Annotated in this window: 55 protein-coding genes and 1 riboswitch (2 of these 56 only partly in view); of the genes, 26 read left to right on the forward strand and 29 right to left on the reverse strand. The window is 58.0% G+C overall.

Annotated features, from left to right (window positions below; genetic code table 11):
- The 5 genes from galK to modE form a co-directional block, all read right to left on the reverse strand.
- On the reverse strand, window positions 1-293 hold the 5' end (the start) of the coding sequence (gene galK, locus V1572_RS09320) for a galactokinase (RefSeq protein WP_063417487.1). Its footprint begins 856 nt before the window's first position; the window shows 293 of its 1,149 coding nt (coding positions 1-293); the start codon lies at window positions 291-293; its stop codon lies off the left edge, out of view.
- Between the two features lie 2 nt (window positions 294-295).
- Entirely contained in the window at window positions 296-1,342 is a 1,047-nt protein-coding gene (gene galT, locus V1572_RS09325) for a galactose-1-phosphate uridylyltransferase (protein WP_063621182.1), read from the reverse strand.
- Window positions 1,343-1,351: 9 nt separating this feature from the next.
- Entirely contained in the window at window positions 1,352-2,368 is a 1,017-nt protein-coding gene (gene galE / locus V1572_RS09330; RefSeq protein ID WP_395299887.1) for a UDP-glucose 4-epimerase GalE, read from the reverse strand.
- A gap of 201 nt (window positions 2,369-2,569) precedes the next feature.
- Complete coding sequence (gene modF, locus V1572_RS09335) at window positions 2,570-4,042, reverse strand: molybdate ABC transporter ATP-binding protein ModF (RefSeq protein ID WP_395299888.1); 1,473 nt, start codon at window positions 4,040-4,042, stop codon at window positions 2,570-2,572.
- A 67-nt stretch (window positions 4,043-4,109) separates the two neighbouring features.
- Complete coding sequence (gene modE, locus V1572_RS09340; RefSeq protein WP_223540161.1) at window positions 4,110-4,898, reverse strand: molybdenum-dependent transcriptional regulator; 789 nt, start codon at window positions 4,896-4,898, stop codon at window positions 4,110-4,112.
- Between the two features lie 127 nt (window positions 4,899-5,025).
- On the opposite strand from modE, the gene V1572_RS09345 reads away from it, so the two are divergent.
- The 4 genes from V1572_RS09345 (at window position 5,026) to modC (ending at window position 7,877) form a co-directional block, all read left to right on the forward strand.
- Window positions 5,026-5,175: an AcrZ family multidrug efflux pump-associated protein gene (locus tag V1572_RS09345; protein ID WP_008501118.1), complete on the forward strand. Its 150-nt coding sequence runs from the start codon at window positions 5,026-5,028 to the stop codon at window positions 5,173-5,175.
- Between the two features lie 178 nt (window positions 5,176-5,353).
- Complete coding sequence (gene modA / locus V1572_RS09350; protein ID WP_048026983.1) at window positions 5,354-6,127, forward strand: molybdate ABC transporter substrate-binding protein; 774 nt, start codon at window positions 5,354-5,356, stop codon at window positions 6,125-6,127.
- Entirely contained in the window at window positions 6,127-6,816 is a 690-nt protein-coding gene (gene modB, locus V1572_RS09355) for a molybdate ABC transporter permease subunit (RefSeq protein ID WP_045909470.1), read from the forward strand. The genes modA and modB overlap by 1 nt, the downstream gene beginning before the upstream one ends.
- Before the next feature lie 2 nt (window positions 6,817-6,818).
- Entirely contained in the window at window positions 6,819-7,877 is a 1,059-nt protein-coding gene (gene modC, locus V1572_RS09360; RefSeq protein ID WP_196364856.1) for a molybdenum ABC transporter ATP-binding protein ModC, read from the forward strand.
- On the opposite strand, the gene V1572_RS09365 is transcribed toward modC, so the two are convergent.
- Complete coding sequence (locus V1572_RS09365) at window positions 7,878-8,696, reverse strand: pyridoxal phosphatase (RefSeq protein ID WP_047073877.1); 819 nt, start codon at window positions 8,694-8,696, stop codon at window positions 7,878-7,880. It abuts the gene before it with no gap.
- A 140-nt stretch (window positions 8,697-8,836) separates the two neighbouring features.
- On the opposite strand from V1572_RS09365, the gene pgl reads away from it, so the two are divergent.
- Window positions 8,837-9,832 carry a 6-phosphogluconolactonase gene (gene pgl, locus V1572_RS09370; protein ID WP_045909472.1) on the forward strand — a complete coding sequence of 332 codons (996 nt, stop codon included), beginning with the start codon at window positions 8,837-8,839 and terminating at the stop codon, window positions 9,830-9,832.
- Window positions 9,833-9,955: 123 nt separating this feature from the next.
- Here pgl and V1572_RS09375 read toward each other — a convergent pair whose 3' ends face one another.
- A complete protein-coding gene (locus V1572_RS09375) occupies window positions 9,956-11,239 on the reverse strand; it encodes a putative acyl-CoA thioester hydrolase (RefSeq protein WP_196346004.1) in 1,284 nt (427 codons plus the stop codon).
- 224 nt (window positions 11,240-11,463) lie between these two features.
- On the opposite strand from V1572_RS09375, the gene hutI reads away from it, so the two are divergent.
- The 5 genes from hutI (at window position 11,464) to hutH (ending at window position 17,708) form a co-directional block, all read left to right on the forward strand.
- A complete protein-coding gene (gene hutI, locus V1572_RS09380; RefSeq protein WP_395299889.1) occupies window positions 11,464-12,687 on the forward strand; it encodes an imidazolonepropionase in 1,224 nt (407 codons plus the stop codon).
- Window positions 12,684-13,622: a formimidoylglutamase gene (gene hutG / locus V1572_RS09385; protein WP_048222112.1), complete on the forward strand. Its 939-nt coding sequence runs from the start codon at window positions 12,684-12,686 to the stop codon at window positions 13,620-13,622. Before hutI ends, hutG begins: the two co-directional genes overlap by 4 nt.
- A gap of 19 nt (window positions 13,623-13,641) precedes the next feature.
- Window positions 13,642-14,376 carry a histidine utilization repressor gene (locus V1572_RS09390; protein WP_395299890.1) on the forward strand — a complete coding sequence of 245 codons (735 nt, stop codon included), beginning with the start codon at window positions 13,642-13,644 and terminating at the stop codon, window positions 14,374-14,376.
- 126 nt (window positions 14,377-14,502) lie between these two features.
- Window positions 14,503-16,191, forward strand: coding sequence for a urocanate hydratase (hutU, locus tag V1572_RS09395; protein WP_395299891.1), 1,689 nt, complete (start codon window positions 14,503-14,505; stop codon window positions 16,189-16,191).
- Window positions 16,188-17,708 (forward strand): histidine ammonia-lyase, encoded by a 1,521-nt coding sequence (gene hutH, locus V1572_RS09400; protein WP_032656312.1) that lies wholly within the window; start codon window positions 16,188-16,190, stop codon window positions 17,706-17,708. The genes hutU and hutH overlap by 4 nt, the downstream gene beginning before the upstream one ends.
- Before the next feature lie 86 nt (window positions 17,709-17,794).
- Here hutH and V1572_RS09405 read toward each other — a convergent pair whose 3' ends face one another.
- Both V1572_RS09405 and bioA read right to left on the reverse strand, forming a co-directional pair.
- Window positions 17,795-18,271, reverse strand: a complete 477-nt coding sequence (locus V1572_RS09405; protein ID WP_008501131.1) for a kinase inhibitor — start codon at window positions 18,269-18,271, stop codon at window positions 17,795-17,797.
- A 48-nt stretch (window positions 18,272-18,319) separates the two neighbouring features.
- Window positions 18,320-19,621, reverse strand: a complete 1,302-nt coding sequence (gene bioA / locus V1572_RS09410; RefSeq protein WP_395299892.1) for an adenosylmethionine--8-amino-7-oxononanoate transaminase — start codon at window positions 19,619-19,621, stop codon at window positions 18,320-18,322.
- Between the two features lie 86 nt (window positions 19,622-19,707).
- Here bioA and bioB point away from each other — a divergent pair, with 86 nt between their 5' ends.
- Genes bioB through bioD form a run of 4 tightly spaced genes read left to right on the forward strand, consistent with a single transcriptional unit; the run spans window position 19,708 to window position 23,335 of the window.
- Window positions 19,708-20,748, forward strand: a complete 1,041-nt coding sequence (gene bioB / locus V1572_RS09415; RefSeq protein ID WP_008501133.1) for a biotin synthase BioB — start codon at window positions 19,708-19,710, stop codon at window positions 20,746-20,748.
- A complete protein-coding gene (gene bioF / locus V1572_RS09420) occupies window positions 20,745-21,902 on the forward strand; it encodes an 8-amino-7-oxononanoate synthase (protein ID WP_395299893.1) in 1,158 nt (385 codons plus the stop codon). Before bioB ends, bioF begins: the two co-directional genes overlap by 4 nt.
- The gene (gene bioC / locus V1572_RS09425) at window positions 21,886-22,641 is read left to right on the forward strand and encodes a malonyl-ACP O-methyltransferase BioC (RefSeq protein WP_252077400.1); all 756 of its coding nucleotides are present in this window, start codon (window positions 21,886-21,888) and stop codon (window positions 22,639-22,641) included. The genes bioF and bioC overlap by 17 nt, the downstream gene beginning before the upstream one ends.
- On the forward strand, window positions 22,634-23,335 hold the full coding sequence (gene bioD / locus V1572_RS09430; protein ID WP_074180315.1) for a dethiobiotin synthase: 702 nt from the start codon (window positions 22,634-22,636) through the stop codon (window positions 23,333-23,335). Before bioC ends, bioD begins: the two co-directional genes overlap by 8 nt.
- Here the strand turns inward: bioD and V1572_RS09435 are convergent.
- On the reverse strand, window positions 23,298-24,020 hold the full coding sequence (locus tag V1572_RS09435) for an ABC transporter ATP-binding protein (protein WP_252077399.1): 723 nt from the start codon (window positions 24,018-24,020) through the stop codon (window positions 23,298-23,300). The two genes, bioD and V1572_RS09435, sit on opposite strands and share 38 nt — an antisense overlap.
- Window positions 24,021-24,772: 752 nt before the next feature.
- Between V1572_RS09435 and uvrB the strand changes: the two genes are divergently transcribed.
- Complete coding sequence (gene uvrB / locus V1572_RS09440; protein ID WP_045909484.1) at window positions 24,773-26,788, forward strand: excinuclease ABC subunit UvrB; 2,016 nt, start codon at window positions 24,773-24,775, stop codon at window positions 26,786-26,788.
- Between the two features lie 72 nt (window positions 26,789-26,860).
- Here uvrB and yvcK read toward each other — a convergent pair whose 3' ends face one another.
- Window positions 26,861-27,769 carry a uridine diphosphate-N-acetylglucosamine-binding protein YvcK gene (yvcK, locus tag V1572_RS09445; protein WP_048026997.1) on the reverse strand — a complete coding sequence of 303 codons (909 nt, stop codon included), beginning with the start codon at window positions 27,767-27,769 and terminating at the stop codon, window positions 26,861-26,863.
- Between the two features lie 225 nt (window positions 27,770-27,994).
- A riboswitch (molybdenum cofactor riboswitch) is annotated at window positions 27,995-28,129 on the forward strand.
- On the opposite strand from yvcK, the gene moaA reads away from it, so the two are divergent.
- The 6 genes from moaA (at window position 28,117) to V1572_RS09475 (ending at window position 31,596) form a co-directional block, all read left to right on the forward strand.
- Window positions 28,117-29,106: a GTP 3',8-cyclase MoaA gene (gene moaA, locus V1572_RS09450; protein WP_053076358.1), complete on the forward strand. Its 990-nt coding sequence runs from the start codon at window positions 28,117-28,119 to the stop codon at window positions 29,104-29,106. Its footprint overlaps the riboswitch before it by 13 nt.
- 24 nt (window positions 29,107-29,130) lie before the next feature.
- A complete protein-coding gene (gene moaB / locus V1572_RS09455; RefSeq protein ID WP_045403780.1) occupies window positions 29,131-29,643 on the forward strand; it encodes a molybdenum cofactor biosynthesis protein B in 513 nt (170 codons plus the stop codon).
- Window positions 29,644-29,646: 3 nt separating this feature from the next.
- Window positions 29,647-30,132, forward strand: coding sequence for a cyclic pyranopterin monophosphate synthase MoaC (gene moaC, locus V1572_RS09460; RefSeq protein ID WP_023292962.1), 486 nt, complete (start codon window positions 29,647-29,649; stop codon window positions 30,130-30,132).
- Window positions 30,125-30,370 (forward strand): molybdopterin synthase sulfur carrier subunit, encoded by a 246-nt coding sequence (moaD, locus tag V1572_RS09465; RefSeq protein ID WP_008501143.1) that lies wholly within the window; start codon window positions 30,125-30,127, stop codon window positions 30,368-30,370. Before moaC ends, moaD begins: the two co-directional genes overlap by 8 nt.
- A gap of 1 nt (window position 30,371) precedes the next feature.
- Entirely contained in the window at window positions 30,372-30,824 is a 453-nt protein-coding gene (gene moaE, locus V1572_RS09470; RefSeq protein ID WP_039266008.1) for a molybdopterin synthase catalytic subunit MoaE, read from the forward strand.
- Window positions 30,825-30,888: 64 nt separating this feature from the next.
- Window positions 30,889-31,596, forward strand: coding sequence for a Bax inhibitor-1/YccA family protein (locus V1572_RS09475; RefSeq protein WP_069719576.1), 708 nt, complete (start codon window positions 30,889-30,891; stop codon window positions 31,594-31,596).
- Between the two features lie 89 nt (window positions 31,597-31,685).
- Here the strand turns inward: V1572_RS09475 and V1572_RS09480 are convergent, their stop codons facing one another.
- From V1572_RS09480 to V1572_RS09490, 3 genes are read right to left on the reverse strand one after another with little or no spacing between them, the layout of a single operon-like run.
- Window positions 31,686-32,648, reverse strand: coding sequence for a YbhN family protein (locus tag V1572_RS09480; RefSeq protein ID WP_223540167.1), 963 nt, complete (start codon window positions 32,646-32,648; stop codon window positions 31,686-31,688).
- Window positions 32,648-33,886: a cardiolipin synthase ClsB gene (gene clsB, locus V1572_RS09485; protein ID WP_045909491.1), complete on the reverse strand. Its 1,239-nt coding sequence runs from the start codon at window positions 33,884-33,886 to the stop codon at window positions 32,648-32,650. The genes V1572_RS09480 and clsB overlap by 1 nt, the downstream gene beginning before the upstream one ends.
- Window positions 33,883-34,644 carry an endonuclease/exonuclease/phosphatase family protein gene (locus tag V1572_RS09490; protein ID WP_048222143.1) on the reverse strand — a complete coding sequence of 254 codons (762 nt, stop codon included), beginning with the start codon at window positions 34,642-34,644 and terminating at the stop codon, window positions 33,883-33,885. The genes clsB and V1572_RS09490 overlap by 4 nt, the downstream gene beginning before the upstream one ends.
- 133 nt (window positions 34,645-34,777) lie before the next feature.
- Between V1572_RS09490 and V1572_RS09495 the strand changes: the two genes are divergently transcribed.
- Window positions 34,778-35,188, forward strand: a complete 411-nt coding sequence (locus V1572_RS09495; protein ID WP_023334980.1) for a YbhQ family protein — start codon at window positions 34,778-34,780, stop codon at window positions 35,186-35,188.
- Here the strand turns inward: V1572_RS09495 and V1572_RS09500 are convergent.
- The 5 genes from V1572_RS09500 to cecR are packed head-to-tail and all read right to left on the reverse strand — an operon-like array spanning window position 35,150 to window position 40,790.
- Window positions 35,150-36,256, reverse strand: coding sequence for an ABC transporter permease (locus tag V1572_RS09500; RefSeq protein WP_223540168.1), 1,107 nt, complete (start codon window positions 36,254-36,256; stop codon window positions 35,150-35,152). The two genes, V1572_RS09495 and V1572_RS09500, sit on opposite strands and share 39 nt — an antisense overlap.
- Window positions 36,257-36,265: 9 nt before the next feature.
- The gene (locus V1572_RS09505) at window positions 36,266-37,399 is read right to left on the reverse strand and encodes an ABC transporter permease (RefSeq protein WP_045909495.1); all 1,134 of its coding nucleotides are present in this window, start codon (window positions 37,397-37,399) and stop codon (window positions 36,266-36,268) included.
- A complete protein-coding gene (locus V1572_RS09510) occupies window positions 37,389-39,128 on the reverse strand; it encodes an ATP-binding cassette domain-containing protein (RefSeq protein WP_090392623.1) in 1,740 nt (579 codons plus the stop codon). The genes V1572_RS09505 and V1572_RS09510 overlap by 11 nt, the downstream gene beginning before the upstream one ends.
- Window positions 39,121-40,116: a secretion protein HlyD gene (gene hlyD / locus V1572_RS09515; protein ID WP_048027006.1), complete on the reverse strand. Its 996-nt coding sequence runs from the start codon at window positions 40,114-40,116 to the stop codon at window positions 39,121-39,123. Before hlyD ends, V1572_RS09510 begins: the two co-directional genes overlap by 8 nt.
- Complete coding sequence (gene cecR / locus V1572_RS09520) at window positions 40,113-40,790, reverse strand: transcriptional regulator CecR (protein WP_045909498.1); 678 nt, start codon at window positions 40,788-40,790, stop codon at window positions 40,113-40,115. Before cecR ends, hlyD begins: the two co-directional genes overlap by 4 nt.
- Before the next feature lie 205 nt (window positions 40,791-40,995).
- On the opposite strand from cecR, the gene rhlE reads away from it, so the two are divergent.
- Both rhlE and dinG read left to right on the forward strand, forming a co-directional pair.
- Window positions 40,996-42,375: an ATP-dependent RNA helicase RhlE gene (gene rhlE / locus V1572_RS09525; RefSeq protein WP_395299894.1), complete on the forward strand. Its 1,380-nt coding sequence runs from the start codon at window positions 40,996-40,998 to the stop codon at window positions 42,373-42,375.
- A 97-nt stretch (window positions 42,376-42,472) separates the two neighbouring features.
- A complete protein-coding gene (gene dinG, locus V1572_RS09530) occupies window positions 42,473-44,650 on the forward strand; it encodes an ATP-dependent DNA helicase DinG (protein ID WP_196346014.1) in 2,178 nt (725 codons plus the stop codon).
- Here the strand turns inward: dinG and V1572_RS09535 are convergent.
- The 5 genes from V1572_RS09535 to V1572_RS09555 form a co-directional block, all read right to left on the reverse strand.
- Window positions 44,637-45,140: a fimbrial protein gene (locus V1572_RS09535; RefSeq protein WP_395299985.1), complete on the reverse strand. Its 504-nt coding sequence runs from the start codon at window positions 45,138-45,140 to the stop codon at window positions 44,637-44,639. The two genes, dinG and V1572_RS09535, sit on opposite strands and share 14 nt — an antisense overlap.
- A gap of 5 nt (window positions 45,141-45,145) precedes the next feature.
- Entirely contained in the window at window positions 45,146-46,135 is a 990-nt protein-coding gene (locus V1572_RS09540; RefSeq protein ID WP_045909501.1) for a fimbrial protein, read from the reverse strand.
- A gap of 21 nt (window positions 46,136-46,156) precedes the next feature.
- Complete coding sequence (locus tag V1572_RS09545; protein ID WP_395299895.1) at window positions 46,157-48,700, reverse strand: fimbria/pilus outer membrane usher protein; 2,544 nt, start codon at window positions 48,698-48,700, stop codon at window positions 46,157-46,159.
- Window positions 48,701-48,730: 30 nt separating this feature from the next.
- On the reverse strand, window positions 48,731-49,405 hold the full coding sequence (locus V1572_RS09550; RefSeq protein ID WP_395299896.1) for a molecular chaperone: 675 nt from the start codon (window positions 49,403-49,405) through the stop codon (window positions 48,731-48,733).
- Window positions 49,406-49,473: 68 nt separating this feature from the next.
- Window positions 49,474-50,010, reverse strand: a complete 537-nt coding sequence (locus tag V1572_RS09555) for a fimbrial protein (protein WP_045909503.1) — start codon at window positions 50,008-50,010, stop codon at window positions 49,474-49,476.
- Between the two features lie 256 nt (window positions 50,011-50,266).
- On the opposite strand from V1572_RS09555, the gene ybiB reads away from it, so the two are divergent.
- Window positions 50,267-51,229 carry a DNA-binding protein YbiB gene (gene ybiB / locus V1572_RS09560; protein ID WP_111967034.1) on the forward strand — a complete coding sequence of 321 codons (963 nt, stop codon included), beginning with the start codon at window positions 50,267-50,269 and terminating at the stop codon, window positions 51,227-51,229.
- A gap of 117 nt (window positions 51,230-51,346) precedes the next feature.
- Here the strand turns inward: ybiB and ybiJ are convergent, their stop codons facing one another.
- The 3 genes from ybiJ to mcbA all read right to left on the reverse strand — a co-directional run bounded on the left by ybiJ (window position 51,347) and on the right by mcbA (window position 52,545).
- Complete coding sequence (ybiJ, locus tag V1572_RS09565; protein ID WP_023310874.1) at window positions 51,347-51,607, reverse strand: DUF1471 family protein YbiJ; 261 nt, start codon at window positions 51,605-51,607, stop codon at window positions 51,347-51,349.
- 285 nt (window positions 51,608-51,892) lie between these two features.
- Window positions 51,893-52,159, reverse strand: a complete 267-nt coding sequence (locus V1572_RS09570; RefSeq protein ID WP_048027017.1) for a DksA/TraR family C4-type zinc finger protein — start codon at window positions 52,157-52,159, stop codon at window positions 51,893-51,895.
- A 119-nt stretch (window positions 52,160-52,278) separates the two neighbouring features.
- A complete protein-coding gene (gene mcbA / locus V1572_RS09575) occupies window positions 52,279-52,545 on the reverse strand; it encodes a DUF1471 family periplasmic protein McbA (RefSeq protein ID WP_045909506.1) in 267 nt (88 codons plus the stop codon).
- Window positions 52,546-52,788: 243 nt separating this feature from the next.
- Here mcbA and rlmF point away from each other — a divergent pair, with 243 nt between their 5' ends.
- Window positions 52,789-53,700 carry a 23S rRNA (adenine(1618)-N(6))-methyltransferase RlmF gene (rlmF, locus tag V1572_RS09580; protein ID WP_045909507.1) on the forward strand — a complete coding sequence of 304 codons (912 nt, stop codon included), beginning with the start codon at window positions 52,789-52,791 and terminating at the stop codon, window positions 53,698-53,700.
- A gap of 48 nt (window positions 53,701-53,748) precedes the next feature.
- On the opposite strand, the gene ybiO is transcribed toward rlmF, so the two are convergent.
- A complete protein-coding gene (ybiO, locus tag V1572_RS09585) occupies window positions 53,749-55,962 on the reverse strand; it encodes a mechanosensitive channel protein (RefSeq protein WP_395299897.1) in 2,214 nt (737 codons plus the stop codon).
- Window positions 55,963-56,087: 125 nt separating this feature from the next.
- A protein-coding gene (glnQ, locus tag V1572_RS09590) for a glutamine ABC transporter ATP-binding protein GlnQ (RefSeq protein WP_023292945.1) crosses the window boundary here: on the reverse strand, window positions 56,088-56,396 show its 3' portion. The gene runs 414 nt beyond the window's last position; only the last 309 of its 723 coding nucleotides appear in the window; its start codon lies beyond the right edge, outside the window — the gene reads right to left on this strand; the stop codon is at window positions 56,088-56,090.

Raw genomic sequence — 56,396 nt, forward strand, 5'->3', positions numbered from 1 at the left:
CCGCGCACGTAGTTAGACCACTGCTGGCTGTCGTGCGTCACAATCGGGGCATCGAGGGAAAACGCGTCCGTCTCATTACCGTAATCCGCCGCAATCACGCGAACCTGGCGGTCGTCGCGCTTCGCGCAGCTGATGACCGTCTGGTAATCGATGGCGCACGGCAGCACAAAACCGTCGTTGTAGTCGGTGTGTTCACCGATCAGGTTAACGCGGCCAGGCGCCTGAATTACGTGGGTGGCAGGGTAGCCAAATTTCTCAGCAAACAGGGATTGTGTTTTATCTTTCAGACTCATTTTTAAACTCCTGATTCGCGATAGTGGACGTCGCTAACGGCACGCAGACGTTCTGCCGCCTGTTCCGCCGTCAGATCACGCTGGGTTTCCGCCAGCATTTCGTAGCCCACCATAAATTTACGTACCGTCGCAGAGCGCAGCAGCGGCGGATAGAAATGGGCATGCAGCTGCCAGTGCGGATTCTCGTCCCCGTTAAACGGTGCGCCGTGCCAGCCCATGGAGTACGGGAAGGAGCACTGGAACAGGTTGTCATAACGGCTGGTCAGTTTTTTCAGCGCCAGGGCAAGGTCGTCGCGCTGCGCGTCGCTGAGTTCGGTGATGCGCAGCACGTGTGCTTTCGGCAGCAGCAGCGTCTCAAACGGCCAGGCGGCCCAGTAAGGGACGACGGCCAGCCAGTGTTCGGTTTCCACCACGGTACGGCTGCCGTCTGCCTGCTCACGCTGCGCGTAATCCACCAGCATCGGCGAGCCGTTTTCCGCGTAATACGCTTTTTGCAGACGGTCTTCACGCTCGGCTTCGTTAGGCAGGAAGCTGTTCGCCCAGACCTGGCCATGCGGATGCGGGTTGGAGCAGCCCATTGCCGCACCTTTATTTTCAAACACCTGCACCCATGGGTAAGTTTGACCCAGCTCGGCAGTTTGCGCCTGCCAGGTGCTGACCACCTCTTTCAGTGCCTCAACGCTCAGCTCCGGCAGCGTTTTGCTGTGATCGGGAGAGAAGCAGATCACGCGGCTGGTACCGCGCGCGCTTTCACAGCGCATCAGCGGATCGTGGCTTTCCGGCGCGTCCGGCGTGTCGGTCATCAGGGCGGCAAAATCGTTGGTAAACACGAAGGTGCCTTTGTAGTCCGGGTTTTTATCCCCGGTCACGCGCGTATTGCCCGGACAGAGGAAGCAGTCCGGGTCGTGCTGCGGCAGGGTCTGTTTTGCAGGCGTCTCCTGCGCCCCCTGCCAGGGGCGCTTGGCGCGATGCGGAGAAACTAAAATCCATTGCCCGCTTAACGGGTTAAAGCGACGATGCGGATGATCGACGGGATTAAATTGCGTCATGACGGATCCTTAGTCCGGATAGCCTTGCGGGTGGCGTGACTGCCAGTGCCAGGTATCCTGTGCCATTTCATCAAGCGTGCGCGTAACACGCCAGTTAAGCTCTTTGTCGGCTTTGGTGGCGTCGGCCCAGTAAGCAGGCAGATCGCCCTCACGACGCGGTGCGAAGTGGTAGTTCACCGGCTTGCCGCAGGCTTTGCTGAAAGCATTGACCACGTCCAGCACGCTGCTGCCGACCCCGGCGCCGAGGTTGTAAATATGCACGCCAGGTTTATCCGCCAGCTGCTGCATGGCGGCAACGTGGCCGTCTGCCAGATCCATCACATGGATATAGTCGCGCACGCCAGTGCCATCTTCGGTGGGGTAATCATTGCCAAAAATCGCCAGCGAATCGCGACGACCGACGGCAACCTGCGCGATATACGGCATCAGGTTGTTCGGAATGCCCTGCGGATCTTCACCCATATCGCCTGACGGATGGGCACCGACTGGATTGAAGTAGCGCAGCAGCGCGATGCTCCACTCCGGCTGGGCTTTTTGCAGGTCGGTCAGGATCTGCTCCACCATCAGCTTGCTTTTGCCGTACGGGCTCTGCGGCGTCCCGGTCGGGAAGCTTTCAACGTAAGGAATTTTTGGCTGATCGCCGTAGACGGTGGCGGAAGAGCTAAAGATGAAGTTTTTGACGTTGGCCGCACGCATGGCGGAGATGAGACGCAGGGTACCGTTGACGTTGTTGTCGTAATACTCGAGCGGTTTTGCAACGGACTCCCCGACGGCTTTCAGACCCGCGAAGTGGATCACCGCTTCAATAGCGTGGTCGTGAAGGAGCTCGGTCATCAACGCTTCGTTGCGGATGTCGCCTTCCACGAAAGTCGGTTGTTTACCGCCAAGACGTTCAATCACAGGCAGCACGCTGCGCTTACTGTTGCACAGGTTGTCGAGAATGATGACGTCATGGCCGTTTTGCAGCAGCTGCACGCAGGTATGACTACCGATGTAACCGCTACCACCTGTTACCAGAACTCGCATATTTCGCTCCATTGGGCTTATTGTATGTAATAACCATAGCATAACAGAGACGCAAAAAGTGTGACATGGGATAAAATAGTGGAATCGTTTACACTGTTTTTAAAATCCGATTTTCAGCTGCCATGAGGCATTGTAGATCAACGGGATAGCAATGTATTAGTGCAGGTTATCTGAAAAACGGAGGGCGGTGCCCTCCGGGGGTCAATCGATTTTGCTTTGCAGATAACGATAGTGCTCGCCATCCGGAACAAACTCCAGGCGATGCGTGATGCAGGAGGGGGCATCTTCGGCATGATGTGAAACAAACAGCAGCTGCGTTTCACCTTCGCTAATCAGCACGTCCACAAAGCGGCGGATAAGCTGTCGGTTCAACGGGTCGAGTCCCTGCAGCGGTTCGTCGAGGATCAGCAGCGTAGGGTGTTTCACCAGCGCGCGAACGATCAGTGCCAGACGCTGTTGCCCCCACGACAGGCTATGAAACGGCGCGTCAGCGACCCGGTTGTCCATGCCCAGGATATCCAGCCACTGCTGGGCCAGCTTGTGCTGTTTGTCCGACACCGCCTGATAAATGCCGATCGAGTCAAAATACCCGGAGAGGATCACGTTGCGTACCGTGGTACTGACCCGATAATCCAGATGCAGGCTGCTGCTGACATAGCCGATATGTTTTTTAATATCCCAGATGGTTTCGCCGCTGCCGCGACGCCGACCGAACAGCGTCAGATCGTTGCTATAGCCCTGCGGGTGATCGCCGGTGATCAGGTTCAGCAGCGTGGATTTCCCCGCGCCGTTGGGGCCGACAATCTGCCAGTGCTCCCCCGGATTGACCGTCCAGCTGAGGCGGTTAAGGATCGGGCGATCGTCATAAGCAACCACCCCGTCACGCAGCACGATGCGCGGCTGGTGGGGGTCAAGCGCATGGCGGGCCGAAGGGGCGTCGGGTTCCGGAAGGGTAATACCGTCGAGCTGTTCGCTGTGGGCGAGCTGGGCAATCAGCGCCTGCTTAAGCAGCGCGGTTTTTTCGCCGGTCTCGGTCAGGTTACAGTCGGCCAGGACGCCCGCGTGCTGGATAAAGTCCGGAATTTCATCAAAACGGTTAAGCACCAGCACGAGGGTATATCCCTGCTGATTAAGCGACGCCAGCAGAGACGCCAGCTGCGCCCGGGACTGCACGTCAAGACCGTCAAACGGTTCGTCCAGAATAAGCAGTTCAGGTTGGCTCATCAGCGCCTGACAAAGCAGCGTTTTTCGCGTCTCGCCGGTCGAAAGGTATTTAAAGCGCCGGTCCAGCAGAGGGGAGATACCGAACTGTTCTGCCAGGTGCTCACAGCGGGCGGGGTCTTTCACCTCATCCTGTATAATTTCTGCGGTCGTACGGCCGGTATCGTCTTCACCAGGGCTGAGCAAATCGGTGTTGTTGCGCTGCCACTCGTCGCTGACCAGCTTTTGCAGTTGTTCAAACGACAGGCGCGTCAGGCGCGTAAAGTCGCTCTGGTATTCGCCCTTGAGGAGGTTGAGCTCTCCCGCCAGCCCACGGGCCAGCGCAGATTTACCGCTGCCGTTGGTGCCGACAAACGCCCAGCTTTCACCCGCGCGTAGTGTCAAATCAGCAATCCTCAGCGTTCGGGTATCGCTAAGACGAAACGTGCCTTGCGAAATATGCAATGATGACATGATTTATCCCTGTTTTTGCAGCAATAGATATCAGGGATACGCACTGTCGGTACGATTGTCAATGCGCTCAGCACAAAGTGGCGATAATCACCCGGTCCGCGTTGAAATACGCGGTGACGATAGCACCTTCTTCTAAGTCGTCCGACTCGCTGAGCGGTAGGGTCGCGCAAAGCGGCTGCCCATCTGCCAGGGTCATCAGCACTTCGCACTGCGCCTGGCCGCGTTCGATGTGGCTGATTGTGCCCTGCAGCTGGTTATCTGCTGCCTTTGCCGCATCGGGATCGCGCGTGATAGTGACCCACGGCGCCTTCAGCAACACCAGCACCTCTTTCCCTTCATCCAGTTCAAGACGTTCCGCGCTTTGCGCCGTTATGGCGGCCTTCAGACGGGTGGTGCCATCGGCAAGCAGGATCTCAATATGCTGCTGTATCTGCAGATTGTCGCGCGCCGTCACCGTACCAAACCACTGGTTGCGGGCGCTGGTTTGTAGCGAGAAACGGGAAATGGCGGCCAGCAGACTGTCCAGCGGAACGTGATCGTCATCGCTTAACACATCGAACGCCTTTTGCTGAATCTGGGCCAGCAGATCGTAAAGCTGAATAAGACGCTGGCCATAACGCGTCACGATTGCACCGCCGCCGCCTTTGCCGCCCGTGGCTCTGTCCACCAGCGGCTGTTCGCTCAGGGTGTTCATGTCGTTGATGGCGTCCCAGGCACTTTTGTAGCTGATGCCCGCGTTTTTCGCCCCCTGGCTAATCGAGCCCGTTTGTTCTATTTGTTTAAGCAGGGCGATACGTCGCGGATCGGCGAAAAGCTTTTGCTGAAGTCGGAGTGTGAGAAGAATTTCGGCCTGCATAACAGTGTCCTGGCAAAAAGGGTATTGTGACCCAAATGGTGCAGGGCGCAAAGGGTACCGCACAAAAGGGGATGTTTTTCTCAGTTGAAAGGGTAGAATACGCTATTCACAATATCTGGAGAAAACCATGTTAGAGTTGTTGAAAAGTCTGGTATTCGCCGTGATCATGGTACCAGTAGTGATGGCCATCATCCTCGGTGCCATCTACGGCCTGGGTGAAGTGTTCAACGTCTTTTCGAACATTGGTCACAGAGACCAGGCTAAAAAGCAGCATTGATTCCCCCCAAAACGCCCGGCTTGCCCGGGCGTTTTGCTCTCAAGATTTTCCCGTTTTCGCCGATAATATTTAACGTATCACACCGGTTTACCTCTTCAGCGGTACGATTTAACGCTGGGATCTCCCTGATGTTACCGTTATATTAATGGGTATATAACGCTACTCACAGGAGTTAAAAATGGCACGTACCTGGGTACGCCTTTTCGCAGGGGCAACGCTGACGCTTTCACTTACCGGCCACGCGCTGGCGGACGACGGTAAAATCACGGTCTTTGCGGCGGCGTCGCTGACCAACGCGCTGCAGGATATCGCGGCGGCGTATAAAAAAGAGAAAAACGTCGAGGTGGTCTCCTCGTTTGCCTCTTCCTCGACGCTGGCGCGCCAGATAGAAGCGGGCGCACCGGCGGATCTGTTCATCTCGGCTGACCAGAAGTGGATGGATTACGCGGTGGAGAAGAAAGCGATTGATGCGGCAACCCGCGAAACGCTGCTGGGGAATAGCCTGGTTGTCGTGGCGCCAAAAGCCAGCGCTCAGGCTGACTTCACCATCAACAAAGAGACCCACTGGATAAGTCTGCTGAACGGCGGGCGTCTGGCGGTGGGCGATCCGGAGCACGTTCCGGCCGGGATCTACGCCAAAGAAGCGCTGCAAAAGCTGGGCGCGTGGGAGACATTGTCGCCGAAGCTGGCTCCGGCGGAAGATGTCCGCGGCGCGCTGGCGCTGGTGGAACGCAACGAAGCCCCGCTGGGCATTGTGTATGGCTCCGATGCCGTCGCCAGTAAGGGTGTGAAAGTGGTGGCAACGTTCCCGGAAGACTCCCACAAGAAAGTGGAATATCCTGTTGCGATTGTTGATGGACATAAAAATGCGACCGTGACGGCTTTCCGCGATTATCTGAAGGGGCCGGAAGCGTCCGCAATCTTTAAACGTTACGGATTTACGACTCACTGATGATATTGACCGATCCTGAATGGCAGGCTGTTCTGCTGAGCCTTAAAGTCTCTTCCCTGGCGGTTGCGCTGAGTTTGCCCTTTGGGATCTTCTTTGCCTGGTTACTGGTTCGCTGTCAGTTTCCCGGTAAAGCGCTGCTCGACAGCGTGCTTCATCTTCCGCTCGTGTTGCCGCCCGTGGTGGTCGGTTATCTGCTGCTGGTTTCGATGGGGCGGCGCGGTTTTATCGGCGAGAAGCTCTACGACTGGTTTGGGCTGACGTTCGCTTTTAGCTGGCGCGGTGCGGTACTGGCGGCAGCGGTAATGTCATTCCCGCTGATGGTGAGGGCGATCCGCCTCGCGCTGGAAGGCGTGGACATGAAGCTCGAACAGGCGGCGCGTACGCTGGGTGCCGGGCGCTGGCGCGTCTTTTTCACCATCACGCTTCCCCTGACGTTACCCGGCATTATTGTCGGGACGGTACTGGCCTTCGCCCGCTCGCTGGGCGAGTTTGGCGCGACGATCACCTTTGTCTCGAACATTCCCGGCGAGACGCGAACCATTCCATCGGCCATGTATACTCTGATTCAAACGCCGGGCGGAGAGGGCGCGGCGGCGCGGCTGTGTATCATCTCAATCGTATTAGCCCTGGTATCGCTGCTGGTGTCGGAATGGCTGGCGCGGCTCAGCCGTGAGCGGATGGGGAAATAAGCATGCTGGAACTGAATTTCACTCAGACGCTGGGAAACCATACCCTGACGCTTAACGAGACGCTGCCTGCAAGCGGTATCACCGCCATTTTCGGCGTGTCGGGGGCGGGAAAAACGTCGCTAATAAATGCCATCAGCGGCCTGACGCGCCCGCAGACAGGACGGATTGTATTGAATAACCGCGTTCTGAATGACGTGGAAAATAAGGTGTATCTGTCGCCGGATAAACGCCGCATCGGCTATGTTTTTCAGGACGCGCGCTTATTCCCACACTACAGCGTGCGCGGCAACCTGCGTTACGGCATGGCGAAAAGCATGGCCGGGCAGTTTGATAAGCTGGTGACGCTTTTAGGCATTGAGCCACTGCTCGACAGGCTGCCATCCTCGCTTTCCGGCGGAGAAAAACAGCGCGTGGCGATTGGCCGCGCGTTGCTGACCGCGCCCGAACTGCTGCTGCTCGACGAACCGCTGGCCTCGCTGGATATTCCGCGCAAACGTGAGCTCCTGCCCTACCTGCAGCGCCTGACGCGGGAAATTAATATTCCAATGCTCTACGTCAGCCATTCGCTGGATGAGATCCTGCATCTGGCCGACAAAGTGCTGGTGCTGGAAGAGGGCAGCGTCAAGGCCTTCGGCAACCTGGAAGAGGTGTGGGGCAGCAGCGTAATGCACCCGTGGTTACCCCGGGAACAGCAGAGCAGCATCCTGAAAGTGAGCGTGCTGGAACACCATCCGCACTACGCGATGACGGCGCTGGCGCTGGGCGATCAGCACCTGTGGGTCAATAAGATCGACAAGCCGTTGCAGTCCGCGCTGCGTATTCGTATTCAGGCATCTGACGTTTCGCTGGTGCTGCAGCCGCCGCTGCAAACCAGTATTCGAAATATCCTGCGCGCCAAAGTCGCGGAGTGTTTTGATGATAACGGCCAGGTGGAAGTGAAGCTCGAGGTGGGAAGCAGAACGCTCTGGGCACGCATCAGCCCGTGGGCCAGGGATGAGTTAGGAATCAAACCTGGCCTGTGGCTCTACGCGCAAATCAAGAGCGTCTCGATCACCGCCTGATTACAGCAGGTGGGTATAAATGTACTGCGCGATGCTGTCGGTGGTGTTGTCGCCAATCACCACGTTAGCGCGCGCTTTTACCGCGTCGTCGGCATTGCCCATCGCCACGCCCGTACCGACGGCTTCCAGCATGCTGATGTCGTTGTAGTTGTCGCCGAAGGCGATCGCGTCCTGCATTGACCAGCCCTGCGATTCCACATACTGCGTCAGACGCTTGCCTTTGCTGTTGCCTTTGCGGGCAATATCCACCTGATCGTGCCAGGACCATTCGCACTCCAGACCCAGCGTCTGTTCCACGTGTTTCGCGAAGGCATTCAGTTTGGTGGTGTCTTCATCCGTCAGGGCAAATTTCCAGATAGCCTCAACGTCCTGGGCTGCCTGACGCAGGGAAGATACCTGAGTAAAGACCGGACGCTGCGCTTCAGGCAGGGACAACGCCCAGTTGCTGGTGCGCACCACATGGCCGGTTGGGCGCTCGTACACCATCGCGTTATCCACGTACATCAGGCCGTGAATGGCATGCTCATCCAGCAGATCAATCAGTTGCAGCGCCTGGGGTACCGGCAGCGGGTCGGAGGCTAAAACCTTTTTTGCCTGATAATCATACAAATAAGTGCCATTACAACAAATTGCAGGTGTATCTAACGCCAGTGCCTGATAAAAAGGGTGAATGGCAACGTGATGTCGACCCGTTACGATAAGGAGTTGATATCCCGCTTCCTGTGCGCGTTTAAGCGCTTCCAGAGAAGAGGGGAGAAGGGTTTTTTGCGGCGTCAGTAAGGTACCGTCTAAATCCAGAGCAATCACACGCGAGGTCATTTGTTTTTCCGGGTTAATATTGAATTTACGTTTTGATGGGATGGTACACCGAGAGGCGAACGCTTCAAAACTCCTGTCGACAATTCAGCATTCACCGTCAAAAGTTAACTACTTTCATGCGCAGTGAGGAGTGAATATTCATGAAACAAACCGTTTATACCGCCAGTCCTGAAAGCCAGCAGATCCACGTCTGGCGTTTAAATACCGAAGGGACACTCACGCTGGTTCAGGTTGTTGATGTGCCAGGTCAGGTGCAACCGATGGTTATCAGCCCGGATAAACGTTTCTTGTACGTGGGTGTGCGCCCGGAGTTCCGCGTGCTGGCCTATCGCATCTCTCCGGACGACGGCGCGCTGACTTACACTGCCGAAGCCCCGTTGCCGGGCAGCCCAACCCATATCTCAACCGATCGTAAAGGCAACTTTGTCTTCAGTGGCTCTTATAACGCGGGTTGCGTCAGCGTAACCCGTCTTGAAGATGGCATTCCGGTTGAAACCGTGGATGTGGTGGAAGGGCTTGAAGGTTGCCACTCGGCAAATATCTCTCCGGATAACCGCACGCTGTGGGTGCCTGCGCTGAAGCAGGATCGTATCTGCCTGTTCACCCTGAGCGACGATGGTCACCTGGTGGCGCAGAATCCAGCTGAAGTCACGACGGTAGAAGGCGCAGGTCCGCGTCATATGGTCTTCCATCCGAACCAGCAGTACGCCTACGTGGTCAACGAACTGAACAGTTCTGTGGACGTATGGGAACTGAAAGATCCAAACGGTCAGATTGAGTGCGTGCAGACGCTGGACATGATGCCGTCTGATTTCTCCGACACCCGCTGGGCGGCAGATATCCACATTACGCCAGATGGCCGTCATCTGTACGCCTGTGACCGTACCTCCAGCCTGATTACCGTGTTTAGCGTTTCCGAAGACGGCAGCGTGCTGGCGGTTGAAGGCTTCCAGCCGACGGAAACTCAGCCGCGCGGCTTTAATATCGATCACAGCGGCAAATACCTGATTGCAGCGGGGCAGAAATCCCACCATATCGCGCTGTATGAAATTAAAGGCGAGCAGGGTCTGCTGGAAGAGAAAGGGCGCTACGCCGTAGGCCAGGGGCCGATGTGGGTGGTGGTTAACGCTCACTAAGCGGCTTAAAACAAAAAACCTCGCGAATGCGAGGTTTTTTTATGCCCGGTGGCACTGCGTTTACCGGGCCTACATAACCTGTAGGCCGGGTAAGGCGAAGCCGCCACCCGGCAAAAGGACTGCTTACTGCTTCGGCTCAGCAACCACTTTGCTACCCAGACCGCGGTTGTTGTACTCCCACATGCGGTTGAAGTTAGCGTCGTTCAGGTTACGCTGCACGTTCCCTTTATCGTCCACCGCACCGGTATTGCCGGAGAACGGACGTTTGGAGATCGCCGCATCCGCCCACGGCTTCGCCATGTTGAAGCCTTCGTTGATCACGCTGTCACGGATCACAACCTGACCGTTGGTCGCTGCGTCCACGTCCAGGGAGCGTCCCAGCTGCGCCACGCCGTCACCGGCAGCGTTGAAGCGGCTGTTCACGGCCAGGAAGCCGAAGAAGAGGTTCGACTGGGTTGCCGGAGCAAACACGTAACCTTCCTGCTGAGTGCGTGAGTTCACCACGCGGAAATCGGTGTTATCAAATACCACCGCGCCGCGGCCGGACACCAGATCCACATCACCTTCAACGTAGCTGTTGGTCACCAGCGTACGGGTCAGACGGTTATTCTGCAGCGTGTTCTGTACACCGCTGTTGGTCACGAAGAAGGTGTTCTGACGACCCAGAATGTTGACGTTGTTAATCTGCACTTTATCGCCATCGCTGCGCAGCGCGACGGCCTGGTGGTTACCGGCGTCAACGCTGTCACCCAGGGTATTCTGGATGGTCAGGTTCTGCAGCTGCAGACCGTTATTCTGGGACCAGAACACCGCAGAGCACATCACGCCAATGGTGGCGGCACGCTTGCTCTGGCAGTTATCAAACATGTACCACGCCGGTTTACCCGGCATATATTTACCGGCCGGGTTCACCAGGTGACGCCAGGTGTTGCTGTCGATTTCGGAATCAATCGCCAGGCCAATTTTTACGTCGATCGCTTTTTCGCCCAGACCGTAAAGCGTAATGCTGCCCGGTGCCGCCGGAACATACACGGTGCCTTCATATTCACCTGGCAGGATCGCGATGAACTGGCGAGATGCGCTGTGTTTCGTGATGGCAGCATCTACCGCAGCCTGAATCGAGGTATGCGTTACACCCTGCGCACCCGCCGGGCCAACCACGAAGTCAGGCTGTTTCGGCAGGTTAATCGAAGACGGGGTCCACGGCGCAGCGTTAGGATCCATCGACGAGAAGTAGTGCGCACGGTCGAAGTTCTTCGCTTCATCAGCGGACAAAATCGGGCGGGAGGCCGTACCGGGCGCGACCTGCTCAGAAGGCCGCTGATCCGGTGGGGTTGAACTACATGCGGATAATGTCACGCCAAAGGCGAGTGCTAACGCCAGACGGGAAATCCTGGAAATGTTCAAGGTGAAGCTCCTGGGTATGCAAGTCTTTACGGGATAGACGAAATAGCCTGCTTTTTTATACTAAGTTGAGCGAAACGGGAAGATAAAAAGGGTAAAAGTTGCATTTTTAGCCCAGGGGCGGCGGGTAAGTGATCACAAATAAATAACATTTTCCGCAAAGTCGGTTGACAGCAGACAACAGATGAAAATAAATGTCTATACAACCTATGACAAGTGGAATGCCCATGCAGCAGATTCATCCCGACGATGTGATATGGCGAAATGCGCGACTGGCTACGATGGCACCGGACGTCTGTGCGCCCTATGGACTGAAAGAGCAACACGCCCTGGTCGTACGCGGCCACACCCTTCTGGCCGTGATCCCTGAATCTGACATTCCGGCCGGACACCGTCACTGTGTCGATCTTCAGGGACGTCTGGTCACGCCGGGCCTGATTGACTGCCATACCCACCTGGTGTTTGGCGGCGATCGCGCGGCGGAGTGGGAGCAGCGTCTTAACGGTGTCTCTTATCAAACCATCAGCGCCCAGGGGGGCGGGATTAACGCTACCGTGACGGCGACGCGCAGCAGCTCGCCCGAAACCCTGCTTAAGCTGGCGCAGCAGCGGCTTCAGCGTCTGATGAATGAAGGTGTCACCACGGTTGAAATCAAATCCGGATACGGTTTAAACGCCGAGGCCGAAGAGAAGATGCTGCAGGTCGCGCGCCAGCTGAGCCTCAATAATCCGGTTGATATCAGCCCAACGCTGCTGGCGGCTCATGCGGTTCCGCCGGAATACCGACAGGATCCGGATGCGTACCTCACGCTGGTCTGTGAGCAGATATTGCCCACGCTGTGGCAAAAAGAGTTATACGAATCAGTAGACGTGTTCTGCGAAAACGTCGGCTTTACCCCGTCGCAAACCGAGCGCCTCTTTAAGGCGGCGACCGCGCTCGGTATTCCGGTGAAAGGGCACGTCGAGCAGCTGTCGAATCAGGGCGGTGCGGCGCTGGTCAGCCGGTATAAGGGACTCTCCGCCGATCATATCGAATATCTTGACGACGCAGGCGTTCAGGCGATGGCGCAAAGCGGCACGGTTGCGGTCCTGTTGCCGGGCGCGTTCTATTTTCTGCAGGAGCACCAGCGTCCGCCGGTTGAACAGCTCAGAAAACAGGGTGTGCCGATGGCGGTCGCGACCGACTATAACCCCGGTACCAGCCCGTTTGCCAGCCTGCACCTGGCGATGAACATGGCCTGCGTCCAGTTTGGCCTGACGCCTGAAGAGGCCTGGGCTGGCGTCACGCGGCATGCCGCGCAGGCGCTGGGCCGCAGGGAAACCCACGGACAGCTGCGGGCCGGGTTTGTCGCTGATTTCATCGTCTGGGATGCTCGCCATCCGGTTGAGATGGTCTACGAGCCGGGACGCAATCCGCTGTATCAACGTATTTTCCGTGGGGAGGCAGTATGAGGTTATGGCGGCCCGTAGCCGAAACGGTCTGGCAGGGGCGCGACGACAGCGCCGAGGCCAGCAACGCAACGCGCATTTTCCAGACGATACGGCAGCAGGGAGCGTTCACGCCGCTATCATCCGGCATTGCGCTGATAGGCTTTGAATGTGATGCAGGGGTAAAACGCAATCAGGGCAGGCCCGGCGCCGTGCAGGCGCCTGATATGCTGCGAAAGGCGCTGGCGAATATGGCAAGCCATCAAGGACACGATCGGCTGGCGGATATGGGGTCGGTCTACGTTGAAGGTGACGAGCTTGAGGCGGCACAGCAGACGTTAAGCGATGCCGTGACAGCCTGCCAGCGCTCCGGGATGCGCACGCTGGTCTTTGGCGGCGGACACGAAACCGCGTGGGCGCACGGTCGCGGCGTGCTGGACGCCTTCCCGAACGAGCGGGTTGTCATCATCAACCTTGATGCCCATCTCGATCTGCGCAAGGCCGAGCGGGCGACGTCCGGCACGCCGTTTCGCCAGCTGGCGCACTACTGCGATGAGCGCGGTCGGGCATTTCAGTACGCCTGCTTTGGCGTGAGCCGGGCGGCAAACACGCAGGCGCTGTGGGATGAGGCCGAACGCCTGAACGTCACGCTGGTGGAAGATCTCCATTTCAGGCGCGATGCACTGTCCGCGCTGGAAAGTGTGCTGGCGCAGGCCGATCGCGTTTACCTGACAATCGATCTGGACGTCCTGCCCGCCAGCGAAATGCCTGCCGTTTCCGCTCCGGCTGCGTTAGGCATTCCGGCACTGGATCTTCTCCCCGTCATCGAACATATCTGCCGTAGCGGTAAGCTCCAGGCCGCCGATCTGGTAGAGTTTAACCCACAGTACGATCGGGACGGGCAGGGCGCAAAGCTTGCCGCCCGTCTGGCCTGGCAAATTGCTCACTGGTGGGCATAACACTATTCAAGGAGTCACGATGTTTTCACGCTCACCCCTGCCGCCGTCGAGCCCTCCCGCGCCTTTCTACGAAAAGGTGAAGCAGGCGATCAGCGAAAAAATCGCCACCGGCGTCTGGCGGCCGCATGACCGCATTCCCTCGGAGGCCGATCTGGTGGCGCAGTTTGGCTTTAGCCGGATGACCGTCAACCGGGCGCTGCGCGAGCTGACCGACGAAGGGCTTCTGGTGCGCCTGCAGGGCGTCGGGACGTTTGTGGCGGAGCCGAAAGGGCAGTCCGCCCTGTTTGAAATCCGCAGCATTGCGGACGAGATTGCCGCGCGTAATCATCAGCACCGCTGTGAGGTGCTGGTGCTCGAAGAGACTCAAGCCAGCGCCGAGCAGGCGGTAGAGCTGAATGTCAAAGAGGGAAGTCGCATCTTCCACTCCGTGATGGTGCATTTCGAAAACGACATTCCGGTGCAGATTGAAGATCGCTGCGTTAACGCCGAACGGATACCGGACTATCTGAACCAGGATTACACCCACACCACGCCGCATGCCTATCTTTCGCTTGTCGCACCGCTGACGGAAGGGGAGCACATTGTGGAAGCCGTGCGCGCCACGCCGCAGGAGTGCGAGCGGCTGCGCATTAAAGAGCACGACCCGTGCCTGCTGATCCGCCGTCGAACCTGGTCCTCGTCGCACATTGTGTCGCATGCCCGGCTGCTTTTCCCGGGTAACCGTTACCGGCTACAGGGCCACTTTATGTCATAAGTTTTATAAGCGTGATCGCTAACGCAATATAACAAAATTGTATCTTTTTTGTTAAATCCGACCTTGTGTGTGCTTGTCTATACAAGTATATCTAAATGCATCATCTGTCCCGTATAGGAGCACACAATGTCGTCAGGTAAATACCGCCAGCAGGACGTCCGCGCCGCGCGCGGCACCACCCTTATCGCCAAAAGCTGGCTCACCGAAGCCCCGCTGCGCATGTTGATGAACAACCTCGATCCTGAGGTGGCGGAAAACCCCCACGAGCTGGTGGTTTACGGCGGCATAGGCCGCGCCGCGCGCAACTGGGAATGCTATGACGCAATTGTAAAATCCCTGACCGAACTCGAACACGACGAAACCCTGCTGGTGCAGTCCGGCAAGCCGGTGGGCGTGTTTAAAACGCACAAAAACGCCCCGCGCGTGCTGATTGCCAACTCTAACCTCGTGCCGCACTGGGCAACGTGGGAACACTTCAACGAACTGGACGCGAAAGGGCTGGCGATGTATGGCCAGATGACCGCCGGGAGCTGGATCTACATCGGCAGCCAGGGGATCGTGCAGGGCACCTACGAAACCTTCGTGGAAGCCGGTCGCCAGCACTACAACGGCTCGCTGAAAGGCCGCTGGGTATTGACCGCCGGTCTGGGCGGCATGGGCGGCGCGCAACCGCTGGCCGCCACGCTGGCCGGCGCGTGTTCCCTGAACATTGAGTGCCAGCAGAGCCGCATTGATTTCCGTCTGCGTACCCGCTACGTCGATGAACAGGCGACCAGCCTGGACGATGCGCTGGCGCGCATCAAAAAATACACGTCCGAAGGCAAAGCGGTGTCGATTGCCCTGTGCGCAAATGCGGCGGACATTCTTCCAGAACTCGTCGCCCGCGGCGTGCGTCCGGATCTGGTCACCGACCAGACCAGCGCCCATGACCCGTTGCACGGTTACCTGCCAAAAGGCTGGACGTGGGAAGCCTACCAGCAAAAAGCGGAGACCGATCCGGAAGGCACGGTGCTTGCCGCGAAACGCTCCATGGCGGAACACGTATCCGCCATGCTGGCCTTCAGCCAGATGGGTATTCCGACCTTTGATTACGGCAACAACATTCGCCAGATGGCGAAAGAGATGGGCGTGAATAACGCCTTCGACTTCCCCGGCTTCGTCCCGGCCTATATCCGCCCGCTGTTCTGCCGCGGCATCGGGCCGTTCCGCTGGGTTGCCCTGTCCGGTGACCCAGAGGACATCTACAAAACCGACGCCAAAGTGAAGGAGATCGTCGCCGATGACGAACACCTGCACCACTGGCTGGACATGGCCCGCGAGCGCATTAACTTCCAGGGTCTGCCAGCGCGTATCTGCTGGGTAGGGCTGGAGTGGCGTCAAAAACTCGGCCTCGCCTTTAACGAAATGGTGCGCAGCGGTGAAGTTTCCGCGCCGATCGTCATTGGCCGCGACCACCTGGACTCCGGCTCCGTTGCCAGCCCGAACCGAGAAACGGAAGCCATGCGCGACGGCTCGGATGCGGTGTCCGACTGGCCGTTGCTGAATGCCCTGCTGAATACCGCCAGCGGCGCGACCTGGGTGTCGCTGCACCACGGCGGCGGCGTGGGGATGGGCTTCTCCCAGCATTCCGGGATGGTTATTGTCTGTGACGGAACGGATGAAGCCGCCGCGCGTATCGCTCGCGTGCTCCACAATGACCCGGCAACCGGCGTGATGCGTCACGCGGATGCGGGTTACGAGATTGCCATTGACTGTGCCAAAGAGCAGGGCCTTAACCTGCCGATGATCCCTGCCACAAAAGGAAAGCATGAATGAACGCATTAACCCTCACTCCCGGCTCACTGACGCTCAAACAGCTGCGTAACGTCTGGCGTCAGCCGGTCACCCTTTCGCTGGATGAAAGCGCCCACGCCGCCATTAACGACAGCGTGGCCTGCGTTGAAGCCATCGTTGCCGAAGGGCGCACGGCTTACGGGATTAATACCGGCTTTGGGCTGCTGGCGCAGACCCGCATCGCGACGCACGATCTGGAAAACCTGCAGCGTTCTCTGGTGCTGTCGCACGCGGCGGGCGTCGGTCAGCCGCTTGACGATGAGATTGTCCGTCTGATGATGGTGCTCAAAATCAACAGCCTGGCGCGCGGTTTCTCCGGCATCCGCCTGAGCGTGATCCAGGCGCTGATGGCGCTGGTTAATGCGGAGGTCTATCCGTGGATCCCGGCGAAGGGCTCCGTCGGGGCCTCCGGCGATCTCGCACCGCTGGCGCACATGTCGCTGCTGCTGCTGGGTGAAGGCAAAGCGCGCTGGCAGGGCGAGTGGCTTCCGGCGAAAGAGGCGCTGAAAAAGGCTGGCTTAACGCCGATCACGCTGGCGGCGAAAGAGGGGCTGGCGCTGCTGAACGGCACCCAGGCGTCGACCGCCTTCGCGCTGCGCGGCCTGTTTGAAGCGGAAGATCTGTTTGCCTCGGCGGTGGTGTGCGGTGCGCTGACTACCGAAGCGGTTCTGGGCTCGCGTCGCCCGTTCGATGCCCGCATCCACGAGGTGCGCGGTCAGCGCGGGCAGATCGATGCTGCCGCGATGTACCGTCACGTGCTTACCGACACCAGCGAGATCGCGGATTCACACCACAACTGTGAAAAGGTGCAGGATCCGTATTCCCTGCGCTGCCAGCCGCAGGTGATGGGCGCGTGCCTGACGCAGCTGCGCCAGGCGGCGGAGGTGCTGCTGGTGGAGGCCAACGCGGTGTCCGATAACCCGCTGGTGTTCGCCCAGGAAAACGAGGTGGTCTCCGGCGGTAACTTCCACGCCGAGCCTGTGGCAATGGCGGCGGATAATATCGCACTGGCGATTGCCGAAGTCGGCGCGTTGTCCGAGCGCCGCATCGCGCTGATGATGGATAAACACATGTCCCAGCTGCCACCGTTCCTGGTGCGTAACGGCGGGGTCAATTCAGGCTTTATGATTGCTCAGGTGACGGCCGCAGCGCTGGCAAGCGAGAACAAGGCGCTGTCGCATCCGCACAGCGTGGACAGCCTGCCAACCTCGGCGAATCAGGAAGATCACGTTTCGATGGCACCGGCTGCCGGGCGTCGTCTCTGGGAAATGGCCTCCAACACACGCGGTGTGCTGGCGGTGGAATGGCTGGCGGCAAGTCAGGGTATCGATCTGCGTGAGGGGCTCAAATCCAGCCCGCTGCTGGAGCAGGCGCGTCAGGTGCTGCGCGAGCACGTCACCCATTACGACGACGACCGCTTCTTTGCCCCGGATATTGATAAGGCGATGCAGCTTCTGGAAGAAGGGCGGCTGGTGGGGCTGTTACCTTCGGTGCTGTGATTTTTTTTGCCCGGTGGCGCTGCGCTTACCGGGCCTACGCGTGCGAAATCCAGGCCGGGTAAGGCGTAGCCGCCACCCGGCTTTTTTCAGGAATACATCGCTGTAATCGATGCGCTCCCCAGGGAATGGAAATGCACGTTAAACCCGACCATTGCGCCGCTCGCGCCTTCATCGACCTCAATCTTCTCCACATCCAGCGCGTGCACCGTGAAGATATAGCGGTGGGTTTCCCCTTTTGGCGGCGCCGCGCCGCCGTAGCCCGCTTTACCAAAGTCAGTGCGCGTCTGAATGGCACCTTCAGGCAGGGCAACCAGGTCTGAACCGGAACCCTGCGGTAGTACGCGCGTGTCGGCAGGCAGGTTCGCCACAATCCAGTGCCACCAGCCGGAGCCAGTAGGCGCATCCGGGTCGTAGCAGGTCACGACAAAGCTTTTGGTGCCTGCCGGAACCTCGTCCCACGCCAGGTGCGGGGAGATATTGTCTCCCTGATACCCCATGCCGTTAAAAACGTGACGTTCCGGCAGTTTTTCACCGTCGCGCAGATCTTTACTGATGATTTTCATACGGTTTACCCTCGTTGATCGCTCGTTCAGCAAGTGTAATGCATAGGGTTAAATCGTGAAATGCGCGGGAATGTTAACGGCTGTTACGACCGCGTCGGTTAATTTACGCAGCTGCTCCGGCGTAATGCTGTACGGCGGCATCAGGTAGATAAGCTTGCCGAAAGGCCGTACCCACACGCCTTGATCCACGAAGAAACGCTGCAACGCCGCCATATTCACCGGATGGGTGGTTTCAATCACCCCGATGGCGCCCAGCACGCGCACATCCGCCACGAAATTCGCCCCCGAGGCGGCGCTCAGCTCCGCTTTCAGCTCCGCTTTCAGCTGCGCTTCAATCGCCGCAACCTGCGTCTGCCACTCGCCGCTCGCCAGAATCGCCAGGCTTTCACTCGCCACGGCGCAGGCCAGGGGGTTGCCCATAAACGTCGGACCGTGCATAAAGCAGCCTGCTTCGCCGTCGCTGATGGTGTCGGCCACCTGGCGGGTCGTGAGCGTGGCGGAGAGCGTCATGGTGCCGCCCGTCAGCGCTTTGCCGAGGCACAGAATATCCGGGGCGATACCCGCATGCTCGCAGGCAAATAGCTTGCCAGTACGGCCAAAGCCGGTGGCGATCTCATCGGCAATCAGCAGAATGCCCTCGCGGTCGCACATCCTGCGAATACGCCTCAGCCATTCCGGATGGTACATCCGCATTCCGCCCGCGCCCTGCACGATCGGTTCAAGAATGACGGCAGCAATCTCGTGACGATGTGCTGCCATCAGCCGCGCGAAGCCGACCATGTCCATCTCGTTCCACTCGCCGTCGAAGCGGCTCTGCGGCGCAGGGGCGAACAGGTTTTCCGGCAGATACCCCTTCCACAGGCTGTGCATGGAGTTATCCGGATCGCACACCGACATCGCCCCGAAGGTATCCCCGTGATAGCCGTTGCGGAAGGTGAGGAAACGCTGGCGCGCTTCGCCCTTCGCGTGCCAGTACTGCAGCGCCATTTTCATCGCCACTTCCACCGCCACGGAGCCGGAATCCGCCAGGAATACGCACTCCAGCGAGTCAGGCGTCATCGCTACCAGACGTCGGCATAAATCCACCGCGGGCTGATGGGTGATCCCGCCAAACATCACGTGCGACATCTGGTCAATCTGGGCCTTCATCGCCGCATTCAGGCGCGGGTGGTTGTACCCGTGAATCGCCGCCCACCAGGAGGACATCCCGTCAACGAGCCGCTCGCCGCTGGCGAGGTGCAGCTCGCAGCCGTGGGCGGAGGCCACCGGATAGACGGGAAGGGGGCGGGTCGTGGAGGTGTAAGGGTGCCAGATATGCTGCTTGTCGAAGGCGAGATCGTCCTGGGTCATAATCGACTTGTAAACCATTTTGAAAAGTTTTAGGTTTACGAGTATAAACCGAACCGAAAATTAACAAAACCCTTTGGAGAAGCCCGATGGCTCACCACGCACGCTGGACGATGTCGCAAGTTACTGAATTATTCAACAAACCTTTCCTTGAGCTGATGTTCGAAGCCCAACAGGTGCATCGTCAGCATTTCGATCCTCGCCATGTTCAGGTCAGCACGCTGCTGTCGATCAAGACCGGCGCCTGCCCCGAAGACTGCAAATATTGCCCGCAGAGTGCGCGCTACAAAACCGGTCTGGAGTCAGAGCGCCTGATGGAAGTGGAGCAGGTCCTTGACTCCGCGCGCAAGGCGAAAAACGCTGGATCAACCCGCTTCTGCATGGGCGCGGCGTGGAAGAACCCGCACGATCGCGACATGCCGTATCTGGAGCAGATGGTGAAGGGCGTGAAGGAGATGGGCCTCGAAGCCTGCATGACCCTCGGTACGCTCAACGAAGAGCAGGCGCAGCGCCTCTCGGCCGCGGGGCTGGATTACTACAACCACAACCTCGACACCTCGCCGGAATTTTACGGCAATATCATCACCACGCGTACCTACCAGGAGCGTCTGGATACGCTGGATAAAGTGCGTGACGCGGGGATCAAGGTCTGTTCCGGCGGCATCGTGGGCTTAGGCGAGACGGTGAAAGACCGCGCGGGCCTGCTGCTGCAGCTGGCGAACCTGCCGACTCCGCCGGAAAGCGTGCCGATCAACATGCTGGTGAAGGTCAAGGGCACGCCGCTGGCGGATAACGAGGACGTGGATGCGTTTGATTTTATCCGCACCATCGCGGTGGCGCGTATCATGATGCCAACGTCTTACGTTCGCCTCTCGGCGGGCCGCGAGCAGATGAACGAGCAGACCCAGGCGATGTGCTTTATGGCCGGCGCCAACTCCATCTTCTACGGCTGCAAGCTGCTGACCACGCCTAACCCGGAAGAGGACAAAGACGTTCAGCTGTTCCGTAAGCTGGGGCTGAACCCGCATCAAACCGAAGTGCTGACGGGCGATAACGAGCAACAGCAGCAGCTGGAGCAGCAGATTTTCAATGCCGACACCGACCAGTTCTACAACGCGGCAGCCGTATGACCTGGCAGGCACGTATCAACTCTGCGCTCGACGACCGTCGGGCGGCAGAGGCATTTCGCGTTCGCAGGGTGGTGGAAAACGGCGCGGGTCGTTTTCTTACCCGTGAAGACCAGCGGTTCTGCAATTTCTCCAGCAACGACTATCTCGGGCTGAGCCAGCATCCGGCCATTATCCGCGCCTGGCAGCAGGGCGCGGAGCGGTTTGGCGTGGGCAGCGGCGGATCGGGACACGTCAGCGGATACACCACGGCGCATCAGGCGCTGGAAGAGGAACTGGCTGACTGGCTCGGCTACCCGCGCGCGCTACTGTTTATCTCCGGCTTTGCCGCCAACCAGGCGGTCATCACGGCCCTGATGGGGAAGGCGGACCGCATTGTCGCCGACCGCCTGAGCCACGCCTCCCTGCTGGAGGCGGCAAATTTAAGCCCGGCGCAGCTGCGGCGTTTTGCCCATAACGATGCGGGACAGCTCGCTGCGCTGCTGGATAAACCCTGCGAAGGACAACAGCTGGCGGTCACGGAAGGGGTGTTCAGCATGGACGGCGACAGCGCGCCGCTTGCCGCGCTGCACGAGGCCGCAAAGCGGCAGCATGCCTGGCTGCTGGTCGATGATGCGCACGGCATTGGCGTGATGGGCGACGAAGGGCGCGGGAGCGCGTATCAGCAAAACGTGAAGCCGGAACTGCTGATTGTCACCTTCGGCAAAGGTTTTGGCGTTAGCGGTGCCGCCGTGCTGTGCAGCGAATCCGTCGCCGACTATCTGCTGCAGTTTGCCCGACACCTGATTTACAGCACCAGCATGCCTCCGGCGCAGGCCGTGGCGCTGTCAGCGTCGCTGGCGGTGATACGCAGCGCGGAAGGGGATGAGCGTCGCCAGCGGCTGGCAGAGCATATCGCCCGCTTCCGTCAGGGACTCGCGGCGCTGCCCTTCCGCAGCACCGATTCGCAGAGCGCTATCCAGCCGGTGATTGTCGGTGAAAATGCCCGCGCGCTGGCCCTGGCACAGGCGCTGCGCCAGCGCGGCATGTGGGTCACGGCCATCCGCCCGCCCACCGTCCCACCGGGCACGGCGCGGCTGCGCTTAACCCTGACGGCGGCGCATGAACGACAGGATATTGAGACGTTGCTGGAGGCGCTCCATGATGCCGGTGAATAAGCAGGCCATCGCGGCCGCATTTGGCCGCGCCGCGCAGAGCTATTCGCAGCATGATGAGCTGCAGCGTCTGAGCGCGCAGGGGCTTCTGGCCGCCCTTGGCGAGAACGGTTTTCCACAGGTGCTGGACGCCGGGTGTGGTCCCGGCAGCAACAGCCGCTACTGGCGCGGGGCAGGAAGCCAGGTGACGGCTATCGATCTCTCAGCCCAGATGCTGGAAGAGGCGCGCCAGCGGCAGGCGGCAGATCGTTATCTGCTGGCCGATATCGAGGCGATCCCGCTGGCAGATGCGCAGTATGATCTGGTCTGGAGCCATCTGGCGGTTCAGTGGTGCAGCAGCCTGCCGCAGGCCTTGCGTGAGCTTTATCGCGTGGCGCGACCGGGCGGGAAGGTGGCGTTTACCACCCTGCTGGAAAGTTCGCTGCCGGAGCTGAATCAGGCCTGGCAGGCAGTCGATGAACAGCCGCACGCTAACCGGTTTTTATCGCATGATCAGGTGACGCAGGCGCTGGCAGGCTGGCGCGCTCGCAGCGTGGTGCAGACCATCACACTCAATTTTAGCGATGCGTTCAGCGCCATGCGTTCGCTGAAGGGCATAGGCGCCACGCACCTGCATACCGGACGCGAGAAAAAACCGCTCACCCGCGGTCAGCTGCAGCGCCTTGAGCTGGCCTGGCCGCAGCAGCGGGGTCAATTCCCGCTCTCCTATCAACTTTTTCATGGGATTATCGAACGTGACTGAACGTTATTTTGTCACCGGCACGGACACAGAAGTGGGCAAAACGGTGGCCAGCTCGGCGCTGCTGCAGGCGGCACGGCTGCTCGGGAAAAACACTGCCGGGTATAAGCCCGTGGCGTCCGGCAGCGAGATGACGGCGGAAGGGTTACGCAACACCGACGCGCTGGCGCTCCAGCGTAACAGCACGCGTGAACTCGCCTATTCCGCGGTGAATCCGTACACCTTTGCCGAGCCGACCTCACCGCACATTATCAGCGCCGATGAAGGTCGTCCGATTGATTTCGCTGTGTTGTCTGCCGGACTGCGGACGCTGGAAAATCAGGCCGACTGGGTGCTGGTGGAAGGGGCTGGCGGCTGGTTTACGCCGCTTTCGGACACGCAGACGTTTGCTGACTGGGTGCAGGCCGAGCAGCTTCCGGTCATTCTTGTCGTCGGCGTCAAGCTGGGCTGCATCAATCACGCCATGTTGACGGCGCAGGCCATACAGCAGGCCGGGCTGCGTCTGGCGGGCTGGATAGCCAACGACGTGGTTGCGCCGGGTAAACGACACCTGGAGTATCTGGCGACGCTCAGGCGCGTCCTGCCCGCGCCGTGCCTCGGGGAGATCCCATGGCTTGCTGACGGCGCGGAAAATGCCGAAACAGGACGTTATCTCGATCTCAGCGTTTTGCTTCCCGCGACATCCAGTGAGCGATAAGCTCATCATCCAGTTCGGTAACGTGGCCCTGCGCCACGTTACGCCCGCGATAGAGCATACAGAAACGGTCCGCCACCCGACGGATAAACGACAGCTGCTGCTCCGCTAACAGCACCGTCATCCCTAACTCCCGGTTTAATCGCCCCAGCAGCTGCACCAGCTTCTGGGCAACGCTGTGCCCCGCGCCTTGCAGGGGTTCATCCAGGATCAGCAGGTGAGGGCGGTTTACCAGCGCATTAGCCAGCGCCAGCTGATACTGGTCGTCCGGAGAGAGCGTGTTCGCGCGGGTTTGCCGCACCCCATAGAGCGCCGGAAACAGGTCGTAAACGTCATTTTTCGCCTCCGGGTTAGGTTTCCCCGTCGCCCGCATGGCGATATGCAGGTTCTCCTCAATCGTTAGCTGAGAGAAGATCCGCCTGTCCTGCGAGACATAGCCAATCCCCGGCCCGGAGCGCTGTTCTGACGGCGGGTGGAGCAAATCACGCGGCGGTGCGCCCGCCTCATACCAGATGATGCTGCCGCTTTCGACAGGCACTTTCCCGGCGATGCAATTCATGAGGGTGGTTTTCCCCATGCCCGGCAGACCAACGACGCCTGTACACATCCCTTGCGGAAAATCTAAATCCACATTCCATAGCGTATGTTGACTTCCGTAAAACTGATTCACTGCACGCAGACTCAACATCTTTCTCTCCTTAAAAATGTGTGTAGGTGTGGCTCGTGGATGAATCTGCAAAACCCCTGCCATAAAGCGGAAAGTGGTTAAAAAAGCGACTTTTTTAGGAATAAGTCACAGAAGCGCGGCGGATAAAAACCGGGCTTGCACATCGACGGTGCTGGTGGTGGTGAGTTGTGGTGCAGAGCCCGAAAGGGTGAAAATGTGAGCAAGATCGCATCGGTTGGTTATGAATGACGCAACTGTTAATCAGCAAAAAATAGCTATAAAAATTTTTTGCCGCCGTCTCGTGGGAAAATCCGGGAATTTGCGGAGCGCCAGTCTGTATGGGCTGGAAGCAGTTATCCACTATTCCTGTGGATAACCATGTGCATTAGAGTTAGAAAACACGCGATAAGCGAGAGAAGACGCGGCTTACGCCCAAATTGACGCGAAACGCGGCTTTAGAAAATATCGTTTAGTTTTTAATTGCTTAGATAAAAGCAATTCCCGTCATGAAAGTGTCACCGGTTGCCACAAAACTATCATTACCTGGCTTGACAAATGTTAAAAAAGAAAAAGTTCTGGGGATAACCTGACCTGACTGGTGTTTTATGTTGTCACAGTCCAAATTTTGGTCGCTATCGCGCTAATCATTCAGGCGCTACTCTAAATATCCTGACATGCTACTGGTTTTTCATCCAGTGTTTTTTACTGGCATTCCTGGCAACAAGGAGTAAAATTACTCACCTGCCGCTTATAACGTCATCAGGTTGTCGCCCATGAGTAAACCGTTCAAATTGAATTCTGCTTTCCGTCCATCTGGCGATCAGCCTGAGGCGATCCGTCGTCTGGAAGAAGGACTGGAGGATGGGCTGGCGCACCAGACGCTGCTGGGGGTCACCGGCTCGGGTAAAACATTTACCATTGCCAACGTGATTGCGGATCTCCAGCGCCCAACGATGGTGCTGGCACCCAATAAAACCCTGGCGGCGCAGCTATACGGCGAGATGAAAGAGTTCTTCCCGGAAAACGCGGTAGAGTATTTCGTCTCCTACTACGATTACTACCAGCCTGAAGCCTATGTGCCGAGTTCTGACACCTTCATTGAGAAAGATGCCTCGGTGAACGAACACATCGAGCAGATGCGACTGTCGGCCACGAAGGCGCTTCTGGAGCGTCGCGATGTGATCGTCGTTGCCTCGGTTTCCGCGATATACGGTCTGGGCGATCCGGATCTCTATCTCAAGATGATGTTGCACCTGACGCAGGGGATGATCATTGACCAGCGCGCGATTTTGCGTCGCCTGGCGGAGCTGCAGTACACCCGCAACGACCAGGCCTTCCAGCGCGGCACCTTCCGCGTGCGCGGTGAAGTGATCGACATCTTCCCGGCAGAATCGGACGATATGGCGCTGCGCGTCGAGCTGTTTGACGAGGAGGTCGAACGCCTGTCGCTCTTCGACCCGCTGACTGGACACGTTGAGTCGGTGATCCAGCGCTTCACCATTTACCCGAAAACGCACTACGTGACGCCGCGCGAGCGTATCGTGCAGGCGATGGAAGAGATCAAAGTGGAGCTGGCCGAGCGCCGTAAGGTGCTGCTGGCGAACAATAAGCTGCTGGAAGAGCAGCGCCTGAGCCAGCGTACCCAGTTCGACCTGGAGATGATGAACGAGCTGGGCTACTGCTCCGGCATTGAAAACTACTCCCGCTTCCTCTCCGGGCGCGGGCCGGGCGAGCCGCCGCCGACGCTGTTTGATTACCTTCCGGCCGACGGTTTGCTGGTGATCGACGAATCCCACGTCACGATCCCGCAGATCGGCGGGATGTACCGTGGCGACCGGGCGCGTAAGGAGACGCTGGTGGAATACGGCTTCCGCCTGCCGTCAGCGCTGGATAACCGTCCGATGAAGTTTGAAGAGTTTGAGGCGCTGGCGCCGCAAACCATCTACGTCTCGGCCACGCCGGGCAACTATGAGCTGGAAAAATCGGGCGATGAGGTGGTTGACCAGGTGGTACGTCCGACCGGGCTGCTGGATCCGGTTATCGAGGTGCGTCCGGTGGCCACGCAGGTGGACGACCTGCTCTCTGAGATCCGCGCCCGTTCCGCCATCAACGAGCGCGTGCTGGTGACCACGCTCACCAAGCGTATGGCGGAAGACCTGACCGAGTATCTTGAAGAGCACGGCGAGAAGGTGCGTTATCTGCACTCGGATATCGATACCGTGGAGCGCATGGAGATTATCCGCGACCTGCGTCTGGGTGAGTTTGATGTGCTGGTAGGGATTAACCTGCTGCGAGAAGGTCTCGATATGCCGGAGGTCTCGCTGGTGGCGATTCTGGATGCGGACAAAGAGGGCTTCCTGCGTTCCGAGCGTTCGCTGATTCAGACCATTGGCCGCGCCGCGCGTAACGTCAACGGTAAAGCGATTCTGTACGGCGACAAAATTACCCCGTCGATGGCGAAAGCGATTGGTGAGACGGAGCGCCGCCGTGAGAAACAGCAGCGCTACAACGAAGAACACGGCATTACCCCGCAGGGGCTGAACAAGAAGGTGGTGGATATTCTGGCGCTGGGTCAGAACATCGCCAAAACCAAAGCGAAAGGCCGCGGCAAGGCGCGTTCAGTGGTGGAAGAAGATACCGTCGTGCTGACGCCAAAAGCGCTGCAGCAGAAAATCCACGAGCTGGAAGGACAGATGATGCAGCACGCGCAGAACCTGGAGTTCGAAGAGGCGGCGCAGATCCGCGACCAGCTTCATCAGCTGCGGGATCTGTTTATCGCGGCATCGTGAGTAAAGCGTTGTTTTCTCCCTCTCCCCTTGGGAGAGGGCCGGGGTGAGGGCATCAGGCCTCACAAAACGAATCTAACCCAGCGCCTGAATCGCCTTCTCCAGCGCCTCGCGCAGCAGATGGCGGTCGTGGCGATACTTGATGTCTGAGGCCTCCAGCGGCTCCTGCACCACCAGACGATCGCCGATACCGGATACATCCACCTTCGGCCCCACCACCACGCCGTCAATGATCTTCTTACCGACGTAATGCTCCATCAAATTGAGTTTATCCGCCAGCGACAGGCTTGCGGCTGCCGGGCTCAGTTCACGCCCGAGGTTACCAATGTAAACCATTGGCGCCGGGGTGCGGCGCAGCGCCTGCGCCAGCTCTTTCACCAGCAGGATCGGCATCAGGCTGGTGTAAAAGCTGCCCGGGCCGATCAGAATTAAATCCGCGTCGCCAATTGCTTCTACGGCTTCACGCGTCGCCGGCACGCTCGGGTAAGTCATCAGCTCTTTGGGCGGCAGCAGAAGCTGGTCAATATTCACCTCGCCGTAAACTTCATGCCCTTCGGCGTCGATGGCCATCAAGTCAACCGGTTGTTCAGACATGGGGATCAGAAATGCGTCCACTTTGAGCAGATTACGGATCAGATTGATGGCTTCGAGAGGCCTTACGCTCAGGTGATCCAGCGCCTTTAACATCAGATTTCCGAGGTTATGTCCGGAAAGTTCGCCATTGCCGCCAAAACGGTACTCAAACATCGCCGACGCGACGCTCGGCTCGGTAATTAACTGGTTCAGGCAGTTGCGCATATCGCCCCAGGCAATACCGCCTTCGGCACGTCTGATCCGCCCGGTTGAGCCGCCGTTGTCGGTGGTGGTCACTATCCCTGTCAGCCTTGAGCCGAGTGACGACAATGAGGACATGACGCGGCCCAGGCCGTGGCCTCCGCCAAGAGCGACCACTCGGTCAAGATCCGCAAAAGTGCGATTGCGCATACGTATTCCTTATCACGTTCGATCGCGTAACAGTAACCTAACTACCCCTAAAAGACGATGCCTCACCCGATGCAAAATGACGTATATCAATGTGAAAGTGCGGTTTTTAGGTATTCTGTAGCGAAAATGGGCGAATGATTCGCTATATACATAGTTATATAGCGAAAAGCGACAATGGCGCTGTCCGAATTTCCGCGCTACTATCGCCCTAACCACGTTTTCAACATTGAAAACATACACTCTAGCCCTTGTGCCTGTGTCGAAAGATATGGCGCTCTGGCCGTGGCGAATTTGCCACCAGGGTACAGAAAGAAATGACTGTGCCTCCCGTATCTGGAAAGGTGTACATGGCTTCACAACTTACTGATGCTTTCGCGCGTAAGTTTTATTACTTACGTCTGTCGATTACCGATGTGTGCAATTTCCGTTGCACCTACTGCCTGCCCGACGGCTACAAACCGGGCAGCGTCACCAATAACGGCTTTCTCTCCGTGGATGAAGTGCGCCGCGTCACGCGCGCCTTCTCTGAACTCGGCACCGAAAAAGTGCGCCTTACCGGCGGTGAACCCTCGCTGCGACGCGATTTCCCCGACATCATTGCCGCCGTGCGTGAAAATGAACGTATCCGCCAGATTGCGGTGACCACCAACGGTTACCGTATGGCGCGCGACGTGGCCACCTGGCGCGATGCGGGCTTAACCGCCATTAACGTCAGCGTGGACAGTCTGGACGCCCGCCAGTTTCACGCCATTACCGGCCAGGATAAATTCCAGCAGGTCATGGACGGTATCGATGCGGCATTTGCGGCCGGCTTCGAAAAAGTCAAAGTCAACACGGTGCTGATGCGTGATGTAAACCATCACCAGCTCGATACTTTCCTGGCGTGGATCAAAACTCGCCCCATTCAGCTGCGTTTTATTGAGCTGATGGAAACCGGCGAGGGCAGCGAGCTGTTTCGCCGCCATCACATCTCCGGCATGGTGCTGCGCGACGAACTGCTCAGGCGCGGCTGGATCCACCAGATCCGCCAGCGCAGCGACGGTCCGGCACAGGTCTTCTGCCATCCTGATTATGAAGGCGAGATCGGGCTTATCATGCCTTACGAGAAAGACTTCTGTGCCAGCTGCAACCGCCTGCGCGTCTCTTCCGTGGGCAAACTCCATCTCTGCCTGTTCGGCGACGGCGGCGTGGACCTTCGCGATCTGCTGGAAGACGATGCGCAGCAGGACGCGCTTGAAGCGCGCATTTCTGAAGCACTGACGCATAAAAAACAGACCCACTTCCTGCATCAGGGCAATACCGGCATTACTCAGAACCTGTCTTACATCGGCGGGTAACCAGTCTTAAGAAGGAATCAGAAGATGAGTCAGGTCAGCGCAGAATTTATCCCGACACGCATTGCGATCCTTACCGTTTCCGACCGCCGTGGCGAAGAGGATGATACCTCCGGCCACTGGCTGCGGGAGGCGGCCCATGACGCGGGGCATAACATTGTTGATAAAGCGATCGTGAAGGAGAACCGCTACGCCATTCGCGCGCAGGTCTCGCAGTGGATCGCCAGTGATGAGGTGCAGGTGGTGCTGATCACCGGCGGCACCGGCTTTACAGCGGGCGATCAGGCGCCTGAAGCGCTGCTCCCGCTGTTCGACCGCGAGGTGGAAGGCTTCGGCGAGGTGTTCCGCATGCTCTCCTTTGAAGAGATTGGCACCTCCACGCTGCAGTCGCGCGCCGTTGCCGGGGTGGCGAACAAAACCCTGATTTTCGCCATGCCGGGCTCGACGAAAGCCTGCCGAACCGCGTGGGAAAACATCATCGCCCCGCAGCTGGATGCCCGTACCCGTCCGTGTAATTTCCATCCCCATTTAAAGAAATAAGCTATGTCACAACTGACCCACATTAACGCCGCTGGCGAAGCGCATATGGTTGACGTCTCCGCCAAAGCGGAAACGGTGCGCGAGGCGCGCGCCGAAGCGTTCGTCACCATGCTGCCGGAAACGCTGGCGATGATTATCGACGGCAGCCATCACAAGGGTGATGTCTTTGCCACCGCGCGCATCGCGGGTATTCAGGCCGCCAAGCGCACCTGGGATCTCATCCCGCTGTGCCATCCGCTGATGCTGAGCAAGGTGGAGGTGAACCTGCAGGCCCAGCCGGAGCAGAGTCGCGTGCGCATTGAGTCACTCTGCCGCTTAACCGGCAAAACCGGCGTGGAGATGGAGGCGCTGACGGCGGCCTCCGTTGCCGCGCTGACCATCTACGACATGTGCAAAGCGGTGCAGAAAGATATGGTGATTGGCCCGGTTCGCCTGCTGGCAAAAAGCGGCGGCAAATCCGGTGATTTTAAGGTGGACAGCCATGATTAAGGTGCTCTTTTTTGCGCAGGTGCGCGAGCTGGTGAATACCGACAGCCTGACGCTGGATGCCTCTTTTGAAAACGTTGCGGCCCTGCGCGCGCATCTGGCGGCACAGAGCGACCGCTGGGCGCTGGCGCTGGATGAAGGCAAGCTGCTGGCCGCCGTTAACCAGACGCTGGTGGAGCTTACCCATCCGCTGAAGGCCGGGGATGAAGTGGCCTTCTTCCCGCCAGTCACAGGGGGCTAAGATGTCTGAAACCCGCATTCTGGTGAGCCCCGAGCGATTTAACGTGGGGACCGAATACAGCTGGCTGGCGGAACGCGATGAAGACGGCGCGGTCGTGACCTTTACCGGCAAGGTGCGCAACCACAACCTTGGTGACAGCGTGAAGGCGCTGACGCTGGAGCATTATCCCGGCATGACGGAAAAATCGCTGGCGGAGATAGTGGACGAGGCGCGGGACCGCTGGCCGCTCGGGCGCGTCACGGTGATTCACCGCATCGGTGAGATGTGGCCTGGCGAGGAGATTGTCTTTGTCGGGGTGACCAGCGCCCACCGCGGCAGCGCGTTTGCGGCAGGGGAGTTCATTATGGATTACCTCAAAACCAAAGCGCCGTTCTGGAAGCGCGAAGCCACGCCGGAAGGCGATCGCTGGGTAGAATCTCGCGATAGCGATAAACAGGCCGCCAGCCGTTGGTAGTCGGTTTACGTGGATGTGTTACTCTTAACGAGTGTGTCTACTTAATCTTAATCAGGAGTGAATCATGGACCGATTTCCGCGTTCCGATTCAATAGTACAGCAGACCCGTAGCGGCCTGCAGACGTATATGGCTCAGGTGTACGGCTGGATGACGGTTGGCCTGCTGCTTACCGCGTTTATCGCGTGGTATGCGGCGAATACGCCGGAGCTGATGATGTTTATCTTCTCCAGCAAAATCACCTTCTTTGGGCTGATCATCGCGCAGCTGGCGCTGGTGTTTGTGCTTTCGGGTCTGGTGCACAAGCTGAGTGCCGGCATGGCAACGACCCTGTTTATGCTCTATTCGGCGCTAACGGGGCTGACGCTTTCCAGCATCTTTATCGTTTACACCTACTCATCCATCGCCAGCACCTTCGTGGTCACCGGCGGGATGTTTGGTGCGATGAGCCTGTACGGTTACACCACGAAGCGCGATCTGAGCGGCTTCGGCAGCATGCTGTTTATGGGGCTGATTGGGATTGTGCTGGCGTCACTGGTGAACCTGTGGCTGAAGAGCGAAGCCCTGATGTGGGCCGTGACCTATATCGGGGTGGTGCTCTTTGTCGGGTTGACGGCTTATGACACGCAGAAGCTGAAAAACATCGGCGAGCAGATCGACGTGCGCGACAGTTCAAACCTGCGCAAATATTCGATTCTGGGCGCGCTGACGCTCTATCTGGACTTCATCAACCTGTTCCTGATGCTGCTGCGAATTCTTGGCAACCGTCGTTAAGATTGCTTTGCCGGGTGGCGGTTTCGCCTTACCCGGCCTACGAAGCGCGAACCGTAGGTCGGGTAAGGCGAAGCCGCCACCCGACTTATTCACTTCGCTAGCATCCTCTCATTCTTCGCCCGCAGCTTTTTCGCCCGACTTTCCAGCACCAGATAGCAGACCGTGGCCAGCGCCAGCGGCAGGAAGTAATACAGCATGCGGTACGCCAGCAGGGCGGCGATAATCGTTCCCTGAGAAACATGCTCCCCGGCCAGCAGGGCAATAAACACCGCCTCCAGCACGCCGATCCCCGCCGGAATATGCACAATCACCCCGGCAATACTGCTCACCAGCAGCACGCCCAGCACGAAGAAGTAGTTTACGTCCTCGCCGATCAGCAGCCAGATGATGGCTCCCATCGCCATCCAGTTGGCGCTGGAAACCGCCATCTGCAGCACCGCAAACTTCCACGAGGGCAGGACCAGCTTTTGCCCTTTAATGGTCATATGACGGCGTCTGGCAAAGGCGCAGGCCCAGAGATAAACGGCGATAATCAGCAGTAGTGCGATGCCCAGAATGCGCAGCGTAGCCTCATCGATATACCAGTGCGCGGGCAACTGCACCACGCCGATGGTGAAGATCACCCCGCCGAGCAGAATATAGCCCAGCCAGTTGGTGGTAATGCTCAGGGAAAAAATGCGTGTGATGGTCCCACCCGGCAGCCCGAGCCGCGAGTAGAGGCGATAGCGCATGCCAATCCCCCCGACCCAGGTGCTCAGCGTCAGGTTAAAGGCGTAGCAGATAAACGACACCAGCATTACCTGACGTTTGGCCAGCTTGTGGCCGCAGTAGGCCCGACCCAGCAGGTCATAGCAGCCGTACATCAGGTAGCTTACGATAACCAGCCCCGTCGCGCCCAGCAGCACCATCCGGTTATAGTTGCGGATAACCTTCCACACCTCTTCCCAGTCCACTTTCTGCGCGTAGACCACCAGCAGCACCGCGACGGCAATAAAGAATACCCAGGTGAGGATCTTTTTTGCCAGACGCCAGCGTGGATGCGATTTCGACATCAGGGTTTGCCTCCGTCTTCCGCTTCTATGCGGTCCTGGGTTTCCATTTCGGGTTGTACCGGCGGGTCCACCTGCGCCAGCTTCGGCGTATGCGCTGGCAGCCAGCCGACCATCGCCGGGAAATGCCGCAGAAAGTGGAACACCACCACGCTGATGCCCAGGTTCCACCAGGTGCGTTTGGGAACCATGGACTCATCCACGCGCACGCAGTCGTTAACGATCAACGCCTGCAGGTTATCCCGCAGGGTCTGATTAAACTGGCGATCGTGAATGATCAGGTTGGCTTCAAGATTCAGCGACAGGCTCAGCGGATCGAGGTTGCTGGAGCCCACGGTGGCCCAGTGATCGTCCATCAGCGCGACTTTGCCGTGCAGCGGTCGACGGCGGTATTCGTAGATCTGGACGCCGCCCTTCACCAGGTAGTTGTACAGCAGCCGCGCCCCGACTTTGACGATCGGCATATCCGGCTCGCCCTGCACGATCAGCTTCACGCGCACGCCGCGACGGGCAGCATTGCGCATGGCATGCAGCAGGCGATAGCCCGGGAAGAAGTAGGCGTTAGCGATAATCACTTCGCGCTTGGCGTTGGCGAGCATCTTAAGGTAGTGACGTTCAATATCGTCCCGGTGCTCGCCGTTGTCGCGCCAGACGAAAAGCGCCTGTGCTTCACCGGGCTTCCGGTTCTCCTCCGGGCGATGGCGGCGTCGCCACCAGCGGCGAACGGCCTCTTTCCCCGGCAGGTTCTCCAGCTCAAACAGCAAAATGTCCTGCACCACCGGGCCTTCAATGCGAATGGCGTAATCCTGCTTCGCTTCCGGGCCGTAGTCGGACATATGCTCAGCGGAGTAGTTAATGCCGCCGACAAACGCCACCGTCTCATCCACCACCACAATTTTGCGGTGCATCCGGCGGAAAAGGTTGGTACGCATGCCGAACAGGCGAGGGCCGGGATCGTAGTAGCGGAACACCACCCCCGCGGCGGTCAGTTCATTGACGAACGCATCGCTAAGGTCCGGCGAGCCGTAGCCATCCAGCAGCACTTCAATTTTGACGCCGCGCTGGGCGGCGCGCAGCAACACGCTGTGCAGCTGCTTGCCGACGTTGTCTTCGAACCAGATAAAGGTTTCGAGGATCACCTTCTGCTGGGCGTGATCAATCGCCTTAAACACGGCCGGGTAATACTCGTCCCCGTTGACCAGCAACGTGATCCGGTTGCCTTCCTGCCAGGAACATTTCATAGGTGGATCTCCGCGCTGAGCGGGGCATGATCGGAAAGATGCCGCCAGTTAAGGAGCGCCAGGGCGGTCGGGCTGCTGGCATGGGCATTTTTTACGTAGATGCGGTCAAGCCGCAGCAGCGGGAAACGGACTGGAAACGTGCGCGCAGGCCTGCCGTTCGCCCGGGTGAAAATTTCCTCCAGTCCTGCCTCCACCTTCAGGGGGTGGTTTGCCCGCTGGCGCCAGTCGTTGAAATCGCCTGCCACGACAACAGGTTCGCCGTCAGGCAGCGCGTTGGCCCATTCGGCCAGCATTTTCAGCTGCGCCTGACGATGGGCTTCGCGCAGGCCAAGGTGAACGCAGCCGACGTGGATGGGCAGCTCAAGGTCGGGCGGGGTAATGCGGCAGTAAAGCAGGCCGCGTTTTTCGCTCTCCCCGACGGAAACGTCGCGGTTTTCGTAATGCTCAATGGGGTAGCGGGACAGCACCGCGTTGCCGTGATGACCTTCCGGATAGACCGCGTTGCGGCCGTAGGCATAATCACTCCACATGGTGTCGGCCAGAAATTCATAGTGCGGCGTGTCGGGCCAGTTCTCAAAGTGAAGCGGATGCACTTCGTGTGCGCCCATCACCTCCTGCAGGCAGACAATATCCGCGCTGACGGTGCGCACCGCGTCGCGCAGCTCCGGTAAAATGAAGCGGCGGTTAAATGCTGTGAAGCCTTTATGAATGTTTATCGTCAGCACTTTAAGCGAGAAATGCTGCATTTTTTTCGTCATAAGCTCCTTCCTGAGTGACTATCCCAATGAAAATAAAGTGTAGTCGGCGTCACAAAAAGATGCGGCGTTACGGAATTTTCCGTAAAGTGCGGTAGTCTGATTAAGCAGAGAAAAATCCTTCAGGAGAGAAGCCATGAAGTGGCAACAACGTGTTCGTGTCGCAACTGGCCTGAGTTGCTGGCAGATAATGTTGCATTTACTGGTCGTGGCCGTACTGGTGATGGGCTGGATGAGCGGCACGCTGGTGCGTGTTGGCCTGGGGCTATGCGTCCTTTACGGCGTCACCGTGCTGTCGATGCTGTTCTTACAGCGCCACCATGAAGCGCGCTGGCGTGAGGTGGGTGATGTGCTCGAAGAGCTCACCACCACCTGGTACTTTGGTGCAGCGATGATTGTCCTGTGGCTGCTGTCACGCGTCCTGCAAAACAACCTGCTGCTGGCCCTGGCGGGTCTGGCTATCCTCGCAGGGCCTGCGGTGGTCTCGTTGCTGACCAAAGAGAAAAAGCTACGCGATGTTGCGTCTAAACATCGCGTACGCCACTGAGCCCGTCGTGGCCGCGATGACCAGTAGCGGCCACAAACTTCCCCAGACAATATCCAGACTCGCATCCTTCAGATAGATTTGCTTGGTGATATCCGTAAAGTGGCGAATCGGGTTTATCCACGTCAGATCCTGGAGCCACACCGGCATATTCTCGACGGGTGAGACGTACCCCGAGAGCAGGATCGCGGGCATCATAAAGACGAATACCCCGATAAACGCCTGCTGCTGCGTCGAGCAGAGTGCGGAAATCAGCAGCCCAAACCCCACCAGCGACAGCCCGTAAATCACCATCGTGAAGTAAAACAGCGTCAGCGATCCGGCGAACGGGATCTGGTAGGCCCAAATTCCCACCCCCAGCACGATGGTGGCCTGGAAGGTCGCGACAATCAGCGCCGGCACCGCTTTGCCGACGAAAATTTGCCAGGTGGCGAGCGGGGAGACCAGCAGCTGATCCAGCGTGCCCTGTTCGCGCTCGCGGGCGACGGAGAGGGAGGTGACGATCATCACCCCGATGGTGGTGATCATGGCGATCAGCGACGGCACCACAAACCACTTGTAGTCCAGATTCGGGTTATACCAGTTGCGCACCACCAGTTCGCTGTTGTTGGGCTTCGGTTTGCCGTCCATCAGCTCCTGCTGGTAATCCTTCACGACCTGCTGCAGATAGTTGGCCGCGATCTGGGCGCTGTTGGAGTTGCGTCCGTCGAGGATCAGCTGCAGCGGCGCGGTCTGGAAGGTATCCAGATTACGGGAAAAATCCGCCGGGAACCGCACCAGCAGCAGCGCTTTTTGCGTGTCGATGGTAGGCTGGATCTCCTGCGGGCTTTTCAGCAGCAGGATGTGGGTAAAGGCTTTCGCACGCGCAAAGCGCTGCGTTAACTCGACGGAATGTTTGCCGTTGTCTTCGTTGTAAATGGCAATGGTAGCGTTGGTCACCTCCAGCGTGGCGGCAAACGGGAACAGTAAAACCTGGATCAGCACCGGCAACACCAGAATGGCGCGGGTTTGCGGCTCGCGCAGCAGGGATTGCAGCTCTTTGCGTATTAACGTCCATAAACGGTGAAACATGCGCGCTCCTTAATCTAACCGCCGTTTGGTTTTCATCCACGTCAACCCGATAAACATCGCCGCAGACGCCAGTAAAAACAGCGTGTTGACGATCAGCACCACCGGAATATTCCCTGCCAGGAACAGGCTCTGCAGCGTGCTCACAAAGTAGCGCGCCGGAATCACGTAGGTCACGGCGCGGATCACGGCAGGCATGCTGTCTATCTGGAAGATAAAGCCGGACAGCATAATTGACGGCAAAAAGGCAGCGTTGAGGGCCACCTGGGCCGCGTTAAACTGGTTGCGGGTGATGGTGGAGATGAGCAGCCCCATCCCCAGCGTGCTGAGTAAAAACAGGCTGGTGATAAAGAACAGCACCACCAGCGAGCCGCGATACGGCACGCCGAGGATAAAGACGGACACCAGCATACAGAGCAGCATCGCCAGCATGCCGAGGAAGTAGTAGGGAATAAGCTTGCACAGCAGCAGCTCGACGCGCGTCACTTCGGTTGAAAGCAGCGCCTCCATGGTGCCGCGCTCCCACTCGCGGGCGATCACCAGCGAGGTCAGAATCGCGCCAATGACCGTCATGATAATCGTCACCGCGCCCGGAATAATAAAGTGCTGGCTGATGGCGGCGGGGTTAAACCAGTAGCGCGTCTGCACGTCGATGAGCGGTTTAAATTCTTCACCCCGATCTTCCGCCCGCTGCATCTGCCAGAGCTGCCAGATCCCCTCCGCGTAGCCCTGCACGAAGTTCGCGGTGTTCGGCTCGCTGCCGTCGGTGATCACCTGGATCGGCGCATCGGTATTCGCCCGCGCCATATTGGCGGCAAAATCCACCGGAATGACGATCAGACCGCGAATCTTCCCGGCCTGCATCTTCTGGATCAGCTCCTGACGATTGTCGCTGATGGTGGCGTCAATGTAGGGCGAGCCGGTCATGGCGTGGGTGAAGTCCAGCGCCTCCTCGCTCTGCTGCTCCAGCAAAATCCCGACCCGCAGCTTGCTGGAGTCCAGGTTAATGCCGTAGCCAAAGATAAACAGCAGCAGCAGGGGGATCACCACCGCAATCAGCCAACTGCTGGGGTCACGCACGATCTGCCGCGTCTCTTTTATGCACAACGCGCGCACCCGGCGCCAGGAAATGGCGTTACTGCGCATGGGCATTCTCCTTATCCCAGTCGTGGATGAGGGTGATAAACGCCTGCTCCATGGTCGGGTCCGGGACCTCATCGTCGGCGGCCTGGTTTTTCAGGTCGTCCGGTGTACCGTGAGCAATCAGCTTGCCGCGATACACCAGCCCGATGCGGTCGCAGTACTCCGCCTCGTCCATGAAGTGGGTGGTCACCATCACGGTCACCCCTTTTTCCACCATGCTGTTGATATGCAGCCAGAACTCGCGGCGGGTGAGGGGATCAACGCCGGAGGTCGGCTCATCCAGAAACAGAATATCCGGCTCGTGCATCAGCGAGCAGGCCAGCGCCAGCCGCTGCTTAAAGCCGAGCGGCAGTTCGTCGGTGGCGTGGGAAGCAATCGTCGTTAACCCGAAGGCGTCGCTCATGCGGCGGATCTTCTCGTTCTGCGCCCGTCCGCGCAGGCCATACACGCCAGAGAAAAAGCGCAGATTCTGCTCGACCGTCAGGTTGCCATACAGCGAGAACTTCTGCGCCATATAGCCCAGATGCTGGCGCGCCTTGCCGGAGCTGACCTTCAGATCCATATCCAGCACCAGCGCTTTGCCGGACGTCGGCACCAGCAGGCCACACATCATCTTAAAGGTGGTGGATTTTCCCGCGCCGTTCGGTCCAAGCAGGCCAAAAATCTCGCCACGTTTTACCGCGAAATTGACGTTATCGGTGGCGGCGAAATCCCCGAACTTTTTGGTGAGGGATTTGGCTTCGATCACCGTTTCGCCCGGCGTCCCGTCCACCGTGTGCAGGATTGCGCCAAGCGGAGACTCGGACGTCCCCGCGCCGCCCAGCAGGTCGATAAACGCATCTTCGAAGCGCGGCGCCGTCTCTTCCATGTCGATCTCAGGCATGCCGGGCGCCTGGCGAATATCGTCGACGGTGGCCTCTTTTTTGAGGATGACCCGTACCGAGCGGCCCTGAATCATTCCGTCGCTGACCTGCGGCAGCTTGAGCACCCGCTGCAGCAGCGAGCGGTTGGACGCCTGCGAGCTGTGCAGCAGGAAGCTGCGCCCGGCCATGCTCTGCGTCAGCGTCGTCGGCTCGCCCTGATAAAGCAGTTCGCCTTCGTTCATCAGCAGCACGTCCCGGCACTGTTCCGCTTCATCGAGGTAGGAGGTGCTCCAGAGAATCAACATCCCGTCGCCCGCCAGCTCGTGCACCATCTGCCACAGCTCGCGGCGCGATATCGGGTCGACGCCCACGCCGGGCTCGTCCAGCAGCAGCACTTTTGGCTCGCCCACCAGCGTGCAGGCCAGACCCAGCTTCTGCTTCATCCCACCGGAAAGCTTGCCCGCCAGCCGGTCGGTGAACGGGCCGAGGGAGGTAAATTCCAGCAGGCGGGCGAAGGTCTTCTGTCGGGCTTCGCCGGTGACGCTGCGCAGGTCGGCGTACAGGTTCAGGTTTTCCATCACCGTCAGGTCTTCATACAGGCCAAACTTCTGCGGCATATAGCCGAGCATGGCGTGGAGCGCGCCGTCGTCTTTTATCGGGTCAAGGCCCAGCACGCTGGCCGAGCCTTCATCCGGCTTCAGCAACCCCGCCAGCATGCGCATCAGCGTGGTCTTTCCCGCACCGTCCGGGCCGACCAGGCCGGTGACATAGCCTTTCTGGATGGTGCAGTTCAGCGGCGCGACCGCCGGTTTGTCCATCCCTGCGAAGCGTTTGACCAGATTGTTGAGCTGGATAACCGCATCATTCATGTCGTTCCCCGCTGTTCACTTTTACGGTGACGGGCATGCCCTGGCGCAGGGCATCATCCGCATCAGTCACGATGATGCGCAGGCGATACACCAGGTCGGTACGCAGGTCCGGCGTTTCTACTGTTTTCGGCGTGAATTCGGCGGTAGGGGAGACAAAGCCCACCTTGCCGTGATACGGCTTGTCCGGGCGACCGTCGGTATAGAGCAACAGCTCGCGGCCCGGCTGCATCTGGCCGAGATTAGGCTCATCAATGTAGGCACGTACCCAGACCGGGCGGGTCAGGGAGAGGGTTAACACGGTACTGCCCGCGCTGAGCATGCTGCCCGGCTCCACGGCGCGGGTCATCAGCGTGCCGTCAGACGGCGCGATGAGCGTGGTGTCGTGCAGATCCAGCTCCGCCTGGGCCAGTTGCGCCTGCGCCTGTTCAAGGCTGGCTTTCGCCTGGGCGATATCCTGCGGACGGTTACCGGTGTGGTACTGGCTTAATTTATCCTGCGCGGATTTCAGCGTTGCCTGCGCCTGGTCGCGGGAGGAGCGCGCATTTTCCAGGTCATTCGCGGAAATGGTTCGGCTTTTCCACAGCCCCTGCTGGCGAGCGTAGAAGTTCTGTGCGTAGTCATAGGCCGCCTGCGCCTGTTTGACGGCCGCTGCAGCCTGAGCGATCTCTTCGTCGCGATAGCCGGCCAGCATCAGGTCATACTGTGCCTGCGCAACGGAGACGCCCGCTTTGGCCTGCAGCAGCGCATTTTCATAGGGCGCTTTGTCCAGCATCCCCAGCGTCTGCCCGGTTTTAATGGCATCGCCTTCGTCAACGCTCAGCGAGGCGAGACGTCCGCCGACGCGGAAGCTCATGTTCACCGTACGAATATCCACGTTACCGTACAGCGTCAGGCCTTTATCCTGATGGCTCTGGTACCACAGCCATCCACCGACGCCCGCGGCAAGCAAAACAACAACCACCAGAATGATGGCGACAGGTTTTTTCATGACTTCAGGCTCCTTTGCGTTAAGCCTTGCAGGATCAGATCGAGATGACAGGCGATCACCTCACCGATCTGCGCGGCTTTATCCTCATCAAATTGTGTCCAGCCGGTGCGTAACAGGATGGTTTCCCGGCCCAGACGGAAGGCAAGGATTTCACCCAGCAGCGCGTGGGTATGCAAAATTGTCGCGGTATCGTTGGCATCCCGCCCGGTATAGGCGGCGATCAGCCGGGTCAGGTGGGTATGCATCGGGGCAATGACCCGATCGTGTACCCGCTGATAGGCGGCAGTGGGGGAGAGCTGCTCGCGGGAGATAAACTTGCTCAGGTTGAGCGTATCGTCGTGGGTCAGCACGCGGATCATGTTGTGGCAGGCATTGAGGATCAGCTGGCGGATGGCCTCGCGATCGGGCGACGGCTGGCTGAGCAGCGCGGTGGCCTCCTCGACGTGAGGGTGAAACTGCGTGCCGATAAAATCGGCAATCCACTCGGCGCAGGCGAGATATAAATCCTCTTTTGAGCCAAAATAGTAGGTAATCGCCGCAATGTTTTGCCCGGCCAGCGCGGCGATATCGCGCGTGGTCGCATGCAGCCCGTACTCACCAAACTGCGCCAGCGCGGCGGCAATAAGCTGGTTTTTGGCCTGTTCACCTTTGGTTGTTGTGGGTGTTGTATTCATGGCGGCATTAAAAATTAATCAATCGATTGATTAAGATTATGCCTGATTCACGCTTACGTCGAGGGAACGCGGAGGGATATTTTATGCGCCACGTCACAAAAGCTGCTACACTCCGCCCCTTCGCGACATTGTGGTTTTTGTCCTCCTAATTGTTATATCTCCCTGAAAACTACACCTGTGATGGTCGGGGCGGTTCGGAGTTTTTATGTCTTTTGATTCCCTTGGCCTGAACCCGGAAATTCTGCGCGCGATCGCAGAGCAGGGCTACGTTGAGCCAACCCCAATCCAGCAGCAGGCTATTCCTGCCGTTCTTCAGGGCCGTGACCTGATGGCCAGCGCCCAGACCGGCACCGGTAAAACCGCGGGCTTTACGCTGCCGCTGTTAGAGATGCTGGTAAAAAACCAGCCGCACGCCAAAGGCCGTCGTCCGGTTCGTGCGCTGATCCTCACCCCAACCCGCGAACTGGCCGCGCAGATTGGCGAGAACGTGCGTGACTATAGCCGCTATCTCAACATTCGCTCGCTGGTGGTGTTCGGCGGTGTCAGCATCAACCCGCAGATGATGAAGCTGCGCGGCGGCGTGGACGTGCTGGTGGCAACGCCGGGCCGTCTGCTGGATCTGGAACACCAGAACGCGGTGAAGCTGGATAACATCGAAATTCTGGTGCTGGACGAAGCCGACCGCATGCTCGACATGGGCTTTATTCACGATATTCGCCGCGTGCTGGCCAAGCTGCCACCGCGTCGTCAGAATCTGCTCTTCTCCGCGACCTTCTCCGACGAGATCAAGGCGCTGGCGGAAAAGCTGCTGCATAACCCGCTGGAAGTGGAAGTGGCGCGCCGCAACACCGCTTCTGAGCAGGTGACGCAGCATGTTCACTTTGTGGATAAAAAGCGCAAGCGCGAACTGCTCTCCCAGATGATCGGCCAGGGTAACTGGCAGCAGGTGCTGGTCTTTACCCGCACCAAGCACGGCGCGAACCACCTGGCGGAACAGCTGAATAAAGACGGCATCCGCAGCGCGGCGATCCACGGCAACAAGAGCCAGGGCGCGCGTACCCGTGCGCTGGCGGACTTCAAGTCTGGCGACATCCGCGTGCTGGTGGCAACCGACATTGCTGCCCGTGGCCTCGACATTGAAGAGCTGCCGCACGTGGTGAACTACGAGCTGCCAAACGTGCCGGAAGACTACGTGCACCGTATCGGCCGTACCGGTCGTGCGGCGGCAACCGGTGAAGCGCTCTCTCTGGTTTGCGTGGACGAGCACAAGCTGCTGCGTGATATCGAACGTCTGCTGAAGAAAGAGATCCCGCGTATCGAAACCCCGGGGTATGAAGTGGATCCGTCGATCAAAGCCGAGCCGATTCAGAACGGTCGCCAGGGCGGTCGCGGTCAGGGCGGCGGTGGTCGCGGTCAGCAGCCGCGCCGTGCCGAAGGCGGCGCGCCGAAGTCAGCGGGCAAACCGCCGCGTCGTAGCAACGACAGCAAACCGGCCGGTGACAATCCGTGGCGCAGCGGCGAAGGCAAGCCGGCAGGAGAAGGGCAGCGCCGACGCCGCCCGCGCAAGCCTGCTAACCCGCAGTAATCTGGAAGCCCGGTCGTAAAGCCGGGCTTTTCTTTTTGCGGCTGCGAAGAGAAAGTGCCACAATAGTGGCTGTTTATACAGTATTTCAGGTTTTCCGATGGCTTTAACCGCTGCGCTCAAGGCGCAAATTGGCGCATGGTATAAGGCGCTACAACAGCAGATCCCCGATTTTATCCCCCGAGCGCCGCAGCGGCAGATGATTGCTGACGTGGCAAAAACGCTCGCCGGGGACGACGGGCGACATCTGGCGATTGAAGCCCCGACCGGCGTCGGGAAAACCTTGTCGTATCTCATTCCCGGCATTGCCATCGCGCGGGAAGAGGACAAAACGCTGGTGGTCAGCACCGCCAACGTGGCGCTGCAGGATCAGATCTTCAGCAAAGATTTACCGCTACTGCGCAAAATCATCCCCGACCTGCGGTTTACGGCCGCCTTTGGTCGCGGTCGCTACGTCTGTCCGCGTAACCTGGCAGGGCTTGCCAGCAGCGAGGCGTCGCAGCAGGATCTGCTGGCGTTCCTCGACGACGATCTCACGCCAAACAACAAAGCCGAGCAGGAGCTCTGCGCCACGCTCAAGGTCGATCTTGACGGCTATAAGTGGGACGGCCTGCGCGATCATACCGATAAGGCCATCAGCGACGATCTATGGCGCAGGCTCAGCACGGACAAAGCCAGCTGCCTGAACCGCAACTGCCACTACTACCGCGAATGCCCGTTCTTCGTCGCCCGACGCGAAATTCAGGAGGCGGAAGTGGTGGTGGCTAACCACGCGCTGGTGATGGCCGCGCTGGAGAGCGAAGCGGTGCTGCCGGAACCCAAAAACCTGCTGCTGGTGCTCGACGAAGGCCACCATCTGCCCGACGTGGCGCGCGACGCGCTGGAGATGAGCGCAGAAATTACCGCCCCCTGGTTCCGCCTGCAGCTCGATCTCTTCTGCAAGCTTGTCGCCACCTGCATGGAGCAGTTTCGCCCGAAAACCACGCCGCCGCTGGCGGTGCCGGAGCGGCTGAGCGACCACTGTGAAGAGGTCTACAGCCTGATTGCCTCGCTCAACAACATTTTGAATCTTTATCTTCCGCAAACGCAGGAAGCTGAACACCGCTTTGCGATGGGTGAGCTACCTGAAGAGGTGATGGAGATTTGCCAGCAGCTGGCGAAGCATCTCGAAAAGCTGCGCGGGCTGGCGGAGATGTTCTTAAACGATCTGAGCGAGAAAACCGGCTCGCATGACGTGGTGCGTCTGCACCGCATCCTGCTGCAGATGAACCGTGCGCTCGGCATGTTCGAAGCGCAGAGCAAGCTCTGGCGGCTGGCCTCGATGGCGCAGGCGTCCGGCGCGCCGGTCACCAAATGGGCCACCCGCGAAGAGCGGGACGGGCAGGTGCACCTCTTTTTCCACTGCGTGGGCATCCGCGTGGCCGATCAGCTGGAAAAGCTCATCTGGCGCAGCGTGCCGCACGTGGTGGTGACCTCCGCCACGCTGCGCTCCCTGAACAGTTTTTCGCGTTTGCAGGAAATGAGCGGGCTTAAAGAGAAAGCGGGCGATCGTTTTGTCGCGCTGGACTCGCCGTTTAACCACTGCGAGCAGGGGAAGCTGGTGATCCCGCGCATGAAATTCGAGCCGCTGATCGACAACGAAGAGCAGCACATTGCGGAAATGGCGGCCTACTTCCGTGAACAGGTTGAGAGCAGAAAATACCCCGGCATGCTGGTGCTGTTTGCCAGCGGGCGCGCGATGCAGCGCTTCCTGGAGCACGTCACCGATCTGCGTTTATTACTGCTGGTCCAGGGCGATCAGCCGCGCTACCGGCTGGTGGAAACGCACCGCAAACGTATCGATAACGGCGAGCGCAGTGTGCTGGTGGGATTACAGTCCTTCGCGGAAGGTCTGGATTTGAAGGGCGATTACCTGACGCAGGTGCATATTCATAAAATTGCCTTCCCGCCCATCGACAGCCCGGTCGTCATCACCGAAGGCGAGTGGTTGAAAAGCCTCAATCGCTATCCCTTTGAGGTGCAAAGCTTACCTGCGGCGTCGTTTAATCTCATTCAGCAGGTCGGGCGTCTGATCCGTAGCCACGGCTGCTGGGGGGAGGTGGTGATTTATGACAAACGTCTACTCACCAAAAATTACGGCCAACGTTTGTTAAACGCGCTGCCGATCTTTCCGATTGAACAGCCAGAGGTGCCCGAGGTAAAAAAACGCCCGGCAACACTGACCGCCGGGCGCAGGAAAAGCATCCGTGCTAAGGGGCGCGGTCCTACTGGTAAGTGAAGGTCACCTGCACCACGCTGCTGAACGTCCCCGCGCTCACCGGCATGGAGGTGGCGTAGTAGCGTGCGGCGAGAGGGAAGGTGGCCGTGTGATCGTTTTGATTAATCAGCGCGTTAAAGCTCGCCTGCGGGGCGATGAGGATATTGTCCTGCCGGTCCGCCAGCTCAAGCGCCAGCCCTTTTGCGCTGCCGATGTTGGCAAATTTTGTCGGGTGCAGGCTGTCTGCCTGGCCATAGAAAAAGGCCGTTGCCAGCGTCAGCGTTTTGGGACAATGCGAGACGTTCAGCGAAAATTCTTTCCATTCGCCCGTATCCCCCACGTCTTTAAAATTGCCGGACGCTGTCTGGCCGAGGTCGACGGTTAAGTTTTTGCTGGCGCTGTCGATCACGCAGGTATTGGCATAGATATTCCCGACCATCTGAACCTGGATATCATCCGCCCAGGCCTGCGTCATCAGGGCCATCCCAACGAAAAGCAGAATTTTTTTCATCATCGTCACTTATAGGCCAGAGTAATGGTGGCAACGGTGTTCGCCGGGCCGGGCGTGACCTCGTCGCTGATTTGCTGGTAGCGCACCTGGAAAGGGATATCCAGCGTCTGGTTGGCAACGGCCTCGCTGGAGGTCGTGACGTATTGATCGAAGGTGGCGATATCGTTGTCGAACAACATTCGCACCCCGACCCCGGTGGCCATTCCGGGCTGCTGAGTGAGTTTGATCACTCCAGCGTAGCCGGTCTCATAGCCGTTAGCGCTGGTGATTTTCACTTCAGGCTGCACCGTGGCGTTACAGTTGACCGTTACGTTAAACTCCTGCGCCGGCATGGAGAGCGTGCCGATGCCGATAAAATCGCTGACCGGAAAATCGCCTAGTACAACGGTGAGGTTTTTAGGGGAAACCGAACAGGTCACCTCCTGAATATTGACGTCGCCAGCGTAAGATACGGTGTTCGGAGAACCAATCCCGTCCATGCCATAAACGCCAATCCCAAACTTCGTCTGGTCAATTGAAAGCGTACCCGAGCTTACTGCATTGCTGGTTTTTATCAGTTCAAGGGTGACATCGAAGCTGAAGTTTCGCGCATCATCATTTGAGATGTAGCCAATGGGTGTACTGCGCGAATCGCAATAGACCCCACCCGCGCCCGTTATCCGCTGGCCTTTGTCGTTGACCAGCGCAATGCCAATCCCCTCCACGCCGGTACCGTACACGCCGGCGAGGCCCGGAATTTCGGTGCCGGTGCCGTAGTAGCAGGAGACAATTTCCTGACCGGCTTCATAGGCGTGGTCGCAGCTTCCCGCAACGTGAACGGTTTGTTCCGTTCCGGGAATACTTTCGCCCACGGGCAACGTGCTGGGTACCGATATGGTTGCCACGTTTAGCAACTTTGGCATATCGGGCGTCGTACATTCGGCCTTTGCATGGGGCATGAATAGCGCCGACAGGCCGAGCACGAATAAGAACACCAGTTGTTTTACGATCTGCATAAGGTCAACCTTTACGGTGAATCAATGACACTGCGCGGCAGCGTTAATGATGCTGTTTTTGTCTTTCTCATCCGTGAGGGCGTATTCAGCGACGCAATGTTCGCCGGCACCTTCACCCCACGAAACCGAGAGCGTGCCGCGCAGTGGCATGCCGGAAAGGTAGGTCTGGCCGCCGCTGCCCACGATAAATTCGCTGTCTTTATCGTCGGTGGTCACCGTTGCGCCAAAGGGCAGCGGTTTCCCGTTTTGCGTGAGCACCATCAATACCCGGTTCCCCACGCGGGTGTTAAAGCTGGCGCGCACCACCGCGCCGCGGGTCGGGGTAACAACCTGCGCGGCGTGGGTAACGTCGGCGTCGTCCGGCAGCGTTTCGGTGTCCAGGGCAATCGTGTTATGGCGGTAGGCCGTGACGAACGGCACCACGGTATAGCCGCGGAAGTCGGTTTCAACGCCGGTCTGGTTGGCAATGTGCGTACCGTGGGTACCCGGCGCTTTGACCAGTGCAATCGTTTCGCCGAGCGGCTGGCTCAGCGTTATGCCGTTGGCGTGGGCGATAACGCCGCCTTGCACGCCGATGTTTACGCTCTGCTGATAGTTGTCCTGACTCACGCCGCCGCTGAGCTCGCCGTAGGTACCTTTGTAGTCAGCGTTCATGCTGGTCGAGTTTCCGCTACCGGTGCGGCTAAGCCCCTCCTGGATGTTCCAGTTCAGGTTATCTTCGGCCAGCGCCGTGCCGTTAAGGCCAATGTTCTGCGTCGTGCCGTCTTTGGTATTGTTCAGGTTGTAGGTTGCCCAGGTGTTATGCATCCAGCGATCGAGCGGCACGGAGACGCTCAGTGAAAACTGGTTGTCGTTGGAGACGGAATTGCCGTTTTCATCGCTGGCGTCGGTATTCTTGTTCATGCTGTAGCTCAGGCTGTAGCTCACGCCGTGCCAGCTGTTGTTGTAGCTGACGCTCATTGAGGTCATGTCCTGGCTCTGGCTCCAGTAGGTCTCTTTGACCAGGCTCAGCGTCATTGAGCCCCAGCCTTCGGGCAGGGTTTGGTCGATGGTGGCTTCTTCACGCTCACGGCGCTGCTGCGGTGCCGACCAGTCATCCGAGCGGGTATAGGATTCCATGGTGTCTTCCAGCGTGTAGAACCCTTTGCTGTTGTAGCGATAGCCCGCCACGGAAAAATTCGTCCCCGATCCCGCAAAATCTTTGCTGTAGCGGAGGCGCGCAGACTGCCCTTTGCTGGACTGCTGTTTTTTCAACAGCGCTTTTGCGCGGGTGACGTCGAGCGAGAAGGCGCCTAAATCTCCCATGTTTTTACCGACACCCACCGCCTGAGACTGATAATGGCTGCTCTGCTGCACGCCGCCGTAGGCGGTGAATCCGTAAGGTAAGCCGTAAATTGCGCTCCCCTGGGCAAACGGCGTTTTCTCGACGTCGCTGTCATACGAGCGGTAGCGGCCTGCGGTTACGCTGTAGCGCAGGTTTTTTTCACGCTGCAATACCGGCACCGACGCGTAGGGCACCACAAAGTGGCTTTCGCTTCCGTCGGTCTCTTTTACGGTCACCTGCAGATCGCCGCTGCTGCCGGTAGGGTAGAGATCGTTAATTTCAAACGCGCCGGGGGCGACGGTGTTCTGGTAAATGACATAGCCGTTCTGGCGAACCATCACCAGCGCGTTACTGTGCGCCGTTCCGCGAATAATCGGCGCATAGCCTTTTTCGCTGTCCGGCAGCATGTCGCTGTCGGAGTTAATCTGCACCCCGGTATAGGGCACGCTGTCGAACACATCGGCAGGCGAAGAGCTCTGCCCGACGGTGAGATCGCTTTTCATCGACACGATATCGCGCTGGGCATAGGTATAGACGGAGGAGAACTTCTGCTGTTCTTCCTTGCCCGTCGTGCTGCGATTCCAGGTGGAATAGTTGCGTACGCGCCAGGCCCCGACATTAAAGCCCGGGCGCAAATTGACGTACTGGCTGCTGTTATCCTCTTCGCCCTGCTGGCGAGCGTGGCTCTGGCTGGCGTTGGCGCTGTAGTTTAATAAGCCTGCGGTGATCCCTTCATCAAACTCTTTGGGATCGATATAGCCGCGTGGCACCTGGCCCAGTGCCGTTTGCGGTATGCTCAGGAGCAGCTGTTGATTCCGAACGTGGAACGAGGCCGATGCCGAAGGGATGGCGCTTAAGTCGGCACACGAATCCTTTGCCATTAACTGCGGGTATTTTTGGGTTTTGATGCCCAGACTTTTTAACTCTTCGAGGCTAAAACAAGGCTGAAGCGAATTGTTGCCCCGGCTATCCTGCTGCAATGTAAACGTCACGTCACGGGTGTCGATTTTATTATTATCAATATAGATCGCGACCTGGTATTTCCCCGGTGCCTGTCCAGGCCCTTTTTCATATACGGAGAGATCCGTTTTGGTCTGCTGAGGGTTGTCAATATCCAGCAGTGCCGGGTTAAAATAATCATCAGCCCACGCGAACTGCGCAAAACACACGGCTGCCAGACCACATAGCAGGGTCAGCAGCGTGAATAATTGGCAGGTGAACGGCTTTTTATGGCTGTACATGATTATTTTAATGCGTTATCAGACATGAAATTAATGAACGGATTTTGTCCAGGTTTTGCTGATGCTGCCGTAATCCGTAATAATGGAATACGTCACAGTATCGCCACCCGTATTGGCTGGCAGGGTAATGTGCGTTCCGGTTTCAGGCACGGCCCAGGTGGCTTTCGTGATTTTATGACCATTCAACGTCACGCTCTGGAAATTCATATAGAAGGGGGTCGGATTATTAACGACCAGATCGTTGCCTTCACGATGCCATTCCAGTTTATCCGCCATCTCTTCCGGCTTGCCCTTAACGGACGATGGACGGTAAATCAATTTGATGCGCGTATTAATCGCAATTTGCAGCGTATTCACCCCCTCAACGTGCTTCGATGAGGGAATCGCTTTGATATTTAACCAATACAGCGATTCGCGATCTTCCGGTAAATTCCCACCGGTGCGAACGACGCGCAGCACGTTATCCTCTTTCGCATCAAGACGAAACAGGGGCGGTGTAATCAGGAATGGCGCAGCGGCATGATTTTTACTGTCGGCATCAACCCAGGACTGCACCAGATAATCCGTTGTATCTGGATTTGAAATACCAAGAGATGACTCCTTTTTATCTCCCCGGTAGACCAGACGGGTGCCATTAATAATGACCCCCGCATGAGCGGTCGCGGCTACCAGTAACAGAGTGCTCAGTAAATAACCATGGCGCATAAATATTTCTCAACATAAAGAAAAGATATTAGCTTTGACACAAAGCTAATATCTTCAGATTGAAAATATCAGTTATAAATAACGGTGAAGGTCGATACGGAGTTAGCAGGGCCAGCCGTAACGGCAGCCTGCGTCTGAATATATCGCGCTGCAAATTCCAGATCGTTAACCGTACTTCCTGCGTTGAGTGGATACGCGCGGGAAGGCGTATATAAGCTGACGGGTTGTTCAGATGAGTCAAGCAATTGAATGGCGACGCCGGTTGCGGCATTCGCATCTGCCGTTAACGCCAGCGTGGTGCTGTTATTCGCATCTGGCGTACCGCCAAAATTAATTGCTGCAGAGGTGACCGTCTCCGGACAATCTTTTAACTGAATATCAAATTTTGTTGGTGTGCTGGTGGAGCCTGCACCGGTGAATACCGTTTTAGAAACTTTGCCTAACTGGACGTTGAGTGGATCGCTTAATCCATTTACTACCTGACAGGCAGAATCAATAATTTCGCCGGTAAAGTTAATCTGCCCTTCACCGTTTGTTGCCGCAAAGGCGGATGCAGAACACCCTATCGTTGCAGCGATAAATAAACCTAAAGCAACCTTGTTCATAGTCAATCCTGGTGTGTTTCGGGTAAAAACGTTGCCTGGACGTTTTCACCGTGACCCTCAATAGTGTTTCGGCGACTATTTAATCAAAAAAGATATGCTTTAGAATCTTCTATAGAAATCACAAATAATTGAAATAAAGCTTGTCTTTCGTTAACTGCTAAAAAATCAGCGGGTTGATTGTCTTCATAAAAAACTATCGGCCAGCGCTTCTTCAGGACTATAGTGTTCACAAGATGACGTAGTCAGGAGAAAAGACGTGGATTATCGCAAAATTATCAAAGAGGTAGGGCGGGGCAAAAATCATGCGCGCGACCTGGATTACGAAACGGCTAAGGCACTGTATACGCACATGCTGAATGGCGATGTGCCAGATCTGGAGATGGGCGGCATCCTGATCGCGCTGCGTATTAAAGGGGAAGGCGAAGCGGAGATGCGTGGTTTTTATGAGGCGATGCAGGCGCAAACGATGCGCTTAACGCCGCCAGTCGCAAAGCCGATGCCGATTGTCATCCCCAGCTATAACGGGGCGCGTAAACAGGCAAACCTGACGCCGCTGCTGGCGATTTTACTGCACAAGCTTGGATTCCCGGTTGTCGTACACGGCGTAAGTGAAGATCCCACGCGCGTGTTGACGCAAACCATCTTTGAGCTGCTGGACATCAAACCGACCCTTCATGCAGGTCAGGCGCAGGCGAAGCTTGACGGGCATCAGCCGGTCTATATTCCGGTTGGTGCGTTCTGCCCGCCGCTGGAAAAGCAGCTGGATATGCGCTGGCGTATGGGGGTGCGTAACAGCGCCCACACGCTGGCCAAACTGGCAACGCCGTTTGGCGAAGATGCCGCGCTGCGGCTTTCCAGCGTCTCTCATCCGGAGTACGTGACGCGAGTCGGCAAGTTCTTTGAAGAGGTTGGCGGGCGCGCTTTACTGATGCACGGCACCGAAGGGGAGGTGTATGCCAACCCGCAGCGCTGCCCGCAGATTGTGCACATTGATTCTGCCGGCGCGCGCGTCATTCTGGAGCGCGGGACGGATAATCGTGATGTGGCGTTGCCCGAAGCCAAAGATCCGCACACCACCGCCCACTGGATCACCCAGTGTCTGGCGGGCCAGGTCCCTGTTCCGCACGCCATTAAGCAGCAGATGGCCTGCTGTCTGCTGGCGACGGGTGAGGTGGACTCGATAGAGGACGGTCTGGCGCGCGTGGCGCAGTCTTTTTAACTAAAAAAAGCCCGTCCAGTGGCGGACGGGCAAGCAAGGGTAACAAACAACAGGGTCAATGAGGGTTGGAGCAGCTCACCAGAGGGTTTGGCGAGGGGACAGCATTCGTTCAGGCGATTATTTGTAGATAACCGCGGTACCGCTCAGCTTGTTATTGCCGTTAGCGGAGGTAATGGTGTATCCGCTTGCACCGGCAGCAGCCGCTTTCTCAGCCAGTTTGGCTTCCAGACCGTCCAGCGTGGTCGCGCCATCAGCACTTACCACACCGACTTTATTCATGTTCTGTGCCTGAGTTGAAGAGACTGGTTCTACGGCGAAAGCACCGAAGGACAGAGCGGACAGGGCAACAGCAGCTACAGCATATTTGATGGTTTTCATAATTAATCTCTCGCAGGTGTTTCTGTTAAGGGGACGATGTTCCGTCGATGTGATAAGTATCACGGTTTTTTGCGAGGGATAAAATCGAAGAGAATTGACGTGGTTGCTCAAAAAAATTGAATGACAAATAACTTATTGAATATTAATAAATTCAAACTGGCGATTTACACTTCTTGTTGATGCGCTTTACAGAAGAAAGATGAAGGGCACATTTTGCTACGCGGTTCGCTAAAAATCGTGAGCGTAAAGGTAAGGGCCTGTGCGGTTAACTTAGGTAAAGGAAAGTCAACGTAACTGGCTGTCTTTCGAACCTCTGCGATTATATCCCGAATGCGATGAATTTTTCGAATCTTTATGCTGCTGGCAGGTGATGCAAAGCCTTACGCCGGGGATGGCTTTTCGGCGCGCCTCGGGAATAGGGTCTCCACACTCTTCGCATTCAGTTAAGCTTTCGCCGCGCGGAATTTCACCGCGGGCACGCGCTACCGCATCTTCAATTGTACTGTTGATTTGGTCGTTAACGGCATCATCATTTGCCCAGCCGGAAGCCATTATGTCCTCCTGATATTGGTTCAGCCCTGCTTTTAATATGGGGTTAAAAAACGAACAGTCAAGGCGAGGGGGAAGAGAACTGCATCCGGTGGACAGATGCAGTCTGGGGAAAAAGCTGATTATTTATAAATGGTCGCTGTGCCGTACATATGGTTATCGCCGCCAGCGGAATTCACCACGAAGCCTTTTGCACCTTCCTGACGGGCTTTTTCGGCAAGTTTAGACTGGAGATCGTCAAGGTTGCTGGCACGGCTTACCGAGACGGTGCCCGCAGGCCGAAGCTGGCTGGTGTCGGTACTCGGGGTCAGCGACTGAACGGCCATCGCAGAGAATGACGCAGTCGCCAGGGCGGCAGCGATAACAGCAAGGGTCAGATACTTTTTCATAATCACATCCTCATGAGGAAACAACAGGTGATTCCCCTTAAGTTTAGAAGCCGGAGGAGTGTGACTTAGCGCAAATATTTGATGATGATCTGCTTATTTTTTGAACAACATCATTTGACATTTCGCTGACAGATCATAGACATAAAGGTGTTTGATTTATGTCGAATTTTTAATCGATGCAGAGAAAGATTTACCGTTGGGCCAGCAAAGGGTATCTTACGCCGCTGTTTAAAGGAGAACGCCATGACTTCCCAAAAGCCGGGATTGCACCCACGAAATCGCCACCGCAGCCGCTACGACATGAATGCGTTATGCCTGAGCTGCCCGCCGCTGCAGGACTACATTGTCCAGACCCCCGCGGGTGAACCTTCGGTCAACTTTGCTGACCCCCAGGCGGTTAAAATGTTGAACAAAGCGCTGCTTGCACACTATTACGGTGTGGCGAACTGGGATATTCCCGAAGGCTTTCTCTGTCCACCTGTGCCGGGCCGCGCGGATTACGTGCATCACCTTGCCGACCTTCTTGCCGAAGGTAATGAGGGCGTTGTTCCAGAGCAGGCCACCATTCTGGATATTGGCACCGGGGCGAATCTGATTTACCCGCTGATCGGCGCGCATGAATACCACTGGCGCTTCACCGGAAGCGAAATCGGTGCCGAGGCCTTTGCCAGTGCCCAGGCGATTATCAGCGCGAACCCTGGGTTAAGCCGCGCCATTCGTCTGCGTCGTCAGAAAGAGGCGGCGTCGATCTTCAACGGTATCATTCACAAAAATGAAAGCTATGACGCCACGATGTGCAACCCGCCGTTCCATGATTCGGCGGCCGCGGCCCGTGCGGGCAGCGAGCGCAAGCGCCGCAACCTGGGTCAGGCGGAAGATGCCGCGCTGAACTTCGGCGGTCAGCAGCAGGAATTATGGTGTGAAGGCGGCGAAGTGGCGTTTATCCTGCGCATGATTGCAGAAAGCAAACAGTTTGGTCGTCAGGTGAAGTGGTTCACGACGCTGGTTTCCCGCGGAGATAACCTGCCGCCACTCTACCGCGCGCTCACCGAAGCGGGTGCCGTAAAAGTGGTGAAAAAAGAGATGGCGCAGGGCCAGAAGCAAAGCCGCTTTATCGCCTGGACGTTTATGGACAATAACAAACGTCGCAAATAGCACGCCGTCGTAGGCCGGGTAAGGCGAAGCCGCCACCCGGCCACGAGGCTACAGCGTCGGCTCCTGCGGTGGGAGCGGCGCTGCGGGCGGCGGCAGTACCTGATAGGTCTGGACCGGCATCCGCACGTTCGCCAGATCGAAGTGTTTTTTCACCATGCTGTCGAGCGCAAAGCGCACCGTCCACTGCTTCAGCGGCTGGGTGGTGAACGACACGCGCAGGGTAAAGGCCGTGTTCGTCAGCCCGACAATGCCGGCAAATGACGGCTCGCCAATCACCAGTCCGCGAATATCCTCCGTCTGCATCAGCTCTTCTACCGCATCGCGCAGCGCCTGCTTCGCTTTATCGGCATCTTCATGACGATCCACATCGTAGTTCGCTACCACGGAGCCAATGCCGCGTACAAAGTTGGCGAAGGTGGTTATCGAGGACCAGGGAATGATGTGGTACGCCCCGGTGTCCTGGCGCACGCCCACCGAGCGAATCGACATCCTCTCAACGGTGCCGGTTAACGGCCCGATGGTCACCAGATCGCCCGTGTTCATCCCGTTCTCAAACTGGATAAAGATGCCGGTAATAATATCCTTCACCAGCGTTTGCGACCCGAAGGAGATCGCCAGCCCCAGAGCACCGGCACCGGCCAGCAGCGGGGCGATATTCACCCCGATTTCCGACAGCACAATCATGATGGTGATGGTACTGATAATGACCGCCAGCGCGTTGCGGAACAGGGTTAACAGCGTTCTTGCCCGCGCGCTGGGCAGGGGACGGCCGTGGATATCCGACACCAGACGGTTCTCGATAAGGCTCGCCAGCAGCGTCCAGCCGACGGCAGAGAAGAACAAAATCAACGCGATGCGAATCAGGATGTCGACCGTTTTCTCACCCGCACCGTTGTGCAGCCAGTTCCAGAAATCAAACAGGCTCCACGCATTCAGGAGCAGCATAATCGCCACGCAGACGGTGAGGATGCGCGCCACCTTCAGCGATACCGACATCCAGCCGTTTACCCGTTTTTGCAGTTCCGGGTAATTACGCTGTACCTGCGGCGACAGGGTGATGGTTTTCGAAATCCAGCGCGACAGCAGCCCCGACACAAACGCCGCGATGCCGATAATGGCCAGGCTTTTGAACGTCGCCCCCATCATGAATTTCAGGCTATTGCCCGGGTCGAACAGCGAGAAGAAGCACAATACGATAAAGTAGGCGCTTGCCAGCCAGTGCCACACCAGGGCGAAAGCGCGAATAAACAGGCTAAAGAACGAGAGGGAGCGATCGGCCAGATTCAGCAGGCTTTGGGTAATGGTTTTTTTATTGTGAAAGATCAGATACAGCGACCAGACGGTAATGCAGATCATGATAATGACGTTTGCCAGCGCGCCAAACTGGACGTTCACCTGGTTGGAGATGATCGGCACGGCAACCAGCAGGCCGTAGCCAATCAGCCCGCTGAGCACGCTCAGGCGCAGCGCCCAGTACTTCGCCGTTTCATCCCGGATGGCGAAAGGACGCAGCGCCGGCACGTGGGGGCAAAAGAGTAGCCGCAGCAGCGCCTTGAAGAACTCAATCAGGGCAAAGGCATTCAGGAAAAGCGACTGCTGGAAGGCGATGGTTTTGTTGCCCGCGTTCAGCCTGTCGGCCAGCATCTGGCCTAAGAACAGCGTCAGGGCCAGCAGCAGTAAATCAATGATAAACGCTGAGGCTATCATCAACGGCAGGTGCAGCCAGCTGCTTTTCTGCTGATTCTTTCTGCGACCCCATTGCCCCATTTTGCGGTACAGCGGCCACGCGCACAGGCGCACCAGCCAGTAAAAAAGGAAGACTGCACCGGCCAGCATCAGGAACTGCGTGGCGGCGGCGGTAAACGTTTGTGGGTTAAACGGCTTATGCGGTGAGCCAATCAGGTTGCGGTAGAGCTGAGCAAAGCGCGAGGAGAGCGCTTCCCCATAGTGTCGGCTCACGTCGGTGACATTTTCCAGCACCGTTTTTTGTTCCTCCACCTGGGGAGGGGTGATGACAGGCACCGGCTCCTGCGGCGGCGTGGCGGCCACTTTCCGCAGCTGGCTGATGAGTTCCTGCCGGGAGGTGTCGTTCTCAAGGACGTCGGCGAGGGCGCTGTAGGCGGCTTTTTTCTGTTCGACATCGGGTTCAGGAGGGGGCGTACTTTGCTGACTGGCGGTTGTTCCGGTGGTCACGCCGGGGATCGCGACGGCGAACGATGGCGCACTAAACAGGCTAATCAACAACAACAGGATCCACGGCACGGCGTCCTCCGGTGAAAATGTCGAACAAAATGATAAGTATAGAAGTCGGGACGCGGAGGGGGATTTTTGGGAACAATCTGGCGTAAAAAAGCCGGGCAAGCCCGGCTTTAGCGTCAAGAGAGGGATCAGGAGACGTGCTGCAGGAACTCCTGCAGACGCGGGCTCGGCGGGTTCGCAATCAACTCCTGCGGGTTACCGTCTTCCGCAATACGGCCTTTATCAATAAAGATCAGGCGGGACGCCACTTTCTCAGCGAAGCCGATTTCGTGGGTCACGATAACCATCGTCATCCCTTCTTCCGCCAGATCCTGCATGACCTTCAGCACCTCGTGGCGCAGCTCCGGGTCGAGTGCGGACGTAGGCTCATCAAACAGCATCAGTTTCGGTTTGACCGCCAGCGCGCGGGCAATTGCCACGCGCTGCTGTTGACCACC

Source organism: Enterobacter quasiroggenkampii (genome assembly GCF_043972695.1).
GTDB classification, from domain to species: Bacteria; Pseudomonadota; Gammaproteobacteria; order Enterobacterales; family Enterobacteriaceae; genus Enterobacter; species Enterobacter quasiroggenkampii.

Bases quoted from the DNA above. Each gene is read 5' to 3' on its own strand.
- galT (WP_063621182.1), bottom strand. From the start codon at position 1,342: ATGACGCAATTTAATCCCGTCGATCATCCGCATCGTCGCTTTAACCCG.
- galE (WP_395299887.1), bottom strand. From the start codon at position 2,368: ATGCGAGTTCTGGTAACAGGTGGTAGCGGTTACATCGGTAGTCATACC.
- modF (WP_395299888.1), bottom strand. From the start codon at position 4,042: ATGTCATCATTGCATATTTCGCAAGGCACGTTTCGTCTTAGCGATACC.
- modE (WP_223540161.1), bottom strand. From the start codon at position 4,898: ATGCAGGCCGAAATTCTTCTCACACTCCGACTTCAGCAAAAGCTTTTC.
- V1572_RS09345 (WP_008501118.1), top strand. From the start codon at position 5,026: ATGTTAGAGTTGTTGAAAAGTCTGGTATTCGCCGTGATCATGGTACCA.
- modA (WP_048026983.1), top strand. From the start codon at position 5,354: ATGGCACGTACCTGGGTACGCCTTTTCGCAGGGGCAACGCTGACGCTT.
- modB (WP_045909470.1), top strand. From the start codon at position 6,127: ATGATATTGACCGATCCTGAATGGCAGGCTGTTCTGCTGAGCCTTAAA.
- modC (WP_196364856.1), top strand. From the start codon at position 6,819: ATGCTGGAACTGAATTTCACTCAGACGCTGGGAAACCATACCCTGACG.
- V1572_RS09365 (WP_047073877.1), bottom strand. From the start codon at position 8,696: ATGACCTCGCGTGTGATTGCTCTGGATTTAGACGGTACCTTACTGACG.
- pgl (WP_045909472.1), top strand. From the start codon at position 8,837: ATGAAACAAACCGTTTATACCGCCAGTCCTGAAAGCCAGCAGATCCAC.
- hutI (WP_395299889.1), top strand. From the start codon at position 11,464: ATGCAGCAGATTCATCCCGACGATGTGATATGGCGAAATGCGCGACTG.
- hutG (WP_048222112.1), top strand. From the start codon at position 12,684: ATGAGGTTATGGCGGCCCGTAGCCGAAACGGTCTGGCAGGGGCGCGAC.
- V1572_RS09390 (WP_395299890.1), top strand. From the start codon at position 13,642: ATGTTTTCACGCTCACCCCTGCCGCCGTCGAGCCCTCCCGCGCCTTTC.
- hutU (WP_395299891.1), top strand. From the start codon at position 14,503: ATGTCGTCAGGTAAATACCGCCAGCAGGACGTCCGCGCCGCGCGCGGC.
- hutH (WP_032656312.1), top strand. From the start codon at position 16,188: ATGAACGCATTAACCCTCACTCCCGGCTCACTGACGCTCAAACAGCTG.
- V1572_RS09405 (WP_008501131.1), bottom strand. From the start codon at position 18,271: ATGAAAATCATCAGTAAAGATCTGCGCGACGGTGAAAAACTGCCGGAA.
- bioA (WP_395299892.1), bottom strand. From the start codon at position 19,621: ATGACCCAGGACGATCTCGCCTTCGACAAGCAGCATATCTGGCACCCT.
- bioB (WP_008501133.1), top strand. From the start codon at position 19,708: ATGGCTCACCACGCACGCTGGACGATGTCGCAAGTTACTGAATTATTC.
- bioF (WP_395299893.1), top strand. From the start codon at position 20,745: ATGACCTGGCAGGCACGTATCAACTCTGCGCTCGACGACCGTCGGGCG.
- bioC (WP_252077400.1), top strand. From the start codon at position 21,886: ATGATGCCGGTGAATAAGCAGGCCATCGCGGCCGCATTTGGCCGCGCC.
- V1572_RS09435 (WP_252077399.1), bottom strand. From the start codon at position 24,020: ATGTTGAGTCTGCGTGCAGTGAATCAGTTTTACGGAAGTCAACATACG.
- uvrB (WP_045909484.1), top strand. From the start codon at position 24,773: ATGAGTAAACCGTTCAAATTGAATTCTGCTTTCCGTCCATCTGGCGAT.
- yvcK (WP_048026997.1), bottom strand. From the start codon at position 27,769: ATGCGCAATCGCACTTTTGCGGATCTTGACCGAGTGGTCGCTCTTGGC.
- moaA (WP_053076358.1), top strand. From the start codon at position 28,117: ATGGCTTCACAACTTACTGATGCTTTCGCGCGTAAGTTTTATTACTTA.
- moaB (WP_045403780.1), top strand. From the start codon at position 29,131: ATGAGTCAGGTCAGCGCAGAATTTATCCCGACACGCATTGCGATCCTT.
- moaC (WP_023292962.1), top strand. From the start codon at position 29,647: ATGTCACAACTGACCCACATTAACGCCGCTGGCGAAGCGCATATGGTT.
- moaD (WP_008501143.1), top strand. From the start codon at position 30,125: ATGATTAAGGTGCTCTTTTTTGCGCAGGTGCGCGAGCTGGTGAATACC.
- moaE (WP_039266008.1), top strand. From the start codon at position 30,372: ATGTCTGAAACCCGCATTCTGGTGAGCCCCGAGCGATTTAACGTGGGG.
- V1572_RS09475 (WP_069719576.1), top strand. From the start codon at position 30,889: ATGGACCGATTTCCGCGTTCCGATTCAATAGTACAGCAGACCCGTAGC.
- V1572_RS09480 (WP_223540167.1), bottom strand. From the start codon at position 32,648: ATGTCGAAATCGCATCCACGCTGGCGTCTGGCAAAAAAGATCCTCACC.
- clsB (WP_045909491.1), bottom strand. From the start codon at position 33,886: ATGAAATGTTCCTGGCAGGAAGGCAACCGGATCACGTTGCTGGTCAAC.
- V1572_RS09490 (WP_048222143.1), bottom strand. From the start codon at position 34,644: ATGACGAAAAAAATGCAGCATTTCTCGCTTAAAGTGCTGACGATAAAC.
- V1572_RS09495 (WP_023334980.1), top strand. From the start codon at position 34,778: ATGAAGTGGCAACAACGTGTTCGTGTCGCAACTGGCCTGAGTTGCTGG.
- V1572_RS09500 (WP_223540168.1), bottom strand. From the start codon at position 36,256: ATGTTTCACCGTTTATGGACGTTAATACGCAAAGAGCTGCAATCCCTG.
- V1572_RS09505 (WP_045909495.1), bottom strand. From the start codon at position 37,399: ATGCGCAGTAACGCCATTTCCTGGCGCCGGGTGCGCGCGTTGTGCATA.
- V1572_RS09510 (WP_090392623.1), bottom strand. From the start codon at position 39,128: ATGAATGATGCGGTTATCCAGCTCAACAATCTGGTCAAACGCTTCGCA.
- hlyD (WP_048027006.1), bottom strand. From the start codon at position 40,116: ATGAAAAAACCTGTCGCCATCATTCTGGTGGTTGTTGTTTTGCTTGCC.
- cecR (WP_045909498.1), bottom strand. From the start codon at position 40,790: ATGAATACAACACCCACAACAACCAAAGGTGAACAGGCCAAAAACCAG.
- rhlE (WP_395299894.1), top strand. From the start codon at position 40,996: ATGTCTTTTGATTCCCTTGGCCTGAACCCGGAAATTCTGCGCGCGATC.
- dinG (WP_196346014.1), top strand. From the start codon at position 42,473: ATGGCTTTAACCGCTGCGCTCAAGGCGCAAATTGGCGCATGGTATAAG.
- V1572_RS09535 (WP_395299985.1), bottom strand. From the start codon at position 45,140: ATGAAAAAAATTCTGCTTTTCGTTGGGATGGCCCTGATGACGCAGGCC.
- V1572_RS09540 (WP_045909501.1), bottom strand. From the start codon at position 46,135: ATGCAGATCGTAAAACAACTGGTGTTCTTATTCGTGCTCGGCCTGTCG.
- V1572_RS09545 (WP_395299895.1), bottom strand. From the start codon at position 48,700: ATGTACAGCCATAAAAAGCCGTTCACCTGCCAATTATTCACGCTGCTG.
- V1572_RS09550 (WP_395299896.1), bottom strand. From the start codon at position 49,405: ATGCGCCATGGTTATTTACTGAGCACTCTGTTACTGGTAGCCGCGACC.
- V1572_RS09555 (WP_045909503.1), bottom strand. From the start codon at position 50,010: ATGAACAAGGTTGCTTTAGGTTTATTTATCGCTGCAACGATAGGGTGT.
- ybiJ (WP_023310874.1), bottom strand. From the start codon at position 51,607: ATGAAAACCATCAAATATGCTGTAGCTGCTGTTGCCCTGTCCGCTCTG.
- V1572_RS09570 (WP_048027017.1), bottom strand. From the start codon at position 52,159: ATGGCTTCCGGCTGGGCAAATGATGATGCCGTTAACGACCAAATCAAC.
- mcbA (WP_045909506.1), bottom strand. From the start codon at position 52,545: ATGAAAAAGTATCTGACCCTTGCTGTTATCGCTGCCGCCCTGGCGACT.
- rlmF (WP_045909507.1), top strand. From the start codon at position 52,789: ATGACTTCCCAAAAGCCGGGATTGCACCCACGAAATCGCCACCGCAGC.